Genomic DNA, 57,204 nt, shown 5'->3' with positions numbered 1-57,204 from the left:
ATGGGGTTTTAGATGCATTCCCTACTCCGCCTGATCTCGAAATGAGCAGTCAGCCCTCCGAGCCCCTTTGGCTGACGAATAGCCTATACGCAAAGCACATGCCACCCCGAACAGAATGAATTTAAGATTTTATCAGAATCTACTATAGTCATGAACTGTTTCAAAATTTGAAATAAAGCACGGTTCTGCCATATTCTCAGCAATTGCCTATATTTCACAAGGCATCATCTGTCATATTATAGACACGACTTGTATGTCACCCTTTCAATAACGTTCAGAACCTGCCGTACCGGCACAGGCGTCGACAGCGCCATCTGATGGCCAGCCCCACTCGGAGACCTGCATGAAGGTTGCGATCCAGCCTGCCGACGCGTTGATTCGAAGCCTGCAGCGCGGTTTTACCGGCGGGCTGGCCTATGCCGGCTTCCTCAGCTTCTGCGTCAATATCCTGCTGCTGACCGTGCCGCTATTCATGCTGCAGGTGCAGGACCGCGTTATCGTCAGCCGCAGCTACGACACGCTCACCATGCTGCTCGTGATCGCGGTCGGGGGGCTCGCGCTCTACGGTGCGGTCGAGTTCATCCGGTCGCTGACCTTCCAGACGATGGCGAGCATCTTTGCCCGCCGGCTCAACCTGCCGGCCATGCAGGCTGCCGTCTCGACCTCGCTGGAGAAAGGCTCCGGACAGGCGACGCAGGCGATCCGCGACCTCAACGAGATTCGCTATTTCATCGCGAGTTCGGCGATCGCGACGCCGCTGGAGGCAATGTGGTCGCCGATCTTCCTCGCCGTGCTCTTCGCCTTCCACTGGGTCTACGGGCTGGTCGGCCTGGCCTCGCTCCTGATCCTGCTGTTGCTCGGCGTCCTTTCCGACATGCTGACCCGGCGCGCGCTGAAAGATGCGAACGAGGAGGGCGTCGCCTCGATCAACGAGATCAGCGCGAGCCTGCGCCATGCCGAGACGATCGAGGCGATGGGCATGCTGCCGGCGCTATCCAGCCGTTGGCGCGCCAAGCAGATCGCGATGCTGGAGCATCTGGATCTCGGCACCCGCCGCGGCAAGTTCATCGCCTCCCTGACCCGCTCCAGCCGCATGACGATGCAGCTCGCCATCTATGCGACCGGCGCAGTGCTGATCATCAAGCACGAGGTCTCGATCGGCACGTTGATGGCGGCCAGCATCCTGCTCGGCCGGCTGCTCGCCCCGTTCGATTCGATGATCTCCGACTGGCGGCAATGGGTGCTCGCCGCCGCGGCCTGGAAGCGCGTGCGCGAACTCCTGCAGTCCCAGAGCTCGCAACGCCAAAGCGTGCCGACGCCCGCAACCGAGGGCGATCTCGTTATCGACCGGCTGGTCTACGCGCCCAAGGGCGCCGAGCAGACCGTGATCAAAGGCGTCTCCTTCACGCTCCAGCCGGGAGAGGTGCTCGGTCTGGTCGGACCCTCCGGAGCCGGCAAATCGACGCTGGCGCGGCTGCTCGTCGGCGTGCTCAGGCCGAATGTCGGCGGCGTCTATATCGACGGGCACAACACCTATCTGTGGGAGCGTGGCTCGTTTGGCGACATGGTCGGCTATCTCCCGCAATCGGTCTCGCTGCTGGACGGCACCATTGCCGAAAACATCGCCCGGATGCGCAAGCCTGATCCGCACGCCATCCTCGAGGCGGCACGCATAGCCGGCGTGCACGAGCTGATCGGCCGGCTGCCACTCGGCTACGACACCAATGTCGCCGACGGCGATTTCAAGCTGTCAGGTGGCCAGCGTCAGCGCATCGGGCTGGCGCGAGCGCTCTACGGCATGCCGCGCCTCATCGTGCTCGACGAGCCCAATGCCAATCTCGACGCCGAGGGCGAGCAGAGCCTGATCCGAGCCATCAACGCCGCCCGCGAGAGCGGCGCCATCGTCGTGCTGATCGCGCATCGTCCCTCGGTGATGCAGGTCGTCGACAAGATCCTGGTGCTGCGCGAGGGCCGGGTCGCCCAGTTCGGCCCACGCACGGCCGTCGCCGGCATGATCACGCCCGGCGGCATCGTCGAGCTCGACCCGGCCAAGCAAACACCTACACCCCGCGAGGTGAGCGCATGAGCGAGCTTCCGATGCTGCGTCGGCCGGACCGTGCGCTCGTGCCAGTGAAGAGCGAGGCGGAGCCCGAGGAGCGGATGCCCTCGCTGCGCAATCTCGTCCTTGCCGGCGTCGCGGCGGTGGCGATCGGCTTCGGTGGTTTCGGTGCCTGGGCGGTGACCGCCCGGCTCGACAACGCCGCGGTCGCGCAGGGAACCGTCATCGTCGACAGCCGGCGCAAGACGGTGAGCCATCTCGAAGGCGGCATCCTCAAGACCCTGCTCAAGGCCGAAGGCGAACGCGTCGCCAAGGACGAGCCTCTGCTCAGATTGGAGGATGCCCGCGCCCGCGCCGAGCTGCAGCAGCTCCAGGCCAAGCGCGTCGGCCTCGAGGCCAAGCTCGCTCGGCTGCGGGCAGAACAGAACGAGACGACCGCGATCGATTTCCCTGACGATATCGAGAAGGCGCTGACGCCGATCGCAAGGGGAGGTGATCACGGCCGAGCGCGTGCTCTTCCGCGCCCGTAGCCAGGTCTATGATGGTAAAACCCGCATCCAGCAGCGCGTGATCGAACAGCACCAGGCGGAGGCCGAGGCGCTGCAGGCGCAGATCGACGCCGTGCGCAACCAGCGCACGCTGATCGACGAGGAAGTGAAGACGATCGCGGATCTCTACGAGAAGCGCTACGCCAAGCGCTCCCAGCTCGTCGAGCTGCAGACAAGGCAAAGCGAGCTTACCGGGCGCGCCGGCGAGATGAAGGCCCGCATGGCCAAGGCTGGACAGGCCGTCGCCGGGGCGGAGCTCGAGATCAAGTCGATCAGCCTGGAACGCCAGAGCGAGATCGCCAAGGATCTGCAGGACAGCCAGCTCCAGCTTTCGGAGGTGGTCGAACGCATCGTCCAGGCGCAGGACGTGCTGCGCCGGCTCGTCCTGATCTCGCCGCAGGAAGGCATCGTCGCCAATATCCGGATGCGCACCGCCGGCAGCGCCGTCGCCGCGGGCGAAGCGATCCTCGACATCGTGCCCGAGCAGGAGCCGCTGATCGTCGAGGCCAAGGTCGACCCGCGCGACATCGACTCGGTCCGCGTCGGCGCCGACACCCAAATCAGGCTGACCGCCTTCAATGCGCGGCTCCTGCCCCCGCTCCAGGCGAAGGTCAGCTATGTCGCAGCCGACCAGCTGGTTGATGAAAAGACCGGCATTGCCTTCTTCGTCGTCCGCGCCGAGATCACGCCGGAGAGCCTGCGCGAGAACAAGGTGACGCTGCACGCCGGCATGGCCGCCGAAGTGCTGATCGTCAACGGCCGGCGCTTTGCGGCGGATTACCTGCTCTCGCCGCTCAGGGACAGCTTCAACCGCGCCTTCAGGGAGGACTGAGCCCGTCGTCCCGGTGTGCCAGGTAATGGCGCAGCGAAAACTGCGAACATTACCTTAAAATTAATACTTCGAATTTCGTAGCAACTTCGGATCATAATCCTTGATTCAATAATATACAAAATGACAATAACTTTGCTGCATCGCAAAAACGTCACAATAGATTGCTTGATAGACTGAATATCTTGGCTACTCTGTCGAGCGTCGACGATGGCGTCCTTTGGGCTCGCCGTCAGAACCGCACCATGATCCAGAGACAGCGGAAAACGAGTTCTGCAAATCTGGAGGTGCTCTCTGATCACCCAGGAGGTGACAATGGCCACGATCGAAGGCAGTGCATTCGATGATTTCTTGATAGGGACACGTTTCAGCGACGTGATCCTCGCGGGCGCCGGCGACGACATCGTCAAAGGCGGCGACCAGGTCGACTCGCTCTTCGGCGAGGAAGGTGACGACCTGATCTACGGCGACGGCGGCAACGATTTCCTCTCTGGCGGCGAAGGCGACGATTCGCTCTTCGGCGGCCAGGGTGACGACATCGTCGCCGGCGGCGACGGCAACGATAACCTCTTCGGCGGCGAGGGCGACGACGTCCTCGAAGGCGGAGCGGGTAACGACATCCTGCGCGGCAATGCCGGTGACGACGTTCTGCGCGGCGGCGACGGCGACGACCTGCTCCAGGGTGGGCCGGGTGACGACATCCTGCTCGGCGGCGAAGGCAACGACATCCTGCAGGGCGGCGCCGGCAACGACGTGCTTGAAGGCGGCGCCGGCAACGACGTCATCCAGGGTGGCGCGGGCGACGATCTGCTCTTCGCCGGCGCGGGCGACGACATCCTCTCCGGCGGCGCCGGCGACGACGTCTTCATCTTCAACGGCGGCGGCGGCAATGACGTCGTACTCGACTTCGACGCCGGCCACGATCTGCTGCAGGTCGCCTCGGGCATCAACGGCACCGATATCGGCTCTGCCGAGGACGTGGCGGCGCGCGCTACCACGGTCGGCGGCAACGCCGTCATCGATCTCGGCAACGGCGACTCCGTGACGATCGTCAGGAGTCACCGCCGAAGACATCCAGGCCGATCCGAACTCCTACTTCTCGGTCGCCTGACGCAGCGCGGTGCCGGCTGGATTTTTCTTCCAGCCGGCACCGCATCCCTGCCCTTTTCGGAACATGGCACCCATGCTTTCTCTCGCGCCTGCACCGGTTGCGGACGGCCTGAGCCCGCAGCTGCATCTGTCCCGGCTGAGCGGTTCGGTCTTCCTGTTGAGCTGGACCATCGAAGCGCCCGTGCTCTCGCGGCCACGCATCGCGCTGACGGCGCGCGAGAAGCGCCTCGCCTCGGGCTCGATCGCGCTCGCCCTCGGCGATGGCCGCATGCGCGTGGTGGTCGTCTTCCGTCATGCCGGTGCCGGCGACGCTATAGCGACCCTGTCGGATGACAGCCCCGGCGGCGACATCACGGCTCGGTTCGACCCGGACCTCGTCCATGTCATGGCCGATGCGGACGAGCTTGTCCGCGACGCCACGCCGAATGCGCGACGCACGCTCGCCAACGCCCTGATCGGCCATTGGCCCAGCCTGTTCGGCCTCAGCGAGAGCGCGAGCTATCTCGGCTTCCTGCGCCAATTCCTGCTGATCCTCGCCCGCAAGCCGGCCACGGCGACACCTGTCGCCAAGCTTGTCGAAGGCAAGATCCTGCTGGAATCTGCGGTTCCGGGCCGGCTCTCGAGCGTTCGCGCCGCCTACAGGCTCGATTCGAGCGGATTGTCGCGCCTCTCCGCCCGGCCGCGGCTCGGGCGTCCGGATCGTGCCGGCAACCGCCCCTTGAACCTGATCATCGATGAATTTCCGCCGCAGGCTGGTGGCCTGCTGGTCCTGCAGGCCGAGTCCGGCCTGATCGTGCGCGCGGTCACGCCGCGGCAGGATATTCCCTCGCTGGGGCGTTGGTGGGCGGGCAAGGCCAGCCAGCGCGACGGCCTGCGCAGCTGGCTCGTCGAACAGCTCACCGGCCTTTCCGAGCAGGGCCGTCTGCTGGCGATCGAGATGCAGCGTCGGCTGCCGCTCGCCGTCCAGACCGTGCGGCGCAACGACGACGTCCCCTCGGGCGATCTCGACCTTGCTGTCAGCACCCCGGGCGGCCTGCTGCTGGGCGGCTGGTATCGCGATGCCGAGGGCCTGCTCGAACAGGTGCTGCTGCATCGCTCCGAAGGCGAGCCGACGCCGGTGCTCGACCGGCTGGAACGCTTCCCGGCGCTGCTGCCCGCCGGCTCCAATGGCGACGTGAAGCGCGCCACCGGCTTCGCGGCCCTGGTCCCGGGTTACGCATCGGGCGCGCCTGTGCTGCAGCCGCGGGTAGAGCTCAGGCTGAAATCCGGCACGGTCCTGTCGCTGCGCCCGGCCGTGCAGCCGGCCGACGCCGTCGCCATCCGCGCCCGCGCCCTGGCCGCGATCCCGCCGCAGCATCTCAGCGCGCAGATGCTGGAGCGGACGATCGCGCCGGTGCTGGCGGAATGCCAGAAAGCGCTGCGTGAAAGCTTGCCTGAGCCGCAGGTGAGAAGCTTCGGCAAGGCGCCGGCACATCCGACGGTCTCGGTCGTGATCCCGCTTTATCGCGTCTATGATTTCCTGCGCGTGCAAGTCTCCGCCTTCGCGGCCGATCGCTGGTTCGGCGAGAAGGCCGAGCTGATCTACGTGCTCGACTCGCCCGAGCACGAGGCCGAGGTCGCCCATCTGCTCGGCGGGCTGTTCCTCGCCTATGGACTACCGATGCAGCTCGTCGTGATGGGCCGTAATGGCGGCTTCTCGGCCGCCTGCAATGCCGGCGCGGCCGCCTCGCGCGGGCAGACGCTCGCCCTCGTCAATTCCGACGTGATCCCGGACAGCGAAGGCTGGCTGCCAGCACTGGTCCAGCGCCTCGACCGGCACAAGCGCATCGGCGCGGTCGGCCCCAAGCTGCTCTATGATGACGGCTCGCTGCAGCATGCCGGGCTCTATTTCAAGCGCGACAGCAAAGGCACCTGGCTCAACCATCATTACTTCAAAGGCATGCCGAGCCATTACGCGCCGGCCAATGTCGAACGGCCGGTCCCCGGCGTCACCGGCGCCTGTATCGTGCTGTCGCGGGCGCTGTTCATGGAAGTCGGCGGCTTCGACGACAGCTATGTGATCGGCGACTACGAGGACAGCGACCTCTGCCTCAAGATCGCCCGGGCCGGGCTCGGCGTCGTCTACGTGCCCAGCGTCTCGCTCTACCATCTGGAGCGCCAGTCGATCTCGAAGAGCCTCGACTACACCCGAGGCGTCGCCTCGCAGCACAATTCCTGGCTCCAGACCCAGCGCTGGGACGGTGAGATCGAGGCGCTGATGGCGGCGGTCGACAAGCCCGCGTCGCAGCAGCCCACGCCGGCGCCGGATCTGCGCCCCCGACCCGGAATTTCTCCTCTCCCGCGCCAATCTCAGGAGGGCGACAGCAGCATGACGGCGACCCTGGCCTTGCGACAGACCACGCCGACACCGGCGCCTGCGATCGAGCCGGCGACCCCGGAGCTCGCCTGGCTGATGGCCCATGTCCAGACGAACCGTTTCCTGCCGCACCCGCCGCCGGATTCTATCTTCGTCGGCGACGGCGATTATCGCGCCATCGGCGCCGAATTCCCTCGGCCATTTCATCCGGATCGGTCGGCTGAAGCCGCATGAGCGCGTCTTCGACATCGGCTGCGGCATCGGCCGCATGGCAGTGCCGCTGACGCAATATCTCGACCCCGAGCGCGGCAGCTATGACGGCGTCGATCCTGTCATGGACGGCATTCTCTGGTGCGCCCAGACGATCTCACCAGCCTATCCGCGCTTCCGTTTCCAGCGCCTCGACATCGCCCACCCGCTCTACAATCCGCAGGGTTCGCTGCCGGGCAACGAGGTGCGCTTCGGCTTCGCCAACCAGAGCTTCGACTTCATCACCATGACCTCGGTGGCGACGCATCTGCCGCCGGACGAACTCGTGGTCTACCTGAACGAGGCGGCGCGCCTACTCGCGCCAGGCGGGCGGCTGTTCCTGACCGCCTTCGCGCTCGACGGGCAGGTCACCGGCCAGGAAAGATTGAAGTTCCGGCGCTGGGGTGAGGGGCCGGGTTGGTATGCGATCGAGGAGGCGCCGCTGGCGGCCGCCGGGATCGACGCCGGCTTCCTCCTCGAACACGCGACGCAGGCCGGCCTCGCCGTCGAGCGGCTCGACCCCGGCCATTGGCGCGGGCAGAGCGCGGCTCATTACCAGGACCTGCTGGTCGCGGTGAAGCCGGGAGTCCAGCGATGAGCCGGCGCATCCTCGTCGTCGCCCATAACCACCCGGACCTGCATCCCGGTGGCACCGAGATCTTCGCGCATGACCTGGCGAAGGCCTATCGCGCCGAGGGCTGCGAGGTGCTCTTTCTTGGCGCTACCAATGCGATCCACCGCCAGCCGCATCCGGGCACCGCCTTCCAGGCGACCGGAGCTGATGGCGACCTGCTGTTGTGGAGCGGCCATTTCGACCGCTTCCATCTCAGCCAGATCGACCATTACGGCACCTTGCAGGACCTCGGCTCGCTGCTGACCGAGTTCCGGCCCGACGTGATCCACATCCACCATCTCGTGCTGATCGGCGCCGAGTTCCTGGCACTGGCGCGGCGGTTGCTGCCGCAGGCGTCGATCGTGATGACGCTGCACGACTACTATTCGATCTGCCATCATGACGGGCTGATGGTGCGGGCGAGCGACAAGCAGCGCTGCACCGGCGCGACGCCCGGCAAATGCCATGGCTGCTTCCCGGAGATCGGCCCAGACCGCTTCCTGCTGCGCGAGCGTTTCCTCAAGACGCATCTTGCCGCGGTCGACCGCTTCGTCGCGCCGAGCCGTTTCCTGCGCCAGCGCTACATCGACTGGGGCCTGCCAAGCGAGAAGATCGAGGTCGTCGCCAATGCCAGGCCGGCGCAGATGCCGGTGCCGCATCGGCACACCCATGGCGCGCGCAACCGCTTCGGTTATTTCGGCAACCTCAACCCATGGAAGGGCGTGCTGCCCCTCCTTCAGGCGGCCAAGCTTCTGCGTGAGCAGGGAGCGGACGGGTTCGAGCTGCGCATCCATGGCGGAGCACCGTTCCAGAGCGAGGCCTTCACCACCGCGCTCGACAAGGCGCTGGCAGAGGCTGGCGCCGAAGTCATCCATTGCGGCCCCTATCGCCGCGACGAGATGCCGGCGCTGATGGCCGAGGTCGACTGGGTGGTGATGCCGTCGATCTGGTACGAGAACGCGCCCCTCGTCATCCAGGAAGCCTTCCAGCACCGGCGGCCGGTGATCGCCAGCAATATCGGCGGCATGGCCGAGATGGTGCGCGATGGCATCGACGGACTGCATACCCGTCCCGGCGATCCCCGCCATCTCGCGCAAATGATGGCGCGCGCCGCGAGCGAAGACGGGCTCTGGCGCCGCCTGAGCGAGGGCATCGCGCGCCAACCCGGCATGGACGACTGCGCGCAGGCGCACCTTGCCCTGTTCGATCAACTCAAACTGGCGGAGGCGGCATGACCAGCATGACGACGATGCACAGTCCGGATGGGACCGTGAGCGAAGCGAACGTCACCCCGGCCCGGCTGAATGGGCGCGTCGATGCGCTCGACGGCAACCGGCTGCATGGCTGGATCTGGGACGAGACGCGTCCCGAGGAGCGGCTGACCGTGCGCCTGATGCGCCACGGCCTCAAGATGCAGGAGGCGGTGGCCGATCAGAGCCGCATCGACCTGCGCCGCAACGGCATCGGCGACGGCAAGCATGCCTTCGCCATGGAGCTCGACGACAGGACCGCGGCGGCACGCGAGGCGCTGACCATCGTCGGCATCTCGCCCAGCACCGGGGCAGAACTCGAGCTACGCCTGCCGCCGCCGGCAGAGCTCGCGGCGGAGGCGGCGATCGCCGTGCCGCTGGCCCGCTTTTTCGATCGCGTCGAGGCGCTGATCGCCTTGCAGCGGCGCTCGCAGCTGACCCAGAAGGAACTGCTCGACAAGGTCGGCGAGCTCGGCGTGCAGCTGGCGGAGCACCGTCAACGCGAGGCTGAAACCAGGCAATCGGAGGAGATCGAGGGCAACGGCGCGATCGCGGCACGGCTCGCCGAGCTCGACGTTTTCCAGATGCGCTTCGACCAGACGCTGCGCGCCTTCGATGACCGGCTCGTCGCGATCCGCAAGGAAGCGAAAGCGCCGCTGCGGCAGGTCACCGTCGTGCTCGGCTTCCTCGCGGGTCTCGCGGCGCTGCTCTCCTTCGTCACGCTTACCGTGACGTTGATGGGCAGGTGAGCATGAACGAGGTCATCATTCCCGAGCGGACCAGGATCGCCCCGGCGCCGACCGTCGCCTGGACGCCGCTCGGTGAGAACGCGATCCCTGGTCATGAGCGCCTGCGACGCGATCCCCGGCAAGGTCCCGGTCGCGGTCGACGGCAATCCGCGCAACAAGGTCGAGACGATGGCGCTGACCTGGCGCCGGCCGCAGGCCGATGCCACGCTGGCCGTCGGCTTCCTCTGCCTCGCGCCTGCCCCGTCACCGGATCGCGGTTCCGGCGCGATCCTGCTCGGCCGGCCCGGCCGACCCTTGCGCCTGATCCTGGCGCCAAAGCCGATGCCGCTGCAGGCTTTCCTCGCCGCGCTCGCGGATGAGGCCGGCCAAGCTTTCCCGACCGTGGTCGACGGGCTGCTGGAAGTGCTGCTCGCCGGCAAGTCGAACCCGCGGCGCCTGCGTGCCGTCGGCATGCTTCTGCAATCGGTCGCCAAGCCGGGCGGCTTCGTCGAGGTCATGGGGCCTCTCGACGACGGCATCTTCGTGCAGGGCTGGACTGCGAATTTCACCGCCGGGCGGACCAAGCTGCTGGTCGCGCATGGCGGGCTCTCGCCGGCCGTGCTGGAAGCTGGAACCTTCGAGCGCGACGATCTCGGCGAGGGCGCGCGCGGCTTTTTCGGCCTGCTGGAAGACTGCGCCATCCGCCATCCCAGTGAAATCGAGCGGCTGTTCTTCCGCGCCACCGACGGCTGGCGCGCGCTCGAGGTCTATGAGCGCCATGTTGTGCTCGAACAGATCACCGTGCCCGGCCATCTGCGCGACGGGCTGCAGCGCGGCACCGCGCCGGCTGCCACGACCGAGAAGCTGAAGCAGGCCTCGCAGCGCTTCGACGGGCGCGACACCATCTCCTTCCTCGACCAGCCGGTGCGGGCCGGTATCGACGACGCGACCATCGTCGAAGGCACCGGCGTCCTGATCATCGGCTGGCTGTTCGATCCCGACCGCCTCACCGGCGACGTCGTGCTGCGCAGCGGCACGCAGTCCTGCGCCATCGACAAGATCTGGACACGCGCCATCAGGCCGGACGTCACCGCCGCCTTCGCCGAGGATCCGCGCTTCGGACCGGCCATGGCGAGCCGGCGCAACAGCCATGGCTTCATCGTCTTCGCACCCAAGCTGCTGCCCGAACCGGGGCAGCCGCTCTATCTCGAATTCGAGATAGAGGGCCACGGGCCGGCCTTCCTGCCGCTCTCACCCGGCCGAAACCCGGCGCGGCGCGCGCTGGAGCGGGTCTTCGGCCTGCTCGATCCACGCTCCTCGACGGCCACGGCCGTCGTCGAAAAGCAGATCGCTCCTGCCCTGCAAGCCGCCGAAATCCCGCCGCCCAAGGCGATCGAGACACATGATATCGGCAGCTTCAACGCCGACGCCGCCATGGGGCTGGTGATCGGCCTCGATCATCGCCAGCGCGAGCTCTCCAGCCTGTTCGCACTGCTCGCGATCGATCCGGAGATCAGGCCGCTGCCGATCGTCGTTGCCGCCCCCGGCGAAAGCTTCGACCGGCTCGGCGCCGAGGCGCGCCGGCTGGCGCGGTTCTACGGGCTCCAGGTCCGGCTCGTCCTGGTCGAAGGCGTCGAGGATACCTGCGATGCGCTCGAGGCGGGCGTCCGCGCCAGCCGCTTCCAGACGGTGGCGCTGCTCTCCGGCGCGGCCCAGATCCGGATGCCGGGCTGGCTCGGGCGGCTGGAGCGCGCCTATCGCGGCCGCGGCGGGCACTGCGTCGCCAGCCCGACCCTGCTGTTCGAGGACAATTCGATCCGCTGGGCCGGCGCCTGGCTCGAAGGCGAAGGCGCCGGGCGACGTGTCTACAACCGCTTCGTCGGTTATCCGCTCGATGCGATCGGCAGCCTCGGGCCGATGGAGGTCGCCGCCGGCGCGACCGAATGCTGTGTGATGTCGCGCAACGCCTTCATCGAGGTCGACGGCTTCTCACGCAGCTACTTCACCACTGGCGAGAAGGGCCTCGATCTCTGCCTGAAGCTCAGGATGAACGGCGTGCCGTCGCTCTGGGTGCCGGAAGTCGAGATCTATGTCGTCGAGGACGGCGAGACCCGTCCCCATGTCGGCGCGCTGATCAACCTCGCCGACCGTACCAGTTTCGACCGGCGCTGGGCGCTGGCCATCTCCAACATGAGAGGATGAGCATGCGTATCCTCGTCGTCTCGCACGGCCACCCTTCCTTCTCGCTCGGTGGCGCCGAGATCGCCTCCTACAACCTGCACAAGGGCTTCCAGGCCAAGGCCGAGGTGGACACCCACTACCTCGCCCGTGTCGGGGCGCCGACGCCGCGCCACGCCGGCACGGCATTGATGAGCCTGCGCCAGCGCGGCGGCGAACTGCTCTACTACGCCGAGGAGTACGACCACTTCCTGCTGTCGAACCGGGCAACGGAGGAGATCGAGCGCGACTTCGTCCGCGTGCTGCGCGACCTGAAGCCCGACGTGGTGCATTTCCACCATTTCATCGGGCTGGGTCTCGAATGCCTGTTCGCGGTGCGCGACACCCTGCCGGACGCATTGATCGTGGTGACGTTCCACGAGTACCTCTCGATCTGCCACCACCACGGTCAGATGGTGAAGACCGGCGCTTTCAAGCTCTGCTACCGGGCCTCGCCGAGCGACTGCAACGCCTGCTTCCCCGACATTTCGCCGGCGCGCTTCCTCGCCCGCGAGACCTTCATCAAGGGCATCCTCAACCTCGCAGACCATTTCGTCTCGCCGAGCCGCTTCCTGGCCGAGCGCTACCAGCAATGGGGGCTCGCCGCGGAGCGCTTCTCGGTGATCGAGAACGGCATCGACGTCGCCGAGGTCGCGCCACCGCGGCCGGTGCCCGAAGCCAACGGCCGGCGCTCGCGCTTTGCCTATTTCGGCCAGCTCACGCCCTACAAGGGCGCCGACATGCTGCTCGATGCCGTCACCCGCATTCCGGATTCGGTCTGGGGCGAGGACAGCGTGCTCATGGTCTATGGCGGCAATCTCGACAGGCAGCCGGAGGCCTACAAGAAGAAGTTCGCCGATCTGGTCGAGGCGGCCGGGCGGCGCGTTCGCTTCTGCGGCGCCTTCCAGAACCATGAGATGCCGAACCTGATGCGTTCGGTCGATTGGGTGGTGATGCCTTCGGTCTGGTGGGAGAACTCGCCGATCGTGATCCAGGAGGCCTTCTTCCACGGCCGCCCGATCCTCTCCAGCAATCTCGGCGGCATGGCCGAGAAGATCACCGACGAGGTCGACGGACTGCATTTCCGCTCCGGCAGCCCTGAGGATCTCGTCGACTGCATGACCCGGGCGCTGAGCGAGCCCGGGCTATGGGAGCGCCTGCGTGCAGGCATCAAGAAGCCGCTCAGCCATGTCGACTGCGCCAACCAGCATCTCGCGCTCTACCAGCGCCTGATCGCCGAGCGGGGCATGCCGGCTCCGGCCAATCGCGCCGCCGCGCCGATGATCGCGTGAGCCGCGCGGACAAAACAAGGGAGAACGCAACCATGGCCCGCATCCTCGTGATCAGCCCATCGGGAGAGGTCTACGACCACAACAATGTCCGCTGGTACAAGCACGCCGAGCTTCAGAGCCACATCAACCACTACCATAATATCGGCGACGCCTTCGTCTTCGATTCCTCGCTGAAGCTGCTCAACTTCGAGACGCTGGAGGAATTGCCGATTACCAGCATCGACGAGGCGCAGATCGACCGGTTCAACGCCGAGTTCGACTATGTCTTCCTGCGTGGCTCGAACTATGTGCACGCCGGGATGAACTGGAGCCGCACCGCCGAGGTGCTGCGCCGGCTGAAGCTGCCGGTGCTCGCCTTCGGCATCGGCGCGCAGGCCCCAGTCAGCGGTAAGCTAGAGCTCAGCGAGGACACCAAGACCGTCCTCAAGCTGATCTCGGACTCGACCGCCTCGGTCGGTGTGCGCGGCACCTATTCGGCCGAGGTCATGAACGAGCTCGGCATCAAGAACGCCCGGATCATCGGCTGCCCGACCGCCTTCCGCAACAACCGGCCCGACCTTTCCATCCGCCTGCCGGCGCTCGACACCGTGAAGCAGGTCGGCGTCACGCTGCGCCGCGAGGTCTCCAAGCATTACGCCAAGGACATCAAGCGCTACCTCACCTTCCACCGCGATCTGGTGAAGGCGATGGCGGAGCGCTTCGAGGTCACGCTGATGTCGCAGGGCGAGGTCGAGGAGAAGAAGCTCGCGCTGGGCACGCCCGAGCAGAAGCAGGAGGGCATGGCGGCCCTGCGCGAGAACGGCTGGGCGACCCAATGGTATCTCGATGAGCGCATGGAAGGGCTCTACCGCGACCGGATGTTCTATTCGGACGTCGTCGCCGAATACGAGCAACTCGTCCGCAAGCTAGATCTCGTCCTCGGCTACCGGCTGCACGGCAATCTGATGGCGCTCGCCAACGGCACGCCGTCGATCTACTTCACCTATGACAGCCGCACCGTCGAATTCGCCGAGACCTTCCAGATCCCGAGCGTCGACGTCTTCGACGGCAAGGACTTCCGGCTTGAGGACTACTGGGAGCAGGCGCGGTTCGACCGCTTCAATGCGGCCTATGCCCGTGTCTACGGCGCAATGAGCGCGTTCCTGAGCGAGAACAAGATCGACCACAAGATGGTGAAGCCGGCTGCGGCCGCACCGGCTCCCGAGCCGGAAAGGAAGGTGGCATGAGGAGCGCGCGCACCGCCCTCGCCTGGCTGCCGGCGGCGCTGCTGGCAATCGCCGCGCCTGTCGCCGGCTTCGCGCAGGCGCCGGGCGCACCGTCCGCCGCAGGCTACCGGCTGGAGATCGCTCCCGACGCGAAGGAAGAGACGGTCGTCTCCTGGGCCCGCGAGCGCTGTGAGGAATGGGATTTGCCGGACGCGCCGCTCCGCGCCTTCCGCGACAACAAGGGCGAAGTCGTCGCCTTCGCCAGCCATTACCGCAGCCGCCCGCTGATCGGCGGCAATCTCGGCGCGATCCGCAAGAGCTGCGCTGTGTCGTTCGAGGCGAAGAGCAGCGCCGATCCCAGCCAGTTCAGCGACAAGAGCTGGATCGCCGCGACCTGGACCGGCGATGGCCGCAATGTCGAGGCGCTGGTGCACGCCGAATACCATGCCGACAAGCATCCCGGTGCCTGCCGCTTCAAGGATGCGATGAGCTGCTGGTACAATGTCGTCACCGCCGCCCATTCTGATGATGGCGGGCTGAGCTTCAAGACCGACGAGCCGCGCCCGCTGGTGGCCGCTCCCGGCTTCCCCCAGGAGGTCGGCCAGGGCCGGCATCGCGGCTTCTTCAACCCGTCCAACATCGTCCAGAAGGACGGCGCCTGGTATGCGCTGATCATGACCACCGGGGGCGAGGGCCAGAAGAACGGCGTCTGCCTGTTTCGGTCGACCAACATCAAGGACCCGACCTCCTGGCGCGCCTTCGACGGGCAGGACTTCACCATCCGCGCCGTCGATCCCTATCGCGACGACCTCAGCCAGGCGCGGCCCTGCCAGACGCTCAAGCCGCTGCCGACCACCGTGGGCTCGCTGACCCGGCACGAGGCAAGCGGGAAATGGCTCGCGCTCCTCCACCTCGGCCCCGATCCGAGCCAGAACATCGCCGGCGGCCGCGTCGCCTATAGCTGGTCCGACGACCTGATCCGCTGGTCGCCGCTGCAGACTCTGATGGTGCAGCCGACGATGTGGAGCAAGAACTGCAGCGACCGGCTGCGCTACGGCTATGGCGCCCTCGCCGACCCCGCCTCGCGCTCGCGCAATTTCGAGACGACCGGGGACGAGGCCTATCTCTTCATGACCAGGATGAAGGTCGCCGACTGCAAGCTCGGCCCTGATCGCGACCTGGTCCGCCTCAAAGTTCAGTTCGTCAAGGAGGGGCCATGAACGCGCCCGTGCTCAATCTCGGCTCCGTCGTCTCTGCCGAGAACGCCATCAAAATCCTGCGCGCCACCACCGGCGAGGTCGTCGTCGCCATCGGGCGCAGGCCCGACCGGAGCTGGCCGGTACTCAAGCTCATGCTCGACGGGCAGGAATACGCCACCATCCAGCCCGGCGCGATCGTCACGGCTGAGGCGGATGTCGCCGAGCTGACCATCCCGCTGCCAAGCCTGCCCAATGGGCGTCCCCACTCGGTCGCGATCGCCGACGCAGCCACGGGCACGCTCGCCCCGGGTTCGAATCTGCGTCCGATCGCGACCGAGACCAAATTGCGCGCGCTGGTGATCTACCCGGCCGGCGAGGTCTACGAGCACGACAAGGTGCGCTGGTACCGCGCGCCGATGGAAAAGCTGCTCAGCGACTATTTCAACATCGGCGACATGATCGTCTACGACTCGACGTTGAAGCTCCTGCGCTATGCGCATCTGGAGCCGATGAAGATCATGTCGCCGACCGATGCCGACATCGCCCGCTACGCTAACGAATTCGACTTCGTCTTCGTGCGCGGCTCGAACTTCATCCACGAGAACATGGAATGGTTCCGCGCCGTCGAGGTGCTGGAGAAGGTCAAGCTGCCGGTCTACGCGATCGGCGTCGGAGCCCAGGCCAGCCAGAACCGCAAGATCGAGCTGCCTGAGGCGTCGAAGCGCTTCTGGTCGATCGTCGCCGAGCGCTCGGCAGCGATCGGCGTGCGCGGCGCCTTCAGCGCCGAGACCCTGCGCCAGAACGGCATAAAGAATGTCGAGGTCGTCGGTTGCCCGTCGATCTTCCGGACCCGCAACCGCGACCTCAAGATCCGCATTCCCGACCAGCGCGAGGTTCGGAAGGTCGCCTTCAGCCTGCGCCGCGAGGCCGACAAGAGCTATACCGCCGACCCGGAAGCCTATCTGCGCAATCAGAAGGCCGCGCTGCTCAAGGTCGACAGCCAGAGCGAGATGGTGATGTCCTCGCATGGCGAGCAGGAGGAGAAGGCGTTCTTCCTGCGCGATGGCGCCGCGAAGGAGAAGGCCGTCGCCGAGTTCGTTCGGACCAAGTGGTGGGACGGTCCGGACGATGCGCCGATGCGGCGGATCTACGAGAAGCAACTATTCTCCTTCTTCGACGTCGAGCGTTACGACGAATTCGCCCGCTCGATCGACCTTGCCGTCGGCTACCGCGTCCACGGCGTGCTCCCGGCAGTGGCGCAGGGCGTGCCGGGCGTGCTGGTCGCCTATGACACGCGCAGCCAGGAACTGGCCGAGACGCTGAAGATCCCAGTGGTGCCGGAAGCGGCACTGGCCGAGGGCGGCTGGCGCGCCGTCTATCAGGAGGCGGCGCTGAACAACCTGGCGAAGAGCTACGCCGCCTCCTACGACCGGATGCGCGGCTTCCTCGACCACAACGGCATTCCCCACCGCATGTGAGGCCGCAGCCTCACATAGCGGAAGGGCACGGTCGGCGCAGAAGCGTCCGATATCCACCGGGCTAGCCGAGACGGTCCGACAGCGGGCCGAACCTACAGCCTATGGGTTTTTACGAACGCAGGAGACGATCATGCGGATCGAGTACAATGCAGGTACAGCCCTTTCCATCATGCGCGGCAATCCCGTGCGTGGTTGGATCTCTGGCAAGCCGGAGAAGATGGCCAAGGAACGGCTGACCACCGGCAACTACCTGTCCGTCGAGCACAAATCGAAATTCAAGATCGATCCGTCATGGCCGATCTTCACCATGGGCTCGTGCTTTGCCCGCGAGGTCGAGAACATCCTGATGATGCGCGGGCTGCCGCTACTGCTGCGCGGTCACGGCGTGCCGGCCGAACATTTCGAGAGCTGGGATGAGGAGGTCGGCCGCGGCGGCGGCGCCAATCGCGGCGAGCTTTCCCGCGGCGCGCTCAACAAATACTCGGTCCGTTCGATGACGCACGAGCTCAGGCGCGTCCTGGCAGGCGAGAGCTATCCCAATGACGGGCTGGTCGAGCTCGCGCCCGGGCAATGGTTCGATCCGCATGCCAGCGGCCTGAAATTGCTCGACCGCGAGACCGCCTTCGCCAACCGCAAACGCCTCACCGAGGCGACCGCGCAGATCAAGAATGCGCGCATCTGCTTCTTCACGCTCGGCCTGACCGAGACCTGGCTCGATTCCGAGACCGGGATTGCGATGAATGCGCATCCCGGTCCGACCTGGCTGGCGCGCATGCCCGATCGCTTCCGCTTCATCGACTATGGCTACGATACCACTCTGGCCGACATGCTCGACACGATCGGGCTGATCCGCGAGCACTGCCATCCGGAGATGCGCTTCATCGTCACCGTCTCGCCGGTGCCGTTCGGCGCGACCTTCAAGGATGCCGACGTGATCGTCGCCAACAGCGCCTCGAAATCGGTGCTGCGCGCCGTGGCCGAGGAATTGTTCCGCCGCTTCGACTACGTCGACTACTTCCCGAGCTACGAGATCGTGCTCAACTCGCCGCGCACCATCGCCTTCGAGGACGATCAGCTCCACATCGCCCGCGAGATGGTCGCGCATGTGATGACGACCTTCCAGGGCGCCTATCTCGGCGATGCCGCACAGCCGCAGGCGGCCTGAGCCTGTTCCGACTGGCTTGCAATGCAAGCCAGTCGGCAAAACGGTCTCAAACTCAAAGTTAAGAGACGGATTCACCGATCAGGTTGGAGCAACCTGATCGGTGAATCCGTCCTGAGCCAACAAGCCGGTCGCCGTGGCCGGCTTACCATGTCAAGATGCGCCGGGCGCCGGAGAGCGGCCCCGGCGCAGGCATGTCCGGCGGCCGTCCGACCGCCCGATCGGCTACCGTCGGGAGGACGAGATGAACGTCGCCAATCTACAGCTCGAAGGGATGCTGCTGGCCTTCACGGCCGTGCTGCGCTCGCTGGTGACTTCGGGCGCACTGACTGATTCACAGCTCAAGGCCGCGCTGACGGAGGCCGAGCAAACCGGGCTGGGCGATCGGCAGCGCTGCGACCAGCTCAGCCCGAGTCAGCGCGACTCGCTCGCCTTCGCTGCCCGCTTCCTGTCGATCGCGACCCGGCCGGAAGGCGGCATGCGATCGTTCTCTGAGGTGGCACGCGAGGTCGGCCGCACCACCTGAGCTTTCAAGGCAGGTTCTCGCGGAGCACGATCTCGATGCCCGGGCGGGCCGTGCCTTCGGTCGCCGCTCGCCCGGCGCGCAGGTTCGCGAAGATGGCGATGCAGTCCATCAGGGTCGCCTGCGGGTTCTGTGTGAGGACCGCATCCATGACGCCGTCCATCAGCAGGCTGCGCGTTTCACGGGTGAGCCCATGTCCGACGAAGACGGTATCGTGCTGGCGCCCGACCTCGCGCAGCGCCCGGCCGATCCCCTCCGGACCGCCGCCGATATTGTAGATTCCCGCGAGGTCGGGATGCTGCGCCAGCAAGGTCTTCGTCTGGCGGTAGTTCCTGGCCTCCTCGTCGTGCCCCTCGCGCAGGCCGACCACCTCGATCGCCGGATAGAGCTCCTGGAAGAGATGCAGGAAGCCCATCTCGCGCTCCTCATGCGCCCGATAGCTGAGCGATCCGACGATCATCGCGACCTTGGCGGGCCTGTCGCCCATGAAGCGCGCGAGCAGATAGCCGGCGGTGCGTCCGGCCGCCCGATTGTCGAGTCCGACATAAGCCGCGCGCGCGCTATGGGCGATGTCGGAGATCAGCGCCACGGTAGGCACGCCGCGCTCCGCCAGCAGGTTGACCGCCTCGCGCACCAGAGGATGTTCGAGCGCCATGAAGGCGACGCCGTCGACCTCGCGGCCGATGCGCTTCAGCTCCTGCGCCAGCAGATCGGGGCGAAAGCCTTCGATGTACTCGACCCGCGCCCGCATGTTGAAACCGGCGAACTGCTCCTGCGCCCGCGCCACCAGTCGGCCCAGCATGCCGAGGAAGCTGTTCTCGCCGGAGGGCAGCAGGAAGGCGAGCCGCAAGGGTTTCATTCCGGCGGGCATGCGCTCGCTCACATCGGCAATGTAGTCCAGCTCCTTGGCCGCCTGGAGCACACGGCGCAGCGTCGTCGGCCTCACGCCGGGACGGCCGTTGAGCGCACGATCGGCCGTCGCCGTCGAGACGCCGGCCAGCGCCGCCACGTCAGCCAAGGTCGGCAGGGTTCGCCCATAGGCGGGGATAGAGGCCGTCATATCACATCAAATAACATCATAAAAACGCTTTGACCAGCCTCCGGACCGAACCTAGGTTCTGCTCAATTCGTGCCAAGACGCGAGTGAAAGAACCGGTTCGGGAGGTTATCGTGGGTTGGGGAACATCAAGCTCCAGCATAGCTTTGGCAGGTTTCTGCCCGACATCCGTGCGGCGCACGCTGCGCCATCGAGCGGACCCAACCTCATAACACATCATCCACGATGATGCCCGAGCAAGATCAAGCATAGGAACGGTGTCGATGTCTGCAGAAGGCCGCTTGAAGGACAAGGTTGCGATCGTCTTCGGCGCCGGCTCCATCGGTGATGGCTGGGGCAATGGCAAGGCCGCTGCCGCAGCTTATGCGAGGGCGGGCGCAAAGGTGATCGCCGTCGACCTGAATGCTGCCGCTGCCGACGCGACGCGCGACATCATCCTCGCGGAAGACCATGACGCGATCTCGGTCACCGCCGACACCACGCGCCTCGAGGACGTCCAGCGCAGCGTCGATGCGGCGCTCGGAGCTTACGGCCGGATCGACATCCTCCACAACAATGTCGGCATCACCTCGCAGGGCGGCCCGGTCGAGACCAGCGAAGACATCTGGGATCGCGTGATGACGGTCAATGTGAAGAGCATGTTCCTGGCCTGCAAGGCCGTGCTGCCGACCATGGAAGCGCAGCAGAGCGGCGCCATCATCAATATCGGCGCACTCGGCGGCGTGCGCTGGACCGGCTACGCCTATTGCGCCTACGCAGCCAGCAAGGGCGCGGTCAACAGCTTCACCCAGAGCATCGCGCTGCAATATGCCGGCAAGGGCATCCGGGCGAACTGCATCCTGCCCGGCGTGATGGATACGCCGCACATCTACAAGCAGATTTCGGGCTTCTACCAGGATACCGAGGCCATGGTCGCCGCCCGCAATAAGATGTCGCCGACCGGGCGCATGGGCGATGGCTGGGATGTCGCGCATGCCGCGGTGTTCCTGGCCAGCGACGAAGCCAAATACATCAACGGCGTCGAATTGTTCGTCGATGGCGGCATGCATGCGCGCTGCAATTGAACAACAGGGCCGGAGATGAGGCGGGCCAGCCTGTTCGGTCGGCCTGAGAAGACAGACACCAAATTCCAATGGTTGCCGGGCAAGGCAACAAAACGGAGGGAACGTCCATGACACTGACGACGCGTCGCCGATTCCTAACAAACCTGTCCCTGGCTCCGGCCGCGGCCGGGTTGATCGTGGGCCTGCCGCGCCCGGCACGGGCTGCTGAGATCTCTCTGAAGTTCGGCAACAACCTGCCGCTCAGCCACCCCTTGAACATCCGCGCTGCCGAGGCGGCCGAACGGATCGCACGGGAGAGCAATGGCCGCGTCGAGGTCAAGATCTTCCCGAACAACCAGCTGGGCGGCGACACCGACATGCTGTCGCAGGTGCGCAGCGGCGGCATCGACATCTTCAATGCCGGTACGCTGGTCATCGCGACGCTCGCGCCGGTCAGCGCCATCACCGGCGTCGGCTTCGCCTTCAACAGCTATGACCAGGTCTGGCAGGCCGTGGACGGGCCGCTCGGCAATCTGATCCGCGCCGGCTTCGCCAAGGTCGGCCTGCATACGTTCGAGAAGATGTGGGACAACGGCTTCCGCCAGATCACCACGAGCACGCGCCCGATCGCCTCCGCGGCCGATCTCTCCGGGCTCAAGATCCGCGTACCGGTCAGCCCGATGGGCATCGCGCTGTTCAAGGCGCTCGGCGCCACACCCGCGAGCCTGCAGTTCAGCGAAGTCTACTCGGCCTTGCAGACCAAGGTCGTCGATGCGCAGGAAAACCCGCTCGCCATCGTCCAGACCGCCAAGTTGTACGAGGTGCAGAAATTCTGCTCCAACACCAATCACAGCTGGGACGGCTATCACTTCGTCTTCAACGGCCGTTCCTGGCGCAACCTGCCTGAGGATGTGAAGGCGATCGTCTCGCGCGCCTTCAACGAGGCAGGCCTCCAGCAGCGCGAAGACGTGCGCAAGCTGAACGAGAGCCTCCAGGGCGAACTCACCTCGAAGGGCCTTGCCTTCAATAGCGCCAAGTCCGACAGCTTCCAGGCGAAGCTGCGCGAAAGCGGCTTCTACAAGGAATGGCAGGAGCGCTTCGGCGCCGATGCCTGGACCCTGCTGGAAGGCACTGCGGGCAAGCTCGCCTGAGCCTGCCGCGGCGCTGGAAGCAAGGGATCAGCCATGGACGGGCACATCGCCACTCTGCCGGCGCAGCCGATGCCGGCAACCGGCCTCGGTCGCCTCGCGGACAGGCTCGACCGCTCCGTCGGGGCGGTGATCGAGCTCGTCGTCGCCGTGCTCGTCCTCGCCGAGATCATCATCCTCGGAGCGGGTGTCGTCGCCCGCTACGTCTTTCACGCCCCGCTGGTCTGGTCGGACGAGCTCGCCTCGATCCTGTTCCTCTGGCTCTCCATGCTTGGTGCGGTCGTGGCCCTGCGCCGCGGCGAGCATATGCGCATGACCGGCCTCGTCACCCGCGTCGGCCCGCAGACCCGCGCCGTGCTCGAAGCGCTCGCCATCACCGCGGCGATCGCCTTCCTGGTGATGATCCTGCCCGAGGCGCTCGACTATGCCGAGGACGAGCGCTTCATCGTCACCCCCGCGCTGGAGATCGCCAATTCCTGGCGGGCCGCAGCGCTGCCGATCGGCATCGTCCTGATGCTGTTCGCCGCCTTTTGCCGGCTGCTGCGCTTCGGCTCCTGGAAGCCCGTCCTCCTCGCCGCTGGCGTCACGGCGGCTCTCGTCATCCTGTTCTGGCTGATCGGGCCCGTGCTGAAGCCGCTCGGCAAGCTCAACCTGGTGATCTTCTTCGTCGGCATCGTCGCGGCCAACGTCTTCGCCGGCGTGCCGATCGCCTTCTCCTTTGCGCTCGCCACCTTCGGCTATCTCTCGCTGACGACCTCGACGCCGATGGTCGTCATGGTCGGCCGGCTCGACGAGGGCATGAGCCATCTCATCCTGCTCGCCGTGCCGCTCTTCATCTTCCTGGGCGCGTTGATCGAGATGACCGGCATGGCGCGCGCCATGATCCAGTTCCTGGCCTCGCTGCTCGGCCATGTCCGTGGCGGCCTGTCCTATGTGCTGATCGGCGCGATGTACCTGGTCTCCGGCATCTCCGGCTCGAAGATCGCCGACATGGCCGCGATCGCTCCGGTGCTGTTCCCGGAGATGCAGAAGCGGGGCGCCAAACCCGGCGACCTCGTCGCGCTGCTTTCGGCGACCGGCGCGCAAACCGAGACGATCCCGCCCTCGATCGTGCTGATCACCATCGGCTCGGTCACCGGCGTCTCGATCGCGGCGCTATTCACCGGTGGCATGCTGCCGGCGGTCGCGCTCGGCATCGCGCTCTGCTTCGTCGTCTGGTGGCGGAACCGGGCCGAGGACCTCAGCCACGTCACCAAGTATTCGAAGCGCGAGATCGGCAAGCTCTGCCTGATCGCGCTGCCGGCCATCGCCCTGCCCTTCGTCATCCGCGCCGCGGTCGTCGAGGGCGTCGCTACCGCGACCGAGGTCTCGACCATCGGCATCGCCTATGCGGTGCTGGCCGGCCTGCTGATCTACCGGCAATTCGATTGGCGCCGGCTCAAGGGCATGCTGGTCGACACCGCCTCGCTCACCGGCGCGATCATCTTCATCATCGGCTGCGCCACCGCGATGGCCTGGGGTCTGACGCAATCGGGCTTCTCGCAGGATCTCGCCAAGATCATGGCGGCGGTGCCGGGCGGCACATGGGGCTTCCTCGCCATCTCGATCGTCGCCTTCGTCATCCTCGGCAGCGTGCTCGAGGGCATCCCGGCGATCGTGCTGTTCGGGCCGCTGCTCTTCCCGATCGCCAAGCAGATCGGCGTGCACGAGGTGCACTATGCCATGGTCGTGATCTTCGCGATGGGCATCGGCCTCTTCGCACCGCCCTTCGGCGTCGGCTATTACGGCGCCTGCGCGATCTCGAAGATCAATCCCGACGAGGGGCTGAAATACATCTGGGCCTATATCGCCGCCCTTTTGATCGGCCTCGTCATCGTCGCCGCCGTGCCGTGGATCTCCATCGGCTTCCTCTAGCGCTGAACCATCGACCTTCGCAGGAAAGCACCACCATGAGCCGCTACTTTGGCCAGATCCGTCAGGCCGGCTATGTCGTCCCCGATATCGAGGCGGCGATGGATTATTGGAGCCGGGTTCTCGGTGTCGGACCGTTCTTCTACAATCCCAAGGTCCCGATCAAAAACTACCGCTACAAGGGCGAAACCTACGAGCCGCATAACTCGGTAGCGCTGGCCAACTCCGGTCCGCTGCAGATCGAGCTGATCCAGTGCCGCAACGCAGTGCCGTCCATGTACAAGGACTTCACCGATGCCGGCCATAGCGGCCTGCAGCATGTCGCCTACTGGACCTCGGATTACGATGCCGACCTTGAGCGGCTGCTGGCCGAGGGCTTCAAGCCGGTGATGTCGGGCGAGGTCGGCGAACGCGGCCGCTTCATCTATTTCGACACCCACTACCATCCCGGCACGGTGATCGAGCTCTCCGAGGTCGCCGGCCCCAAGGGCGAGATGTTCCGGCTGATCCGCGAGGCGGGCGAGAGCTGGGACGGCAAGGATCCGGTCCGCCCTTTCCCTGACCTCAGCAAGCTCTGAACGACCATGGCGACCGAACGCTTTACAGCAACTTACCTGATCGAGACGCCGCTCGACCCTCGCAAGGTCGCCGATGTCATGGCCGGCGAGCAGTCGAGCGGCACCTTCACCCGCGTTGCCGGCGAGACCGATGAGTTACGCGACCGCACCCGCGCCGTCGTCACCGCGGTCGAGGAACTGGAAAGCGCCGCCGAGCCGAGCCTGCCCAATGCCTGGCTGACACGGAAGGGTGTTTCTGGGCCATGGCGCCGCGCCCGGATCACGCTCTCCTTCCCGGTCGACAATGTCGGGGCCAACCTGCCGACGCTCGCCTCGATCGTCGCCGGCAACCTGTTCGATCTCGGTGAGGTCACCGGCCTCCGGCTCGAGAGCATGGCTTTGCCGGCTTCGTATCGCCGCCTGTTCCCGCTGCCGACGCGCGGCATCGCCGGCACCCGCCGGCTCACCGGGGTAGCCGATGGCCCGATTATCGGCTCGATCATCAAGCCCAATGTCGGCCTGCGCCCCTATGAGACCGCCGAACTGGTCGGCAAGCTCTGCGCGGCCGGGCTCGACTTCATCAAGGACGACGAGATCTGCGCCGACCCGGTGCATGCGCCGCTGGCCCAGCGCGTGCCCGCCGTCATGGCGGCGGTGCGGCGCCACCAGGACCGCACCGGCAAGGCGGTTATGGTCGCCTTCAACATCACGGCCGAAACCGACCAGATGCGCCGCCATGCCGAACTGGTCGAGCGCGAGGGCGGCAACTGCGTCATGGTCAGCCTCAACTGGTGCGGGTTCTCGGCGGTCGAGACCCTGCGCCGCTCGACCAGCCTTGCTTTGCACGGCCATCGCAACGGTTTCGGTGCGCTCTCGCGCCATCCGTTGCTCGGCATCGGCTTCCAGGCCTACCAGACTCTGTGGCGGCTCACCGGCGTCGATCACATGCATGTGCATGGTTTGCAGGGCAAGTTCGCGCAGGAGGACGAGGAGGTCGTGACCTCCGCGAGGAATTGCGTGACGCCGCTAGCGGAGGGCATCGATGATCGCGTCCTGCCGGCCTTCTCCTCCGGGCAGTGGGCCGGCACGGCGCAGCCGACCTGGGATGCGCTCGGCCATGACGACCTGCTGTTCATGGCGGGTGGCGGCATCCTCGCCCATCCCGGCGGGCCGTCGGCCGGCGTCGCCAGCATCCGCCAGGCCTGGGAGGCCGTCGCGGCCGGCGTGCCGGTTGCCGACGCCGCGAAGAGCCATGACGAGCTCGCCCAAGCGCTCGCCTTCTTCGGCAAGGGCAGCGGCTGAGCATGGCGGAAGCGGGGCCCCGTTACGGCTGGTATGGCGACGATTTCACCGGCGCCACCGATACGCTCGCCACATTGGCGGAAGCCGGCCAGCGCGCCTTGCTCTTCCTGCGCATTCCGACAGCCGGACAACTCGCCAGCGCCGGGCCGCTCGATGCCGTCGGCATCGCCGGCGCGACGCGGGCGATGCCGCCGGAGGCGATGGCGCGGGAGCTGGACAAGGCCGGGCGCTTCTTCGCCAAGCTCGGCATCTCGCTGCTGCACTACAAGTGCTGCTCGACTTTCGACAGCGCGCCAGGGATCGGCAGCTTCGGCGCTGCGGCGCGCGCCTTGCGGCCTCATTTCCCCAATCCGCTGCTGCCGGTGATTGGCGGCCAGCCCAATCTCGGGCGCTACTGCCTTTTCGGCAATCTCTTCGCCGCAGCCGGGGCGGGCGGCAGCGTCCACCGCATCGACCGCCATCCGACCATGAGCGTCCATCCGGTGACGCCGATGGGAGAGGCCGATCTGCGCCGGCATCTGGCGGCACAGGGGCTGGAGCGTGTCGCCCTGGTCGACTATCGCAGTCACGAGAGCCACGGGGCCGGCTCGGCATTGGACACGGCGCTGGCGGCGCAGCCCGACGCCGTGCTCTTCGACGTCTCGCGCCCCTCGGATCTGGCGGCGATCGGCACTCTGCTGCGCGAGCACATGATGGCCGGGCCTATGCTGGCGATCGGCCCGAGTTCGGTCGCGCAGGCCTTCGCCGGCTTCCCGCGGGCTGAGCAGGCCGCGATGCCGAAACTCCCCCGGCCTGTCTCCGGGGGCAATCTGCTCGCTCTCGTCGGCAGCCTTTCGCCGGTCACCCGCGTTCAGGTCGAGAACGCATCGAGCTATCAGATGCTCGCGATCGATCCGGCGCGACTGATCGGCGAACCCGCTTATCTCGACGCACTCCGTCGCGAGGCGCTCGCCGGCCTGGCCGAGCGCAATGTCATGCTGATCACCGACAAGCCGGCTGGCGCACCGGCCGAGACCGGCAAGGTCGCAGCTTCGACCGGCGCGCTGCTGCGCGCGATCATGAAAGAGGCGCGGATCGTGCGGCTGGTCGTCGCCGGCGGCGACACCTCGACGCTGGCGATCCGCGCGCTCGATCTCTGGGGGCTGTCCTACCGCTCCCCTTGCACACCCGGCGCGCCGCTCTGCCGCGCCCATAGCGACGATCCCAGGCTCGACGGCCTCGATATCGTCCTGAAGGGCGGCCAGATGGGCACGCCCGACTTCTTCAATCGCGTTGCCGAAACCGGCTGAGCCGGCCCGAGCTTATGGGCAGACGTAACCGGCCTGGCCATCGGGCACGCAGCGTGAACCGTTCGGCAGATTGAGCGCGCCCGAGCGATCACGCCGGACATAGGCGCCGTTGGGCAGGGAGAAGCCGCCGGTCGCGTCGGTCTGGACACGAGTCCCGTCCGGCAGCTGCAGACCTCCGGCGCCATCGCTGGCGATTCGCTTGGCCGCCGCGCCGCCGCTGGGTGCAAGACCGGGAGGCGGGGCTCCGAAGCGCTGAGGCTGCGAGCAGCCCGCTACGATACCGGCAAGGCCAATAGCTGCGGCGACAATAAATGCGCGTCTCATGCTCAATCCGCCTCCTCAATATCTCTTCATGAAATCCGCAGTCTCCGACAGAGTCGGGATGCGGTCCAGCACGCCGCCGCGCGGGCACGCCTGCGACAGCATCGACCAGCGATTGTGCCGCTTTCATGACGAGCGGGCCAGACACCGATGCATGGCCAGAGGATTGCCTAATCGCCCCTACATCCGCGACAGTTCCATCCGGGACGGATCGCCGGAGAGCAGACGCGCATGGTCGACTGGATAAAAGGGCGCAGCGAGGCGCAGGCGATCGCCGAACCCTGGACGCGGCAAGGCGGGCCTGGCGGAGCCATTGTGCTGTTCGACCGCGACGGCGTGCGCGAGAGCGCCAGCGGCGGCTTTTCCGTGATCGAGCACCGCCTGCCCTTCACCCCCGACACGCAGAACCGGCTGGCCTCGATCAGCAAGCATATCTGCGCCGCCTTGCTGCTGCGCGACGGCGTGCCGCTGGAGGCGACGCTCGGCAGTTTCCTGCCGGAGCTGCCGGCGGCGCTGGGAGCCGTCCCGCTTGGCCGGGCGCTCGACATGACCGGCGCGCTGCCTGACATGATGGAGGCGCTCTGGCAGCTGGGCACGCCCTTCACCACGAGCCTGTCCAGCAGCGAGATTTTCGCCGCCGCCTGCCGCCTGCCCGGGCTCAATGCCGAGCCCGGTACCGAGATGGCTTATTCCAACACCGGCTGGCGGCTGGCGCAGGCGATTCTCGAGCGCCGGACCGGGAAGGGCGCGGCGCAACTGGTCGACGAATTGATGGCACCGGCTGCGCTACCGATCCGCTTCGTCTCCGACGAGACCGAGGTCGTCCCCGGCCTCGCCACCGGCTACTGGCATGACGGGCAAGGCTGGCGGCGCGGCTTCTACGGCTTCAACTTCTCGGCCTCGGGAGGCATGGCCGGCAGCGCGGCCGGTTTGGCGCGCTGGGCGGCGGGCCTGATGGCCGGGCGCGGCTCTCATGCGGGGCTGCTCGACCGGCTCGCCGCACCGCGCCAGTTCGCCGATGGCAGCGAGAGCGGCTACCGGCTCGGCCTGGTCGCAAGCCGGCTCGGCGGTATCAGGATCATCGGCCATGGCGGATCACTGACCGGCTACCGCAACCACATGCTGATGGCCCCCGACATGGGTGTCGGCGTCGTGGTGCTGACCAATCGCGAGGAGGATGCGCTCTGGCCGGCGCTGCGTGTGCTGGCGGCGCTGACCGGCGAGGCACTGCCCAGCGATCCCGACACTGTCCCGGCTGGGCTCTACGCAGCGGAAGAGGGACCGTCCTGGGCCGAGTTCGCCGGTGGTGCGATCAGCTTCATGGGCGGGTACGAGAAGCTCGTCTCGGACGGCAACGGTGGGCTTCGCAGCCTGCCAGCCTATCTCGAGATTGCTCTCAGGGCAGAAGCGGACGGCGCGCTCACTGGGGCGATCGGCGGCGTCGCCCGCCGCCTACTGCCGGTGCCGGCCGATATCAAGCTCGACGAGCGCCTAATCGGGCGTTGGCGCGACGACAGGCTCGGCGTCGAGATCGCCATCCGCCCTGATGGCACGGCATCCTGGCCCTGGGCCGGGACGATCGGCCTGGAGACCCGGCTGACGCCATTGCCCGGCGGGCGGGCGCTGGCCGACCTGAAGCACGGTCCCTGGCGGCACCGGCCTTGCTTGTGGCTGCAGCCGGATGGGAGTCTGCGCCTCGCAGGCCACCGCTCGCGCATCCTGCACTTCAACCGCCTCGACCAAGAAAGCCGACCATGATCCGATCCCGCCTCGCTGCCGCACTGATCGGCGCGGCCGCCTTGCTGCTCGCTACCGGGGCGCAGGCGCAGTCCGGCCCGAAAAACGTGCTGCGCGTCGCGCCCCACGCCGATCTGAAGACGCTCGATCCGGTCGCAGCTTCGGTGCTGATCACCCGCATGCACGGGCTGATGATCTACGAGACGCTGTTCGCCTGGGACGCCAACCTCCAGCCGAAGCCGCAGATGGTCGAGAGCTTCTCGACCTCGGAAGACAAGCTGAGCTGGAGCTTCACGCTGCGGCCTGGCCTCAAATTCCATGACGGCCAGCCGGTGACGACACGCGACGTGATCGCCTCGCTGAAGCGCTGGATGGCGCGTGACACGATCGGCGGCAAGCTCGGCGAATACACCGAGGGCATGACGACGGTCGATGACCGGACTTTCCAGCTCAAGCTGAACAAGCCGATGGCGCTGGTGCCGTTCGCGCTCGGCTCGGCCGTCGGCAACATCCCGGCGATCATGCGCGAGAGCGATGCGACGAGCGATCCGCTGAAGCCGATCACCGAGGCGGTCGGCTCCGGTCCTTTCCTGTTCAACCGCAGCGAATGGCGCAGCGGCGTCAAGGTCATCTACGACAGGAATCCCGACTATGTGCCGCGCTCGGAGCCTGCCGATGGCCTCGCCGGCGGCCGCGTCGTCAAGGTCGATCGCGTCGAATGGCTGATCATGCCCGATCCGGCGACAGCAGCCGCGGCCTTGCAGACCGGCGAGATCGATATCTGGGAGCAGCCGAGCCAGGATCTGGTGCCGGTGATCGCCGGGAACCGCGAGGTCAAGGTCGAGCGTTACGCCAGCCTGCCGGACCAGGCGCTGCTGCGGCCCAACCACCTCTACCCGCCGTTCGACAACCCCAAGGCCCGTCTCGCCCTCGCCTATGCCACCGATCAGGCCGAATTCCTGGCCGGCGGCTTCGGCGACGAGGAATGGTGGCAGCGCTGCAATTCCTATTTCATCTGCGGCGGCCCGAACGGCACGCAGGCGGGCGCCGAGGGCTTCGCCAAGCCGGACCTCGCCAAGGCGCGGCAACTCCTGGCGGAGAGCGGCTACAAGGGCGAGCCGTTGGCGCTGATGTCGAGCATGGACATCCCGCCGATCGGCCGCATGGCCGAGGTCGCGGCCGACAGCCTGAGAAAAGTCGGCTTCAACATCGACCTGCAGTTTTCGGACTGGGGCACGGTGGCGACGCGCCAGCAGAATCGCGGTGCACCCGGCCGCAGCGGCTGGAATCTCTTCGTCACCACCATCCCCGGCGCGACCATGCAGTCGCCGCTGACCAATGTCGGCACCAATATGGCTTGCGAGAAGGCCTGGGCCGGCTGGGCCTGCGATGCGCAGACGGAGAAGCTGCGCGGCGCCGTCGTCGATGCGCCGGATGATGCCGCCCGCAAGGCGGCGGTCGAGACCCTGCACAAGCATCTCGCCGAGGTTCAGCCCTATCGCGTGCTCGGCCAGTTCGTTCAGCCCTATGCGCGGCGCGCCAATGTCGCGGGCGTGCTGGCGGCGCCGGTGATGCTGTTCTGGAACATCGAGAAGAAATGAGCGCATCCTGCGCTTCGCCCGCCTGGAAGGAGATCAACATGATCCGATCCCGCTTCGCCGCCGCTCTCGTCGGCGCGACCGCGCTCATTCTGACGGCCGGCGCACACGCGCAGCCGGCGCCCAAGTCTGTGCTGCGGGTCGCGCCGCATGCCGACCTGAAGACGCTCGACCCGGTCGCCGCCTCGATCGTGATCACCCGCATGCACGGGCTGATGATCTACGAAACGCTGTTCGCCTGGGACGCCAACCTCCAGCCCAAGCCGCAGATGGTCGAGAGCTTTTCGACCGCGCCGGACGGGCTCAGCTGGAGCTTCACGCTGCGGCCGGGCCTGAAATTCCATGACGGCCAGCCGGTCACCACGCGCGACGTTATCGCCTCGCTGAAGCGCTGGATGGTGCGCGACACGATCGGCGGCAAGCTCGGCGAATACACCGAGGGCATGGAGGCGAAGGACGACAGGACCTTCACCCTCAAGCTGAAGAAGCCGATGGCGCTGGTGCCATTCGCGCTCGGCTCGGCCGTCGGCCAGATCCCGGTGATCATGCGCGAGGCCGATGCGGCGACCGATCCGACGAAGCCGGTGACCGAGACGATCGGCTCCGGCCCGTTCAAGTTCAACCGGGCCGAATGGCGCAGCGGCGCCAAGATCGTCTACGACAAGAACGCTGACTATGTGCCGCGCGCGGAGCCGGCCGACGGGCTCGCCGGCGGGCGCGTCGTCAAGGTCGACCGGGTCGAGTGGATGATCATGCCGGATGCGGCGACGGCTGCGGCCGCCTTGCAGACCGGCGAGATCGATATCTGGGAGCAGCCGAGCCAGGACCTGATCCCGGTGGTCGCTGCCGCAAAGGACGTCAAGGTCGAGCGTTATTCCAATCTCGCCAACCAGGTGATGCTGCGGCCAAACAGCCTGCATCCGCCGTTCAACAATCCCAAGGCGCGCCTCGCTTTGGCCTATGCCACCGACCAGGCCGAGTTCCTGGCCGGCGGTTTCGGCGACGAGGAATGGTGGAAGCGCTGCGCCGCCTACTTCATCTGCGGCGGCCCGAACGGCACCGAGGCCGGGACAGAAGGCTACGCCAAGCCGGACCTGGAGAAGGCAAAGCAGCTCCTGGCCGAAGCCGGCTACAAGGGCGAGAAGCTGGTGCTGACGACCAGCAACGACATCGCCGCAATCGGCCGGATGGCCGAGGTTGCCGCCGCCCAGCTGAAGAAGGCCGGGGTCAATGTCGAGGTGCAGTTCTCCGACTGGGGCACGGTCACCACCCGCCAGCAGAACAAGAGCCCGCCGGACCAGGGCGGCTGGAACCTGTTCGTGACCTATGCCTCCGGCGCGACCATGCAGTCGCCGATGACCAATATCGGCACCAACATGGGCTGCGAGAAAGCCTGGGCGGGCTGGCCCTGCGACGCCGAAGCCGAGAAACTGCGTGGCGCCGTGGTCGATGCGCCCGACGATGCCGCCCGCAAGGCGGCGGTCGAGGTATTGCATAAAAGGCTCGCCGAGATGCAGCCCTATCGCGTGCTCGGCCAGTTCGACCAGCCCTACGCGAGGCGCGCCAATGTCTCCGGGGTGCTGGCGGCGCCGGTAATGCTGTTCTGGAACATCGAAAGAAGTGACGCCGACGCGGCGTTAACCGGTTCCTGACCGATTGCGGACGAGACTCAGCAGAACGATTCGCCTTCTTAGTCTCGTGAGACATGTAATGGGTCAGGTTCTACAGTTCCGTCCGTTGAAGCAGCCGGTCGCCGAGAGCGATGCGCTCGACCTCATGTCGGCGATTGATTTCGCCTTGCGCGATCTCGCCGACATCACCCCGCACATCCTGCATGAGCCGAGCCGAGAGCAGGCGCGGCAATGCCGGGAGATGTTGCAGGACGCCTTCGACGCAGCGCTGCTGACAGGCTGAACTCAGTCGCGCCTGACCGCGACGACGTCGCCCTCGTCATTGACGACGACGCGGATGTCCTCATCGTCATCATCGGTACCCGAGACGATCCAGACGCCGCGATGGCGGCGGACGCTTTCGACATCGACCACACCGTTGCGGCGAGCGATCCGCACGGCCTCGCGCCGGCTGATGCCATAGTCATCCTCGCCGGCTTCAGGCGACCGGGGCGGGTATGGCGGCAACGTCGGCACGTCGGGTGGCGGAACATCGAGCGGCGGCGCACCAATCTCTCCGCTTAATACCTGTGCGAGAGCGGGCGCGGTCGGAACGAGACCCAGGCAGGCGATCAAGACGAAGCGACGGGTCGGCATAGCCGGTCTCCAAGGCGGGTTCGCCTTTGGATAGGTGGCGATTGGGTCGGAATCGGGTCGGGATTGCGGGCGGACTTTGCCTGTGACAGGCATCGTCTTGGACGATACGGAGATGCGGCATGCAGCCAGCCTGGTCCATCGGACTGATGACCGGAACGGTCCTCGACGGCAATATCGACATCGCCGCCATCCGCACTGATGGCGCTGCGGTCGCCGAATTCGGGCCGTGGCGGCTCTCGCCTTACCGCCAGGAAGTTCGCGATCTGCTGGCTGAGGCGGTGCAGGCCGCGCTCGGTTGGCGTTTCGAGGGGCCGGAGCCGGCGATCTTCGCGCAGGCCGAGCGCGCCTTGACGCTGGCTCAAGGCGAGGCCGTCTCTGAGTTTCTGGCAGCCGAGGGCATTGCTGCGAGCGAGGTCGCGGCCATCGGCTTCCATGGTCAGACCGTGCTGCATCGCGCCCCGACCAGGGAGCGCAAGGGCGACACCCGCCAGCTCGGCGACGGCGCGCTGATGGCGGGGCAACTCGGCATCGACGTTGTCTATGATTTCCGCACGGGCGATGTCCGCGCCGGCGGCCAGGGCGCGCCGCTGGTCGCGAGCTATCATGCCGCGCTGATGCACAGCATTGGCGCCGGGCAGGAGACTGCCGTGCTCAATCTTGGCGGCGTCGGTAATCTCAGCGCCTTCGCCGATGCCGACAGCGTGCTCGCCTTCGATACCGGCCCGGGCAATGCGCCGCTCAACGACTGGATCAAGCAGCATGGCAAGGGCGAGATGGACCGCGACGGCGCCTTCTCGCTCGCCGGCACCGTCGACGAAGCCAGGCTCGCGCGCCTGCTCGAACATCCCTACCTCTTCGCCCCCTATCCGAAGTCGCTCGACCGCCACGATTTCACCGCCGCCATGGCCGAGGGCCTCTCCTTCGAGGATGGGGCGGCGACGCTGACCGCCTTCACCGCCGGCGCGGTCGGGCGCGGGCTCGATCTGCTCCCAGTCAGGCCGGAAAGGCTGATCGTCTGCGGCGGCGGGCGGCGCAATCCGGCGATCATGGCGGCGCTCAATGCGCGCAGCGGCGCCGAGGCCGTTCCGGCCGAAGCCGTCGGCTGGCGCGGCGATGCGGTCGAGGCGGAGTGCTTCGCCTTCCTCGCCATGCGCCGCAAGGCCGGCCTGCCGATCTCCTTCCCGCTGACCACCGGCGTAACTGAGCCGATGACCGGCGGGCGGATCGCGCCCGGGCGTTGACGGCGCGCGCCGGCGAGGGTTCAAGGGCAGCATGAGCAAGTTCGCCTTCGAGCCCCTCGCCATTCCGGCCGTCCTGCTGATCAGGCCGAAAAAATTCGGCGATGCGCGCGGCTACTTCATGGAGACGTACAGCACCGAGGCCTTCGCCACGGCCGGCATCGGCACCGTCTTCGTCCAGGACAACCAGTCGCTCTCGGCGGCGCGCGGCGTGGTGCGCGGCCTGCACTTCCAGGCCCCGCCGGCGGCGCAGGCCAAGCTGGTCCGGGTCCTGAAGGGCGCGATCTTCGACGTCGCGGTCGATATCCGCGTGGGATCGCCGAGCTATGGCAAATGGTGTGCCGTTACGCTGACGGCCGAGGGCGCCGAGCAGCTCTTCGTGCCGCGCGGCTTCGCCCATGGCTTCTGCACGCTCGAGCCGGGTACCGAGGTCATCTACAAGGTCGACGGCCCCTACGCTCCGGAAACCGAAGGCGGCCTGGCCTGGAACGACCCAGACCTCGCGATAGACTGGCCCGTCATCGCAGCCGAGGCGCAGCTCTCGGGCAAGGATGCTGTTCTCCCCGGCTTTTCAGGCTTCACCAGCCCGTTCCGCTGGGAGGCCCGGCCGTGAAGCGCTATCTCGTCACCGGCGGCGCCGGCTTCATCGGCTCGGCCGTGGTGCGCCATCTGATCCGTCAGACGCCGCATCAGGTGCTGGTCGTCGACAAGCTGACCTATGCCGGCAATCGCGACAATCTTGAGCCGGTCTCAAACGATCCACGGCTCACCTTCCTGCAAGCCGATATCGGCGATGCCGCGGCGATGCGGCACGCCTTCGCCGAATTCGCGCCCGACATCGTCATGCACCTTGCCGCCGAGAGCCATGTCGACCGCTCGATCGACGGGCCGGCGGCTTTCATCGAGACCAATATCGTCGGCTCCTTCGTGCTGCTGCAGGAGGCGTTGCGGCACTGGCGCACCCTGCCGGCCGAAGACCAGGCCGGTTTCCGCTTCCACCAGATCTCGACCGACGAGGTCTTCGGCTCGCTCGGCGAGGACGGGCTGTTCAGCGAGACCTCGCCCTACCAGCCGAACTCGCCCTATTCGGCCTCGAAAGCGGCTTCCGACCATCTCGCCCGCGCCTGGCACCACACCTATGGCCTGCCGGTCGTGCTCTCGAACTGCTCGAACAATTATGGGCCCTATCACTTCCCCGAGAAGCTGATCCCGCTGATGATCCTCAATGCGCTCGAGGGCAAGGCGCTGCCCGTCTACGGCTCGGGCGCCCAGGTCCGCGACTGGCTGCATGTCGAGGATCATGCGCGCGCACTCGCTCTGATCGCCGAGAGCGGGCGGATCGGCGAGAGCTACAATGTCGGCGGCTCGGCCGAGCGCAGCAATCTTGAGGTGGTCAAGGCGATCTGTGCGCTGATGGACGAGCTTTCGCCCGATGCCGGCATCGGCCCGCGCGAAAACCTGATCCGCTTCGTCGCCGACCGGCCGGGGCATGACCAGCGCTATGCGATCGACGCCAGCAAGATCGAGCGCGAGCTCGGCTGGCGGCCCCAGGAGAGCTTCGAGAGCGGGCTGCGCAAGACGATCGCCTGGTATCTCGAGAACCGCGACTGGTGGGGCCGGATCCGCTCCGGCGTCTATCGCGGCGAGCGGCTCGGGGCGGGCTGAAGCCTGCGACCTCGCGCCGCTATCACCCGCTTGTCATTGGCTTTTCCCGATGGAAGCGGGCATCTGGTGGGCATGACCGCGACGAGCCTCCCGCGCCGGACTGTTATCCGGCTGTTGCAGCGCGCCACCATGGCGCTGGCCCTGCTGGTGCCCACGCCGCTGCTCGCGGCTGAATCCGCCGCCGTGACCTCGCCGCGCGTCACCGCCACGCTGCTGTCGAGCCGCGATGTGGTTGCACCGGGCGAGCGTTTCCAGGTCGCGCTCACCCAGAAGCTCGCGCCCGGATGGCACAGCTACTGGCAGAACCCCGGCGATTCCGGCGAAGCGACGCGGATCGAGTGGGTGCTGCCGGAGGGCATCAGCGCCGGCGCGATCCAATGGCCGCCGCCGAAGGCGATCCGGGTCGAGCCTCTCGTCAATTTCGGCTTCGAGGGCAATGTCCTGCTGCCCGTCGAGATCTCCGTCCCGGCCAATGCCAGGCCCGGCGAGACCCTGACGCTCTCGGCCAAGGCAACCTGGCTGGTCTGCGAGAAGATCTGCATTCCCGAAGAGGGCGCCTTTACGCTCGATTTGCCGATCGCGGCAGCAGCCCAAGTCGACACTGCCGCGCAGGTGCAGATCGATCAGGCCATCGCCGCGCTGCCAAAGCCGGCCGGCTTCACCGCCAGGCTGACGGCGAAGGGCGATGACAAGCTCGCGCTCACCTTGCCCGGCCTGCCGGCCGGTGCCCGCGATATCCGCTTCTTCCCGGTCCTGGACACGCTGATCGAGCATGCGGCCGAGCAGCCCGTCGCGAACGGCGCGGTCACCCTCACCCGTTCCACTGCCTTCAAGGTGGGCACGCCGACGACCGACGGCGTCCTCACCTTCGAGGAAGGCGGCAACAAGCGCGCTTTGATGCTCAGCGCCGAGGTCGAGCCGGTCCTGCTGCAGGCAGTAGCCGCTCCGGCGCAAGCACCGGCAAAGGTGACGCTGCCGCCGCCTCCGACCGAGGACCTGACGCTCCTGCTGGCGCTGGTTTTCGCTTTCGCCGGCGGGCTGATCCTCAATCTGATGCCCTGCGTGCTGCCGGTGCTGTTCATCAAGGCGCTCGGCTTCGCGCAGATCGCGCAGGCGAGCCGCAGCGAAGTGCGCCAACAGGGCCTGCTCTTCCTCGCCGGCGTGCTCGCGACCTTCTTCGTGCTGGGCGCAGCTGTGATCGCAGTCGGCGCCGGCTGGGGCTTCCAATTGCAGTCGCCGCCGCTCGTCATCCTGCTCGCCGTGCTGATGACGCTGATCGGCTTCAACCTGATCGGCGCCTTCGAGATCGGCGGCAAGCTGCAAGGCGTCGGCGACGGGCTCGCCAGCCGGAGCGGTCCGGTCGGCGCCTTCATGACCGGCGCGCTCGCCGTCGTCGTCGCGACGCCCTGCACCGCCCCGTTCATGGGCGCGGCAATGGGCTATGCGCTGACGCAGCCGCCAGCCGCGGCGCTGTCGATCTTCATGGCCCTGGCGCTCGGCTTCGCCGCGCCCGTCGTCGCGCTCTCCTTCGCCCCCGGACTGCTGCGGCTGCTGCCGAAGCCCGGCCGCTGGATGCTCGTGCTGAAGCAGGCCTTCGCCTTCCCGATGTTCGCGACCGCGATCTGGCTGATCTGGGTCGCGACCATGCAGGCCGGCGCCGACGGGGCGCTCGCCGCGCTGGTCGCGATTCTCATCACCGGCTTCGCGCTCTGGCTGGTCGGCGTGACGCGCGGCAGTGGCCGAGCCTTGCGCGCCGTCGCGGCTGTAGCCGCCATCCTGCTCGTCGGCGCGACCTCGGCCTTCGTGATCGAAAGCGCGACGCCCCCGGCGCAACCGACCGTGCAGGCCGGAATGGAAGCGCCGGGTGTCTGGTCGCCGACGCGGGTCGCGGAGTTGCAGGCGCAGGGCAAGCCGGTCTTCGTCAACTTCACCGCCGCCTGGTGCATCACCTGCCTCGCCAATGACCGCGTCGCGCTGTCGCGCCAGGAGGTGAAGGACGCCTTCGCCAAGCTCGGCGTCGCCTATCTCAAGGCCGACTGGACCAATCGCAATGCTGCGATCGCGGCGACGCTGGCGGAGTACGGCCGCGCCGGCGTGCCGCTCTATTTGTTCTACCCCGGCACGAAGGGCGCGCAGGCCGAGGTGCTGCCGCAATTGCTGACGCCCGAGACCGTGGTGAGCGCCGCTCAGCGCGCCGCCGGCAAAGAGGTGAAGACCGCATCCAGCCAGAAGTGAAGCCAAGCCCCGACATTTCAACTCAACAGGGAGACTGACGATGAAAGCCGTGAGCAGACAGACCTTCCTCGCCGGCCTTGCCGCCACCGCGCTGGCGCTCGCCTCCAGCGCCGCCTTCGCCCAGAGCGCGGCCAAGCCCGGTGCCAAGGCTCCCGATTTCTCGGTCGTCGACGTCGACGGAAAGCTGCAGAAGCTTTCGGACTATGCCGGCAAAACGGTGGTCCTCGAATGGACCAACCATGACTGCCCCTATGTCCGGAAGCACTACAACAGCGCCACCATGCAGACCCTGCAGAAGGACATGGCCAAGGACGGCATCGTCTGGCTCTCGGTGATCTCCTCGCCGGCCGGCGAGCAGGGCCATGTCGACGCGGCCAAGGCCAAGGAGCTGAGCAAGAGCCGTGACGCGGCCCCGGCCTCGATCCTGCTCGATCCAAAGAGCCAGCTGGCGCGGGCATACGGCGCGCAGACGACGCCGCACATGTACATCATCGATCCCAAGGGCACGCTCGCCTATGCCGGAGCGATCGACGACAAGCCGTCATCGAGCGCCTCCAGCCTGACCGGCGCCAAGAGCTATGTCCGCCAGGCCGTGGCCGAGCTCAAGGCCGGCAAGGCGGTCTCGGAGCCCGCGACCAAAGCCTATGGCTGCGTCGTGAAATACGCGCCGGTGAGCTGAGGCCGGGCGCGGCGGCTGCCAAGAAGAGTGCGGGAAACCCTCTCCTGTAAGGAGAGGGTAGGGTGAGGTGTAGGCTGCTGGACTAGTTCCGCGAGCGCTCACCGCGCGGTCAGGTTCAGGCCAACGTTTTCAGTCCGAACACCTCACCCCTGCCCCTCTCCTTCCAGGAGAGGGATTCTCTGCTGAGGTTCGATCGCCTTATGCCCGCCCCAGCCTGACGCCGCTTTCCGCATCGAAGACGTGGACCTTGTCGGGGTCGACGGAGATCCAGAGCCGCCCGGGCTGGGCCGCGACCTCTCCAGTCGCCGCCTGCATGACGAAGGGCTTGCCGGCGAGCTGGCCGTGGAAGAGCTGGGTCGCGCCGAGTTCCTCGATGAACTCGACGTCGAAGGGCAGCGATCCGGCGGCGCCTTCCGAGGCGATCTCGATGTCCTCGGGTCGCAGGCCGACCTCGACCGCGGTGCCAACAGCTAAGTCCTCGCGCAGATCGCGCGCCTGCAGGAGGGCGTCGCCGAGCGCGATGATGCCGGCGCCGTCGACCTTGGCCGCCAGCAGGTTCATCGGCGGCGAGCCGATGAAGGTCGCGACGAAGCGGCTCGCCGGCTTGCGGTAGACTTCCGACGGCACGCCGATCTGCTCGACCTGGCCACCATTCATCACCACCAGCTTGTCGGAGAGCGTCATCGCCTCGACCTGGTCGTGGGTGACGTAGATCGCGGTGACGCCGAGCGCCCGCTGCAATTTTTTTGATCTCGACGCGCATCTGCACGCGCAATTTGGCGTCGAGGTTGGAAAGCGGCTCGTCAAACAGGAAGACCTGCGGCTTGCGCACGATGGCGCGGCCCATGGCGACGCGCTGGCGCTGGCCGCCGGAGAGCTGGCGCGGGCGGCGCTGCAGGAAGGGCTCGATCGCGAGGATGCGCGCGGCCTCGGCGACGCGCTTCTCGATCTCGTCCTTGGGCGTGCCGCGGTTGCGCAGGCCATAGGCCATGTTGTCGTAGACGCTCATATGCGGGTAGAGCGCGTAGTTCTGGAAGACCATGGCGATATCGCGGTCGGCCGGCTCGACCTGGTTGACGACGCGGTCGCCGATCGCGACCTCGCCGGCCGAGATCGTCTCCAGCCCGGCGACCATGCGCAGCAAGGTCGACTTGCCGCAGCCGGACGGGCCGACGAGCACGCAGAAGCCGCCATCGGGAATGTCGAAGGAGACGCCCTTCACGGCCTCGACGCCGCCGGCATAGATCTTCTTGACGTTGTTGAGCGTGACCTGAGCCATAAGCGGGCTACTTCTCTGTCTCGACGAGGCCCTTCACGAAGAGCCTCTGCATGGCGATGACGACGAGGACCGGCGGCAGCATGGCGAGCATGGCGGTCGCCATGGCCATCTGCCATTCGGTCAGGGCGTCGGAGGTGGTGATCATCTTGCGGATGCCGATCACGATGGTCTGCATCGAGTCCTTGGTCGTGATCAGCAGCGGCCAGAGATACTGGTTCCAGCCATAGATGAACTGGATGACGAACAGCGCCGCGATCGTCGTCAGCGACAGCGGCAGCACCGTATCCTTGAAGAACTTGAACGGGCCGGCGCCGTCGATCTTCGAGGCTTCGAGCAGTTCGTCGGGAATGGTCATGAAGAACTGCCGGAACAGCAGCGTGCCGGTGGCCGAGGCGATCAGCGGCACGGCAAGGCCCTGATAGCTGTCGAGCATGCCGAGATCGGAGACGACCTTGAAGGTCGGGAAGATACGGACCTCGACCGGCAGCATCAGCGTGACGAAGATGATCCAGAACGCCGCCATCCGGAACGGGAAGCGGTAATAGACGATGGCGTAGGCTGAGAGCACCGAGATGAAGATCTTGCCCAGCGCGATCGTCATCGCCATCACGAAGGAGTTGAACATCATGCTCGCCACCGGCTCACGGGTCGAGCCGGAGGTGCCGACGAAGAGGATGCGGTAGTAGTTCTCGAAGAAATGCGGGCCGGGATAGAGCGGCAATTGCCCGTTGATGATGGTGGCGTTGTCCCAGGTCGAGGCGACGAAGGTCAGCCAGACCGGAAAGGCGCAGACGAACACGCCGATCGTCAGGATCACATAGGCGATCGCATCGCCGAGGCGGCGGTCTTCGACCATCAGCCCTGTCCTCCGCGGTCACTCAAAAGTTTTGCCAATGCATTCGCCGCCGCGTCGAGGAAGGCGTTGCCCTTCTCCGGCGTCGCCTTGCGGGCATCGCCGATCACGCCGGTCTGCGTCATCTCGCGGAAGGGCTGGTAGCGGCCGACGGTCGGGCGGGTCAGCGCGGTGAGATCGGCGCCCAGCATGCCGAACGCCTCGGCGAGCCGCTCGCTCCGCACCGTCTCCGGCGCCAGCGCCATCATCATCGAGGTCTCGACCTCGCAGGCATGCAGCACGCTGACCTGATCGTCCATGAAGGGCGCCATCGCCTCCTGCGCCAGCAGGAAATAGGTGGTGGCGCGGACCTGGAGCGAAGTCTCGCGGGCGAAATCCGGCAGGAACGCAGCAAGCGCAGCGATGTTGCCGCCATGGCCATTGACGATGACGACGCGGTGGAAGCCATGGCGCTCGAGGCTCTTCAGCAAAGCGAGGAGGACGGCCCGGTAGGTCGGGATATCGAAGGTGAAGGTACCGCCAAAGGCCATGTGATGCTCGGCCATGCCGCACCACAACGTCGGCGCGACGACGACGTCGACCTCCCCGGCGCGCTCGGCCGCGAGCTTGCAGACGCCGCCGCACAGGATGGTGTCGACGCCGACAGGCAGATGCGGGCCGTGCTGCTCCATCGAGGCGACCGGCAGCACGACGACGGCGTCCTTCGCCGCCTTCTCGCGCAGCTCCTCGGCGGTGAGCTCCTGCCAGAGTACGGAGCCCATCAGTAGTTCACCTTGCGCTCGATGAAGCGGAACTGGAAGGCGGTCATGCCGATCACCATGATAAGCAGGATCACCGACTGCGCCGCCGAGCCGCCGAGATTGGTGCCGCCCTTGCCGTCGGAATAGACCTTGTAGACCAGTGTCTCGGTCGCGCCCGAGGGACCGCCGCCGCTGATGGTGTCGATGATGCCGAAGGTGTCGAAGAACACGTAGACGAGGTTGACAACGAGCAGGAAGAAGGTCGTCGGCGAGAGCAGCGGGAAGACGATGGTCCAGAAGCGCCGCATCGGGCGGGCGCCGTCGATCACCGCCGCCTCGATCACGCTCTTCGGGATCGACTGCAGGCCGGCGAGGAAGAACAGGAAGTTGTAGGAGATCTGCTTCCAGGTCGCGGCGAGGATGACCAGCGTCATCGCGTCATTGCCGTTGAGGCGCGGATTCCAGGCGACACCGAGCGATTGCAGCCCGCGCGCCAGCATGCCGAGCGAGGGATCGAACATGAAGATCCAGAGCACGCCGGCGATGGCGGGAGCAACAGCATAGGGCCAGATCAGCAGCGTCTTGTAGATCTCGACGCCACGAATCTGCCGGTCGGCCATCACCGCGAAAAGCAGCGCCAGCGAGAGCGAGAGCAGCGCGACGAAGACCGAAAAGATGCCGGTGTTGATCAGCGCCTTGTAGTATTCGGGTTTCGAGAACAGGTCGCGATAGTTCTCGAACCAGACGAACTCGGTGGAGATGCCGAAGGCGTCCTGCAGCAGGAAGCTCTGCCAGACGGCCTGGCTCGCCGGCCAGTAGAAGAAGACGACCGTGATCGCGAGTTGCGGCAGAAGCAGCAGCAGCGGGATCGTCAGCCCCTTAAAGTGAGCATATTTCTGCATCGGCCAGCCCGGCGGGAAAGAAAGGCCGGGACGAAACGTCCCGGCCCTCGATCGTCTCTTTACTTGGCGGTGCGCTCGAACTGGCGCAGCGCCTGGTTGCCGCGCTCATTGGCCGCGTCGAGCGCCGCCTTTGGCGTCTTCTGGCCGTTCAGGGCCGCCTCGATCTCCTCCGACCAGATGTCGCGGATCTGGACCAGGCCGCCGAAGCGCACGCCACGCGAGTTTTCGGTCGGCTCCTTGTTGTTGAGCTCGAGCAGCGGCGTCTCAAGATAGGGATTCTGCTTGTAGAAGCCCGAGGCCTTGACCTTCTCATAGGCGGCCTTGGTGATCGGCAGATAACCTGACTCGGTGTGCAGCTTCACCTGCCGGTCGACATCCGAGAGGAAGGTGAAGAACTTGGCGACGCCCTTGTACTCGTCGGCCTTCTTGCCGCCCATGACCCAGAGCGAGGCGCCGCCGATGATCGAGTTCTGCGGCGCGCCGGCGACATCCGGATAATACGGCATCGGCGCATTCGACCAGTCGAACTTGGCGTTGGCCTTGACGTTGCCGAAGAAGGCTGAGGAGGTCAGGAAGAGCGGGCATTCGCCCGAGGTGAAGCGGCCCTCGCCGGTGTTGGTGCGGCCGGAATAGGAGAACACGCCTTCCTTCTGCAGGTTGGCGAGATTGGTCAGGTGCTTGACGAAGAGATCGCCATTGATGCGGAACTCGGTGTCGAAGCCGTCGAAGCCGTTGGCCTTGGTGCCGACCGGCACGTTGTGCCAGGCGCCGAGCTGCTCGATATTGGCCCAGGTCGTCCAGGCGGTGGAGATGCCGCACTTGTCCCAGCCGGCGGCCTTCAATTTCTTGGCGGCTTCGAACGCTTCCGGCCAGGTCTTCGGCGGCGCTTCCGGCAGGCCAGCCTTCTTCAGCGCGTCCTTGTTGTACCACATCACCATCGAGGACGAGTTGAACGGGAAGGAGAGCATCTCGCCCTTCGTCGTCGAATAGTAGCCGGTGATGGCCGGCAGATAGCTCTTCGGATCGAAGCTTTCGCCAGCGTCTTTCATCACGTCGGCGACCGGCTTGATCGCACCCTTAGCCGACATCATCGTCGCGGTGCCGACCTCGAAGACCTGCATGATGTGCGGCGCATTGCCGGCGCGGAAGGCGGCGATGCCGGCGTTCAGCGTGTCGGGATAGGAACCCTTGTAGGCGACGACGACCTTGTAGTCCTTCTGCGAGGCGTTGAACTCCTCGGCCAGCTTGACGACGACGTCGTTGTTGGCGCCGGTCATGGCGTGCCACCACTGGATTTCGGTCTGCGCCAGAGCCGGCGAAGCGGCGGCCAGCGCGAATGCGCCGACGGCGGTCAGGGTCTTCAATTTGAAGGTCATGATCAGCTCCCTCTAAGCCCCCGGTATGCGCGGGCATTCTTGTCGTTGGTGCGCAAGCTAGCATGAAGCCGGGGCGACAGTTCAATGACAAAACGATGACATTTCCGCCCCGCTGTGGACGCGCATCCGCGCACTTGCGATTTTCCGCGGAAGCGGCTGTTCTCCCTCAACCTTCCTGCACACTGCACACAGCCGGATCAGCCATGCCCTCGCTCTCGCTCACGCCCGCCAACACCCTGCCGGTCGATGCCGCCCGCGCCGCGCTGGCCGGCCGGGTCTGGCGGCCGGACCTCGCCGGGCCGTCGGTGGTCAAGCTCCAGGGTGACGAGGTCATCGACGTCACTACAACCTTCCCGACCATGCGCGATCTCTGCGAGACCGCCGATCCGGCGACGGCGCTGCGTGCTGCAAATGGCGAGAACCTCGGTTCGGTCGCCGATCTCCTCGCCAACAGCTCTGTCACCGCCCGCGATGACGGCAAACCCTGGCTGCTCGCCCCGGTCGACCTGCAAGCGGTCAAGGCCGCCGGCGTCACCTTCGCCATCTCGATGCTGGAGCGCGTCATCGAGGAGAAGGCGCGCGGCAATCCGGCGGCCGCCGCTACGATCCGCACCGAGATCGAAAAGCTCATCGGTGACGATCTCTCCAAGCTCAGGCCCGGCTCACCCGAGGCGATGAAGCTGAAGGAGGTGCTGATCGCCCAGAACAGCTGGAGCCAATATCTCGAGGTCGGGATCGGACCGGACGCCGAGATCTTCACCAAGGCACCGCCGATGTCGGCGGTCGGCACCGGCGCCGATGCCGGCCTTCATCCGGCCTCGAGCTGGAACAACCCCGAGCCCGAGATCGTGCTCGTCGTCGCCTCGGATGGCCGCATCGTCGGCGCCAGCTTGGGTAACGACGTCAACCTGCGCGATGTCGAGGGCCGTTCGGCCCTGCTGCTCGGCAAGGCCAAGGACAATAATGCTGCCGCCGCGATCGGCCCGTTCATCCGCTTCTTTGACGGCGATTTCTCGCTCGACCATGTCCGCAAGACGACGGTGAGCCTCACCGTCGAGGGCGAGGACGGCTTCACGCTCGAAGGCTCGTCCTCGATCGCGAAGATCAGCCGCGACCCGGCCGATCTTGCCGCGCAGATGATCGGCCCGCATCATCAGTATCCTGACGGGGCGGTGCTCTATCTCGGCACCATGTTCGCGCCGATCAAGGATCGCGATGCGCCGGGCGGCGGCTTCACCCACAAATACGGCGACGTCGTCACCATCTCCGCGCCCGAGCTCGGCGCCCTGATCAACCGGATGCGCCGCACCGACGAATGCGAGCCCTGGCGCTTTGGCGCCTCGCATCTGATGCGCAACCTCGCCAAGCGCGGGCTGCTGTGACGGGCAAGGGCGTTCTCGTCTATGGCGAGGCGCTCGTCGACATCGTGCCCGGCACCGCCGGGCGCAAGCGCGAGGCTGTGCTCGGCGGCTCGGGCTTCAACACGGCGTTGGCGCTGGCTCGCTGCTGCGCGCCGGTGGCCTATAATGTCAGCCTCTCGCCAGATACGTTAGGCCAGCTCCTCCTCCGGCGCCTGACGGAAGAGGGCATCGACCGGCGGTTCGTCGGAGTCTGCGACGCGCCGACGCCTTCCGCCACTGTCACCGCGATCGACGCCGACGGTGCCGCGACCTATCGCTTCTCTCTGGACGGCACGGCCTTCGATGTCGCGCCGCCCGCACCGGCGGATCTCGGCGATTTCGCGCATCTGCACGTCACCTCGTTCGGCACAACGGTTGGCGCATCCGGCAAGGCGGCACTGGCGCTGATGCGCCGAGCGCGAGAGGCTGGGCTCAGCGTAAGCTATGATCTCAACATCAGGCCGGCCGTGTTGCCCGCACTTCCGGAGGCGCGCCGCGCCATCGAGGAGCGGGCCGTCCTGTGCGATCTCCTGAAATGCAGCACGGATGATGCGCGAGCGGTTCACGGTACCGAGTTCGGCTACGCCTTTGCGCGCTGGTTTGCCCAAGGAGGCCGACTGCTGCTGGTCACCGATGGCGAGAAAGGCGGCTACCTCCTGCCCTTTCGCCGTGAGCCGATGCCGTTCCCGGCCCTCGCACAGGAGGTCGTCGATACGATCGGCGCCGGCGACAGTTTCATGGGCGCCTTTCTCGCTTCGCTCTGGCGGAATGGCGGTCTCGGTCCGGTGCTGCGCGACCTGCCGGACGAACTCCGCGCTGCCGCTCTTGGCTTTGCGGCCGTGGTGGCGGCAGAAACCTGCGCCAAGCAGGGTTGCAACCCGCCGCGGCTCGCCCCGCCTTCGGCGCACGACTGACGGACCAGGATCCATGCGCCTCGCTTACATCGACTACCACACCTGCGGCGAGCCTGTGCGCATCGTCACCTCAGGCTACCCGCAGCTCACCGGCGCTGGCATCCTCGGCAAGCGCCGGCAGGCTCGCGAGCAGCATGATCAGTTGCGCCGCGCGATGATGCTCGAGCCGCGCGGCCATGACGGCATGTACGGCGTCATCCCGGTCGCAGCGAGCCGTCCGGAAGCAGCCTTCGGCGTGCTGTTCACGCATAATGAGGGCTATTCGACCATGTGCGGCCACGCGACCATCGCGCTCGGCCGCTATGCGATCGAGCAGGGGCTGGTGAAGGCCGCCGAACCAGTGACACGCTTTGCCATCGAGGCGCCCTGCGGGCTGCTGCGCCTCTCCTGCGAGGTCGCGGACGGCAAGGTCGGCGCGGTAAGCTTCGAGAGCGTGCCGGCCTTCGTCGAGAGGCACGATCTTGTGGTCGCTGTGCCCGGCTATGGCGACGTCACCACCGACATCGCCTATGGCGGCGCCTATTACTGCATCCTGCCGGCCTCGCGCTTCGGGCTCGACCTGATGCAGACGCCGGTCGAGGAGATCGTCGCAGCGGCCGGCGCGCTGACCGACCATGTCCGGCAGACCATCGCGATCACGCACCCGACCGAGCCCGATCTCGGCTTCCTCTATGGCACGATCGTCACCGACGAGGCCGGGCCGGATCAAGACAGCTTCAATCTCTGCGTTTTCGCCGAGCGCCAGATCGACCGCTCGCCGACCGGCTCGGGCGTCACCGCCCGGATGGCACTCGATCATGCCAAGGGGCTGATCCCCACCGGCCAGAGCCGCCGGATCCGCAGCATCACCGGCGGCGGCTTCGCTGGAAGGGTTATCGGCCCGGTCGATTTCCCAGCCGCCGGCGCCGTCACGGTCGAAGTCGGGGGCGCAGCCACCTCGCCGGCGAGGGGAGCTTCGTCATCGAGGCCGACGATCCGCTCGGCCACGGCTTTGCCCTGCCCAAGCGCTTCGCGGAAATCGTGAATTCCTGAGCCGGCTCAATCGGCCGACAACCGAAGGCCCCATGCCAGCGGGGAACGAGCGCACCGTATGGTCTGCTCTGTCGAGGTAAACCCGCTTTTCATCTTGTCGAGAAGGGACGCGGTAAGATTCTGCCGCTACCTTGCCGTGCGGGGCGGTGGGACAAACATGAGCGCGAGCACGGACCGGCCAGTTGCCGCGAGAGCCGCGAAGGCGCTCGTCGCCGCGCGCCCTTGGGCCAGTCCCGTGATCTGGCTCGCGGCCTTCCTCGCCTTCGTCCTCGCCGGCCTGCTCCTGCCGCTGCGCCTGCCGCTCGGGTCGTATTACTGGGACACGGCGGTCTATTTCGACGCCGCCCAACGCATTCGCGAGGGCCAGGTCCCGAACATCGACTTCTTCGCCCCGGTCGGGCCGCTCGGCTATTATCTCGTCGCGGGTCTCGACCGGCTATTCCCGAACGCCCATCCGCTGCTGACTGCGAACTGGGGCCTGCTGCCGATCGCGCTGCCGCTGCTCGCGATCATCGTCTTCCATGTCGCGCGATCTTCTCGCAGGCTGGCCCTGGCGCTGCTGCTGCCCTTCCTGCTTTTCGCCTCGCTGCCGATCAACCTGCACGAGGTCTATCCGCTGCCGGGATTCGACGGCTACGGCCACTACAACCGGCATGTCGCATTGCTGCTCTACATCCTCGTCGCCGTGCTGACGTTCGCGCGCGATCGGCGACTGACGACCTGGCTGGTCGCGGCGCTGATGCTGACGCTGTTCCTGGTCAAGATCACCGGCGCCGTCGCCGGGGCGATGCTGGTCGGCTATGCCGCCCTGACCGGGCGGATGCGCCTGCGCGACGCCTGCCTTGCCGCCGCCGCGGTGATCGGCGCTCTCGCCGTCATCGATGTTGCGAGCGGTGGACTGACCCGGGCTTATGTCGACGACATTCTGACCCTGTTGAAGCTCAACACGGACGCGCTGCTGCCGCGCTTCCTCACCGTCGCCTCGTTCAAGTTCGAGGTGATCGGGCCGACGCTGGTCCTCATCGGCCTGCTTGCCTATGGCGCCTGGCGGACGCGGCCCACGGGCATGGCGGCCCGGCTGCGGGCGCTCGCGGTCTCTCCTGTGGGCTGGCTCGCCATCGCCTTGCTGGCGCTCACATTCTTCGAGACGCAGAACACGGGCAGCCTCGAATTCATCGGGCTCTGGCCGATCCTGCTCGTGCTCCTGCTCGACTGGCGTCGGCGCGACGATAACCTGCGCACATTTGTGCTGCTTCTGCTCTGCGTCATCGCCGCTCCCTCGGCCCTGGTCTTCATCGAACGCGCCGCCCGCGCCACGCTGGGGGCACCGACCTATCTGCCGCTCGCAGTCGACGATGTCGGCAAGCTCGGACGGGTCAGCGTCAAGCAGGAGATCGCCGAGCGTGCTCCGGTCATGCTGCAGCATTACGCCAACCATCAATCGGCCTATGCCGACCTCGCCGCGACAGGACAGCAGCCGTCGCTGACCCTGTATTCGGAGATCGACCACCACGCGATCTGGCTGCTCGAGATCGAGCAAGGCATCCTGGCGATCAAGGCCTGGGAACAGGCCGGCAAGCGCGAGCTCAACGGCGTCTTCACGCTCGATTTCGTCGATGTGCTCAATTACCTGCTCGATCGTCGCCCGCCGCGTCATGTTCCGATCGGCATCGACCCGACGCGAAGCAATCCGAAGCTCGAGGCGCAGATGATCGAGAGCCTGCGCCAGACCGACGCGATCCTGGCGCCGAAATGCCCGCTGACCTCGATCCGCGCAGCGATCTTCAAACACTTCGCCGGGGCGCTCGAAGGCCGCAGCAAGGTCGCGTTGGCGCCCTGCTGGGACCTGTACCTGAAGCCCTGATCAGGCGCTCGGCGCAACCCGCTCCGACAGAGCGGTCTCGACCGCGAGCCTGAGATCGCGCGCCGCAGCCGCGATGTCGTCACCGCCGAAGAGCGCGCCGATCACGGCGACGCCATCGGCGCCTGCCGCAATGACGGTGCCGGCATTGGCGGCCGTGATGCCGGCAATGGCGCCGACCGGCAGGGCACCGAGCACACGCGCCGCCGCCTGGCGCAAGCTTGAGAGCCCGTCCAGGCCGAGCGAGGTGCCGGCATTGTCCTTGTGGGTCGTCGGGAAGACGCCGCCGATGCAGGCATAATCGATCTTCGCCGAAGCCAGCTCCGGTAACTCACTCTCGTGCTTCAGCGTCACGCCGATGATGGCGCGCGGCCCAAGCAGGCGGCGGGCATCGGCGAGCTTCATGTCGTCGGCGCCAAGATGGACGCCGTCAGCGCCGGAGGCCAGCGCGACGTCGACGCGGTCGTTGATCAAGAGCGGCACATTGGTGCCGTGCAGGGCCGAGCGGATGGCGCGGGCCTCGCGCACCATCTCGCGCGTCGTCTCGGTCTTGGCGCGGAGCTGGATCAGCGTCGCGCCGCCCTCGACTGCCGCGCGTGCCATGTCGGCCATGGAGCGGCCATTGGCGATCTGCGGATCGACGATGCCGTAAAGGGTGATGTCGACGCTCATCGTCCGGTTCCCATCCGTGCGACCAGCGTCGCCGCATCCATCGCCGCGACCGCATCGATCAGCTCGACCTCGAAGCTGCCGGGGCCGCGGCATCGCTCGGCCGCGATTTCGCCGGCAATGCCATAGGCGGTCAAGGCCGCGGCCGCGGCGACCGCCTTGTCAGCCTCGACGGCGCAGCAAGCCGCGATCAGCGCGCCGGCGGCGCAGCCGATGCCGGTGACCCTGGTCATCAGCGGATGACCGTGCGCGACGGAGAAGCTCGCCGTGCCGCTCTCGATCCGGTCGACCTTGCCGGTGGTGACGCGGGTCACGCCCTGCGCAGCAGCGAGATCAAAGGCGAGCGCCGCCATCTCGGTGGCGTTGCCGCGCACCAGGATATCTGGCAGGCGCAGCACCTGCCCGGCGATATGTCGGCGCAATGGCGAGAGCTCGACGAAGACCGGGTCGAAGACAACAGGCTTGGCCCGATCGCGCGCCACTTCGAGCAGCTTGGGGATGGCGAGCTCGCTCTCGGCGTTGATCGTGCCGATATTGATCAGGATCGCGCCGGCGCCCTCCGCCATCGCCGCGACCTCGTCGACATGGATCGCCATGGACGGGATCGCGCCGAAGGCGAGCAGCATGTTGGCGGTGATGTTCTGCGCCACCGTGTTGGTCAAGCATTGCACGCGCGGGCGGCTCTGCGCCACGCGGGCGAGGACGGAGGCGACCTCCTCAGGTCCCAGGGCCTGCGTCGACGCCTTCAAGGTGGTGCTCGTCATCTTGTTTCCGTCGGTTTCGCCAAGGGATATGGGAACGGGTCTAGCCCAGCGCCATCAGCGCAAGGTCGGTTGCCCCGCGTGCGCTGAGCCGGCCAGCGGCGCGCGCCGCCCTGATACCACTGCGGCAGCAGAGCACCACGCGCCGGCCGTCGGTTTCATCCAACGACAACCGATCGATCTCGTCGACTGTCAGCCTGATGGCGTCCGGGGCGGCCGCGACCGGCGCCTCCTCAAGCCCGCGCAGCTCGACCACGATATCGCTCGCGGCAAGTTGCGAGGGCGCGATGAAGGGAAAAGAACCGGTGAGCGGTTCTGAAGCTCCGGCGAAGGAGAAACCACCGAAGCCGAGCCGGCGCGCGTCGAAGCTGATCACCCGGCCGAGCGGCGACGGCGACAGGCCCAGCGCAAGCAGCAGTACGATCTGCGCCTGCAGCAGGCCGAGTGTGGCGACCGCCGGACCGAGCACGCCAGCCGTGGCGCAGTCGGCGGCGCGGGCCGGCATTTCGGGAAAGACCGCGCGATAGCTCGGCCCGCCGCCACAGAAGGCGCCGACATAGCCGGCAAGGCCGACGATCGAAGCGCTGACCAGCGGTTTGCCGACGCCATGGCAGGCGTCGCTCAGGACATAGGTCGCGGCGAAACTGTCGGCGGCGTCGACGACGATATCGGCCCGCGCCACCAGCTCCGCCACATTGTCGGGCGCGAGCCTGAGCGCCAACGCCTCGACCTCCACGCCGGGGTTATAGGCGGCGAGCGCCGCGCGCGCCGCGTCGACCTTCAATCGCCCGACATCACTCATCCGGTAGAGTGGCTGACGATGCAGATTGCTTTCCTCGACCCAGTCGGGATCGACCAGCAGCAGGCGGCCGATGCCGGCGCCGACGAGATAGGACGATACGGGACAGCCGAGCCCGCCGGCGCCGACGACGAGGATGTTCGTACGGGCCAGTCGCGCCTGCCCCTCGGGGCCGATTTCCGGCAGCACGATCTGGCGGGCATAGCGATCGGTCATGGCTCCCTCCACCGTCAGCTTAGCAAGGCCCGGCCGAGCACCGGGGTTGAAGGCGCGGCCATGTCGCGCGGCTCCATCGGCCCAGCCTGGAAGGCGAGGCGCCCGGCTTCGACCGCGCGGGCGAAGGCGGCCGCCATCGCTGCCGGATCGCCGGCTTTCGCCACGGCGGTGTTCAGCAGGACGGCGTCGTAGCCGAGCTCCATCGCCGCGGCCGCATGCGAGGGCAGGCCGATGCCGGCATCGACGACGAGCGGGATATCGGGGAAATGCGCTCGCAGCGCCCGCAGGCCATAAGGGTTGTTCAGGCCCTTGCCGGTGCCGATCGGCGCGCCCCAGGGCATCAGCACCCGGCAGCCGGCCTCGACCAGCCGCTCGGCCACGACAAGGTCCTCGGTCATATAGGGGAAAACCTCAAAACCCTCGGCGCAGAGGATGCGCGCCGCCTCGACCAGGCCGAACAGATCGGGCTGAAGCGTGTCGGCCTCGCCGATCACCTCCAGCTTGATCCAGGGCGTGCCGAAGACCTCGCGCGCCATCTGTGCCGTCGTCACCGCTTCCTTGACCGAATGGCAGCCGGCCGTGTTCGGCAGCACCCTGACCCCAAGGCCGCGGATCAGCGCCCAGAAATCCTGGCCGCCGCCGAGCCGGCCGGCCTCGCGGCGCAGCGAGACCGTGACGACGTCGACGCCGGCCGCTTCGACCGCTCGCTGCAACACGGCCGGCGAGGGATATTGCGCCGTGCCCAAAAAGAGGCGCGAGCGTGGGATGAAGCCGTAGAAATCCATCGCTCAGCCTCCCTGCATCGGTGCGAGGATCTCGAGCCGATCGCCCTCGGCGAGGATCGTCTGCGCCCGCGCCGCGGCGGAGACGAAAGCCTCGTTCACGGCCGTGGCGACGACCGCGCCGGCATAGCCCAATTCGGCCAGCGCCTCGGCCAGAACGAGAGCGGCGACCTCACGCGTGTCGCCGTTGACGATGATCTGCATCGGACAGCTCCTTGGATGCGAGGAGACGATCGGCCACCTGCCGGGCCAGGGCCGGCGAGAGCAGGAAACCGTGGCGGAAAAGACCGTTGAAACGCAGGACCCCGCCGTCCTCGACGATGCGGGGCAGGTTGTCGGGAAAGGCCGGGCGGACATCGGCGCGCAGCTCGACGATCTCTGCCTCGCCGAAGGCCGGGTGCAGCGCATAGGCGGCGCTCAAGAGCTCGATCGCCGAGCGGGCACTGACGCGGCTGCGATCATCGCTCTCGATCATCGTCGCGCCGATCATGAAATGCCCGTCGGAGCGCGGCACGACATAGAGCGGAATACGCGGGTGCAGAAGCCGCACCGGACGGTTCAGGCTGATCTCGTCCGTGCGCAGCACCAGCATCTCGCCACGCACCCCGCGCAAGGCGCTTAGGCGATCACGGGCAGAAAGACCGCGGCAATCGACGATGCGATCGGCATCGAGCGCCGTCTCGTCAGCCTCGACGCCATAGTGGATCGGTACACCGGCCGCCTGCAGCGCCTGCGCCAGCGCTGCCATGGCCAGGCGCGGGTCGAGATGAGCCTCCTGCGCGAAGAACAGGCCCTGGCGGAAACGGCCGGCGAGATCGAGCTCCAGCGCGGCAACCCCATCGCCATCGAGCCGCTCGAAGCCGCTCGTCCGCGCCGCGAAACGCGTCAGCTCGCCGGCGTCGCGGGCCGGGGCGAGCACCAGCGTGCCACGCGCGAGCGTGCCGGGATAATGGCGCGGCCACCAGTCGAGCGCCTGCCGGCCGAGGGTGACGACTGCCTCCTCTGCACTCTCGCGCTCGCACCAGGGCGCGAGCATACCGCCGGCGGCCCAGGAGCAGGCCTGCTGGCCGAGCGTGGCGGCGCGTTCGAACAGCTCAACCGCGACGCCCCGCTCGGCCAGTTCGAGCGCCGTCACGAGGCCGGCGACGCCGGCCCCGATCACAGCGACGCGCATGGCCGCTACTCCGCCGCCGGCAGATAGAGATTGCCGCCCTTCTTGAGGAACTCCTCCGACTTCTCTGCCATCCCTTGCGAAGCCATCGCTTCGAGCGCCGCGCGCTCATTGTCGCCCATCGCCAGCACCTCGGCGCGCAAATCCTGGGTGATCTTCATCGAGCAGAACTTGGGCCCGCACATCGAGCAGAAATGCGCGACCTTGTGGGCGTCCTTCGGCAAGGTCTCGTCGTGGTAAGCGCGCGCCGTGTCCGGATCGAGCGCCAGGTTGAACTGATCCTCCCAGCGGAAGTCGAACCTCGCCCGCGATACCGCATCATCGCGGATCTTCGCGGCAGGATGCCCCTTGGCGAGATCGGCGGCATGGGCGGCGATCCGATAGGTGATGACGCCGGTCTTGACGTCGTCGCGGTCGGGCAAACCGAGATGCTCCTTCGGCGTGACGTAGCAGAGCATAGCGCAGCCGAACCAGCCGATCATCGCCGCACCGATGCCCGACGTGATGTGGTCATAGCCCGGCGCGATGTCGGTGGTCAGCGGTCCGAGCGTGTAGAACGGGGCCTCGCCGCATTCGCGCAGCTGCTTGTCCATGTTCTCCTTGATCTTGTGCATCGGCACATGGCCGGGGCCCTCGATCATCACCTGGCAGCCTTTTTCCCAAGCGATCTTGGTGAGCTCCCCCAAGGTCTCCAGCTCGGCGAACTGGGCGCGGTCGTTGGCGTCGGCGATCGAGCCGGGCCGCAGGCCGTCGCCGAGCGAGAACGAGACGTCGTATTTGCGCATGATCTCGCAGATTTCGTCGAAGCGCTCGTAGAGGAAGCTCTCCTTGTGATGCGCCAGGCACCAGCGCGCCATGATCGAGCCGCCGCGCGAGACGATGCCGGTCACCCTGGAAGCCGTCAGCGGGACGTAAGGCAGCCGCACGCCGGCATGGATGGTGAAATAGTCGACGCCCTGCTCGGCCTGCTCGACCAGCGTGTCCTTGAACACCTCCCAGTCGAGCTTGATCGGATCGCCGCCGACCTTCTCCAGCGCCTGGTAGATCGGCACCGTGCCGATCGGCACCGGCGAGTTGCGCAGGATCCAGGAGCGGATGTTGTGGATGTTGCGCCCCGTGGAGAGGTCCATCACCGTGTCGGCGCCCCAGCGGATCGCCCAGACCAGCTTCTCGACCTCCTCGGCGGCGCCGGAGGTGACGGCCGAATTGCCGATATTGGCGTTGATCTTGACCAGGAAGTTGCGGCCGATCGCCATCGGCTCGAGCTCGGGATGGTTGATGTTGGCCGGGATGATGGCGCGCCCGCGGGCGATCTCGTCGCGGACGAATTCCGGTGTGACGAATTCCGGCACCGAGGCGCCAAAACTCTCGCCATCGGCATGGCGCTCTCTTGCGCCCTCCAGCATGGCGGCGCGGCCGAGGTTTTCGCGATGCGCGACGTAGATCATCTCGGTGGTGATGATGCCGGCTCGGGCGAACTCGTATTGCGTCGCCATCTGGCCGGATTTCGCCTCGAGGATCGGGCGCTGCGCCGGGCAGGCCGGCACGAGTTGAGCTTCGCTGATATGGCCGTTATCGGCGGCGGTGACAGCGCGGCCGGGCACGGTCTGGAAACCGCGGGCGTCGAGCCAGGCGCGGCGCGGCTGCGGCAGGCCGGCATTGAGATCGATCGAGACGTCGGTCTCGGTGAAAGGGCCGGAGGGGTCGTAGATCCGCACCGGCGGCTCGGAATCCGTGGTGAGCTGCACTTCGCGGAAGGGCACGCGCATATCGGGGTGCTCGGGCGCGGCGACATAGATCTTGCGCGAGCCGACGATCGGGCCGGTCGTCACCGTCTGCGGCGCGGCCTTGACGCTGTTCTTCTGGGGTTTGGTGTGGGCGTTCATCTTAGGATCTCCTCCCTCTCAGGTTCAGGAGATCCGGGCGTCTGACGGTCCAGTCGCTGTCTGCGGATGCATTTGTGGCGCAGCCGCGTTCCAGTCCCTCCGCCGGTATGACCCGGATCAGGTTCGATGGGTTCGGCCGTCAGGCCATCTCAGCTCTTATCGAGCACCCCTCGGAACGAGGTGGAGGTTAGAACCGTCGTGATCTGCGCGCAACTGGCAAAGAACCGTCGGCCGACGCTGCGCCGGCATGCGCCAGAGGCATTGCACCGGTAAGGACAGGGGTTCAGGCCGTGATGTCGAGATTGCCGCCCTGGCCCGCCGGCAGCGTCGCCTGCTGCTGTTGATCGGCAGCCTGCTGGAGCATGGCGACGAGGGCCTGGTCGGAATCGGCGTTCTGCTTGACCATTTCGAGCTGCAGGGCCTGCTGCGTCGCAGCCGACTTCATGCTGATCAGGCTTTGCGCGATCGCGACCGACATTTCACTCATGGCAGGGCTCCTCGCCGCGAACATAGGCGGCGAGCCTTACCCGAATCTGAATCCGGAACGGCGACCTTTAAGGCCGGCTCCGATCAAGGCGCGATGATCGACGGCACCGGCTTCGGCATCGGAATCTCGCGGTTCGGCTCCGGCGGTCCCGAACGGTCTCGCGCCAGCCGCTCACGCTCGCGCCTTGCCTCGACGCGATCGGAGCGCGGCTCGAGCTTCTGCACCTCGCTCGCATTCGGCGCGATTGGCACACCGGGGGCGCGCTGACGCTGGGGTTGCGGCGGGGAGGACTGCGCGGCGGCGGCGTCCGCCACGATCAGTCCGGCGGCGATCAGTCCGAGGAGGACCCATGGGTGCTTGCGCATGGCATTGCTCCAGTCGGGCAGGCGCAAGACCAGCCTGCCCCAAAAAGGAACGCCAAGCAGGCCGGGATTGTTCCATGGCCTGACGAGAAAGGCAGGGCGGCTCGCAAGCCACCCCGCTTCACCTCATTGCTGATTTTGGCCGGTGAGCAGCGGCGTGATCCGGCGCAATGTCACGCGCCGGTTCTCGCGCGAGTCGCCTTGCGTCTGGACCTTGGGATACTGCTCGCCATAGCCCTGCGTCGTCAGGTTCTCGGCCGGCACGCCGAAATCGCGGGTCAGGATTTCGGCGACCGACTGTGCCCGCCTGTCCGACAGCGAGATATTGTCGACATCGGAGCCGACCGCGTCGGTATGCCCCTCGACCAGGAAGACCTCGTTCGGCGCCCGCTCGACCGCCTGACGGACCGCCTGCGCGATCACCTGCAAGCGCCCGCCCTGATTGGGTGTAACCGTCCAGGAGCCGGAATCGAAGTTGATCGTGTCGATGTCGACGCTGCGCATATGGGCGCGCAGATCTTGCGAGTAGCGGACCTCGTCGAGCGTGTAGCGGCGCGGCACCGGCGCAACCGGCGGCGCGGTGATCGTCTCGTAGATCAGCCGCTCATCGGCGCGCTCGGCATCGACGATGTAGCGCTCGCGCGCGATGCGCAGCTCCGGCGGCGGGAGCACCACCACTTCCTCGGCGAATCGGGCCTGCGGCCCGTCACGGCGGACATTGTCGATCATCACGAACTCGGCGCCGTCGCGTTCGCGCCGCGAGCGGCGGAGCAGCCGGCCGTCGTTGTCGGTCACCGTGACGATCTGCGTGCCATCCGGGCGGTCATAGATCGTCACATTCTCCTCGCC

Annotated in this window: 48 protein-coding genes, 4 pseudogenes and 1 riboswitch (1 of these 53 running past the window's edge); of the genes and pseudogenes, 34 read left to right on the top strand and 18 right to left on the bottom strand. The window is 66.8% G+C overall.

The genetic code is table 11. The features are described from left to right. The first annotated feature begins 343 nt into the window (after nt 1-343). From QO058_RS18035 to QO058_RS17965, 15 genes and pseudogenes are all read left to right on the top strand, one after another. Nucleotides 344-2,086, top strand: coding sequence for a type I secretion system permease/ATPase (locus tag QO058_RS18035; protein ID WP_284167649.1), 1,743 nt, complete (start codon nt 344-346; stop codon nt 2,084-2,086). Then, on the top strand, nt 2,083-2,589 hold the full coding sequence (locus QO058_RS18030) for a putative HlyD family type I secretion protein (RefSeq protein ID WP_284167648.1): 507 nt from the start codon (nt 2,083-2,085) through the stop codon (nt 2,587-2,589). Before QO058_RS18035 ends, QO058_RS18030 begins: the two co-directional genes overlap by 4 nt. Next, nucleotides 2,552-3,439, top strand: coding sequence for an HlyD family type I secretion periplasmic adaptor subunit (locus QO058_RS18025; RefSeq protein WP_284167647.1), 888 nt, complete (start codon nt 2,552-2,554; stop codon nt 3,437-3,439). Before QO058_RS18030 ends, QO058_RS18025 begins: the two co-directional genes overlap by 38 nt. A 312-nt stretch (nt 3,440-3,751) precedes the next feature. Further along, nucleotides 3,752-4,547 (top strand): annotated as a pseudogene (locus QO058_RS18020) (calcium-binding protein). A gap of 63 nt (nt 4,548-4,610) precedes the next feature. Then, nucleotides 4,611-6,710 (top strand): annotated as a pseudogene (locus QO058_RS31155) (glycosyltransferase); the annotation flags it as partial. A 204-nt stretch (nt 6,711-6,914) separates the two neighbouring features. Next, nucleotides 6,915-7,749, top strand: a pseudogene (locus QO058_RS18010) (class I SAM-dependent methyltransferase). After that, nucleotides 7,746-8,999 carry a glycosyltransferase family 4 protein gene (locus QO058_RS18005; protein WP_284167646.1) on the top strand — a complete coding sequence of 418 codons (1,254 nt, stop codon included), beginning with the start codon at nt 7,746-7,748 and terminating at the stop codon, nt 8,997-8,999. The pseudogene QO058_RS18010 and the gene QO058_RS18005 overlap by 4 nt, the downstream one beginning before the upstream one ends. Before the next feature lie 35 nt (nt 9,000-9,034). Continuing rightward, on the top strand, nt 9,035-9,763 hold the full coding sequence (locus QO058_RS18000) for a hypothetical protein (RefSeq protein ID WP_284167645.1): 729 nt from the start codon (nt 9,035-9,037) through the stop codon (nt 9,761-9,763). Nucleotides 9,764-9,856: 93 nt separating this feature from the next. Continuing rightward, nucleotides 9,857-11,944: a glycosyltransferase family 2 protein gene (locus QO058_RS17995; protein WP_284167644.1), complete on the top strand. Its 2,088-nt coding sequence runs from the start codon at nt 9,857-9,859 to the stop codon at nt 11,942-11,944. A 2-nt stretch (nt 11,945-11,946) separates the two neighbouring features. Further along, nucleotides 11,947-13,251 (top strand): glycosyltransferase family 4 protein, encoded by a 1,305-nt coding sequence (locus QO058_RS17990; protein WP_432211951.1) that lies wholly within the window; start codon nt 11,947-11,949, stop codon nt 13,249-13,251. Nucleotides 13,252-13,283: 32 nt separating this feature from the next. After that, nucleotides 13,284-14,477, top strand: coding sequence for a polysaccharide pyruvyl transferase family protein (locus tag QO058_RS17985; protein WP_284167642.1), 1,194 nt, complete (start codon nt 13,284-13,286; stop codon nt 14,475-14,477). After that, entirely contained in the window at nt 14,474-15,676 is a 1,203-nt protein-coding gene (locus tag QO058_RS17980) for a hypothetical protein (RefSeq protein ID WP_284167641.1), read from the top strand. Before QO058_RS17985 ends, QO058_RS17980 begins: the two co-directional genes overlap by 4 nt. Continuing rightward, nucleotides 15,673-17,133 carry a polysaccharide pyruvyl transferase family protein gene (locus QO058_RS17975; RefSeq protein ID WP_284167640.1) on the top strand — a complete coding sequence of 487 codons (1,461 nt, stop codon included), beginning with the start codon at nt 15,673-15,675 and terminating at the stop codon, nt 17,131-17,133. Before QO058_RS17980 ends, QO058_RS17975 begins: the two co-directional genes overlap by 4 nt. 130 nt (nt 17,134-17,263) lie before the next feature. Beyond that, on the top strand, nt 17,264-18,298 hold the full coding sequence (locus QO058_RS17970; protein ID WP_284167639.1) for a GSCFA domain-containing protein: 1,035 nt from the start codon (nt 17,264-17,266) through the stop codon (nt 18,296-18,298). 241 nt (nt 18,299-18,539) lie between these two features. After that, nucleotides 18,540-18,821 carry a hypothetical protein gene (locus QO058_RS17965; protein ID WP_126114284.1) on the top strand — a complete coding sequence of 94 codons (282 nt, stop codon included), beginning with the start codon at nt 18,540-18,542 and terminating at the stop codon, nt 18,819-18,821. A 4-nt stretch (nt 18,822-18,825) separates the two neighbouring features. Here the strand turns inward: QO058_RS17965 and QO058_RS17960 are convergent, their stop codons facing one another. Further along, nucleotides 18,826-19,878 carry a LacI family DNA-binding transcriptional regulator gene (locus QO058_RS17960; protein ID WP_284167638.1) on the bottom strand — a complete coding sequence of 351 codons (1,053 nt, stop codon included), beginning with the start codon at nt 19,876-19,878 and terminating at the stop codon, nt 18,826-18,828. A gap of 260 nt (nt 19,879-20,138) precedes the next feature. On the opposite strand from QO058_RS17960, the gene QO058_RS17955 reads away from it, so the two are divergent. The 6 genes from QO058_RS17955 (at nt 20,139) to QO058_RS17930 (ending at nt 27,125) form a co-directional block, all read left to right on the top strand. Next, nucleotides 20,139-20,939, top strand: coding sequence for an SDR family NAD(P)-dependent oxidoreductase (locus QO058_RS17955; protein WP_284167637.1), 801 nt, complete (start codon nt 20,139-20,141; stop codon nt 20,937-20,939). A gap of 107 nt (nt 20,940-21,046) precedes the next feature. Then, complete coding sequence (locus tag QO058_RS17950) at nt 21,047-22,069, top strand: TRAP transporter substrate-binding protein (RefSeq protein WP_284167636.1); 1,023 nt, start codon at nt 21,047-21,049, stop codon at nt 22,067-22,069. Between the two features lie 33 nt (nt 22,070-22,102). Further along, nucleotides 22,103-23,980, top strand: coding sequence for a TRAP transporter large permease (locus QO058_RS17945; protein WP_432211950.1), 1,878 nt, complete (start codon nt 22,103-22,105; stop codon nt 23,978-23,980). Between the two features lie 35 nt (nt 23,981-24,015). Further along, nucleotides 24,016-24,555 (top strand): VOC family protein, encoded by a 540-nt coding sequence (locus tag QO058_RS17940; RefSeq protein WP_284167635.1) that lies wholly within the window; start codon nt 24,016-24,018, stop codon nt 24,553-24,555. A gap of 6 nt (nt 24,556-24,561) precedes the next feature. Beyond that, a complete protein-coding gene (locus tag QO058_RS17935) occupies nt 24,562-25,836 on the top strand; it encodes a ribulose-bisphosphate carboxylase large subunit family protein (RefSeq protein WP_284167634.1) in 1,275 nt (424 codons plus the stop codon). Between the two features lie 2 nt (nt 25,837-25,838). After that, nucleotides 25,839-27,125, top strand: a complete 1,287-nt coding sequence (locus QO058_RS17930) for a four-carbon acid sugar kinase family protein (RefSeq protein WP_284167633.1) — start codon at nt 25,839-25,841, stop codon at nt 27,123-27,125. Nucleotides 27,126-27,137: 12 nt separating this feature from the next. Here QO058_RS17930 and QO058_RS17925 read toward each other — a convergent pair whose 3' ends face one another. Beyond that, complete coding sequence (locus QO058_RS17925) at nt 27,138-27,449, bottom strand: hypothetical protein (protein ID WP_284167632.1); 312 nt, start codon at nt 27,447-27,449, stop codon at nt 27,138-27,140. A 228-nt stretch (nt 27,450-27,677) separates the two neighbouring features. On the opposite strand from QO058_RS17925, the gene QO058_RS17920 reads away from it, so the two are divergent. From QO058_RS17920 to QO058_RS17905, 4 genes are read left to right on the top strand one after another with little or no spacing between them, the layout of a single operon-like run. Continuing rightward, nucleotides 27,678-29,204 (top strand): serine hydrolase domain-containing protein, encoded by a 1,527-nt coding sequence (locus QO058_RS17920; protein ID WP_284167631.1) that lies wholly within the window; start codon nt 27,678-27,680, stop codon nt 29,202-29,204. Next, on the top strand, nt 29,201-30,784 hold the full coding sequence (locus QO058_RS17915) for an ABC transporter substrate-binding protein (protein WP_284167629.1): 1,584 nt from the start codon (nt 29,201-29,203) through the stop codon (nt 30,782-30,784). Before QO058_RS17920 ends, QO058_RS17915 begins: the two co-directional genes overlap by 4 nt. A 38-nt stretch (nt 30,785-30,822) precedes the next feature. Next, nucleotides 30,823-32,433, top strand: coding sequence for an ABC transporter substrate-binding protein (locus QO058_RS17910; RefSeq protein WP_284167628.1), 1,611 nt, complete (start codon nt 30,823-30,825; stop codon nt 32,431-32,433). Nucleotides 32,434-32,491: 58 nt separating this feature from the next. Then, a complete protein-coding gene (locus QO058_RS17905; RefSeq protein WP_284167627.1) occupies nt 32,492-32,695 on the top strand; it encodes a hypothetical protein in 204 nt (67 codons plus the stop codon). Nucleotides 32,696-32,697: 2 nt separating this feature from the next. Here the strand turns inward: QO058_RS17905 and QO058_RS17900 are convergent, their stop codons facing one another. After that, the gene (locus QO058_RS17900) at nt 32,698-33,048 is read right to left on the bottom strand and encodes a PepSY domain-containing protein (RefSeq protein WP_284167626.1); all 351 of its coding nucleotides are present in this window, start codon (nt 33,046-33,048) and stop codon (nt 32,698-32,700) included. A gap of 119 nt (nt 33,049-33,167) precedes the next feature. Between QO058_RS17900 and QO058_RS17895 the strand changes: the two genes are divergently transcribed. The 5 genes from QO058_RS17895 (at nt 33,168) to QO058_RS17875 (ending at nt 38,865) form a co-directional block, all read left to right on the top strand. Then, nucleotides 33,168-34,289, top strand: coding sequence for an anhydro-N-acetylmuramic acid kinase (locus QO058_RS17895; protein WP_284167625.1), 1,122 nt, complete (start codon nt 33,168-33,170; stop codon nt 34,287-34,289). Nucleotides 34,290-34,320: 31 nt separating this feature from the next. Continuing rightward, a complete protein-coding gene (gene rfbC, locus QO058_RS17890) occupies nt 34,321-34,899 on the top strand; it encodes a dTDP-4-dehydrorhamnose 3,5-epimerase (RefSeq protein WP_284167624.1) in 579 nt (192 codons plus the stop codon). Then, on the top strand, nt 34,896-35,951 hold the full coding sequence (gene rfbB / locus QO058_RS17885) for a dTDP-glucose 4,6-dehydratase (RefSeq protein WP_284167623.1): 1,056 nt from the start codon (nt 34,896-34,898) through the stop codon (nt 35,949-35,951). The genes rfbC and rfbB overlap by 4 nt, the downstream gene beginning before the upstream one ends. Nucleotides 35,952-36,023: 72 nt before the next feature. Next, the gene (locus tag QO058_RS17880) at nt 36,024-38,186 is read left to right on the top strand and encodes a protein-disulfide reductase DsbD family protein (protein ID WP_284167622.1); all 2,163 of its coding nucleotides are present in this window, start codon (nt 36,024-36,026) and stop codon (nt 38,184-38,186) included. Nucleotides 38,187-38,226: 40 nt separating this feature from the next. Next, nucleotides 38,227-38,865: a thioredoxin family protein gene (locus tag QO058_RS17875; RefSeq protein ID WP_432211949.1), complete on the top strand. Its 639-nt coding sequence runs from the start codon at nt 38,227-38,229 to the stop codon at nt 38,863-38,865. A 198-nt stretch (nt 38,866-39,063) separates the two neighbouring features. Here the strand turns inward: QO058_RS17875 and QO058_RS17870 are convergent. The 5 genes and pseudogenes from QO058_RS17870 to ugpB form a co-directional block, all read right to left on the bottom strand. Further along, nucleotides 39,064-40,144, bottom strand: a pseudogene (locus QO058_RS17870) (sn-glycerol-3-phosphate import ATP-binding protein UgpC). 7 nt (nt 40,145-40,151) lie between these two features. Beyond that, nucleotides 40,152-41,000 (bottom strand): sn-glycerol-3-phosphate ABC transporter permease UgpE, encoded by an 849-nt coding sequence (ugpE, locus tag QO058_RS17865; RefSeq protein ID WP_284167620.1) that lies wholly within the window; start codon nt 40,998-41,000, stop codon nt 40,152-40,154. Then, nucleotides 41,000-41,758 (bottom strand): creatininase family protein, encoded by a 759-nt coding sequence (locus QO058_RS17860; protein ID WP_284167619.1) that lies wholly within the window; start codon nt 41,756-41,758, stop codon nt 41,000-41,002. Before QO058_RS17860 ends, ugpE begins: the two co-directional genes overlap by 1 nt. Continuing rightward, complete coding sequence (gene ugpA / locus QO058_RS17855) at nt 41,758-42,639, bottom strand: sn-glycerol-3-phosphate ABC transporter permease UgpA (protein WP_284167618.1); 882 nt, start codon at nt 42,637-42,639, stop codon at nt 41,758-41,760. The genes QO058_RS17860 and ugpA overlap by 1 nt, the downstream gene beginning before the upstream one ends. Nucleotides 42,640-42,698: 59 nt before the next feature. Further along, a complete protein-coding gene (gene ugpB, locus QO058_RS17850; RefSeq protein ID WP_284167617.1) occupies nt 42,699-44,015 on the bottom strand; it encodes a sn-glycerol-3-phosphate ABC transporter substrate-binding protein UgpB in 1,317 nt (438 codons plus the stop codon). Between the two features lie 203 nt (nt 44,016-44,218). Here ugpB and QO058_RS17845 point away from each other — a divergent pair, with 203 nt between their 5' ends. The 4 genes from QO058_RS17845 to QO058_RS17830 all read left to right on the top strand — a co-directional run bounded on the left by QO058_RS17845 (nt 44,219) and on the right by QO058_RS17830 (nt 49,225). After that, entirely contained in the window at nt 44,219-45,397 is a 1,179-nt protein-coding gene (locus QO058_RS17845; protein WP_284167616.1) for a fumarylacetoacetate hydrolase family protein, read from the top strand. Further along, a complete protein-coding gene (locus QO058_RS17840; protein ID WP_284167615.1) occupies nt 45,394-46,329 on the top strand; it encodes a PfkB family carbohydrate kinase in 936 nt (311 codons plus the stop codon). Before QO058_RS17845 ends, QO058_RS17840 begins: the two co-directional genes overlap by 4 nt. Before the next feature lie 13 nt (nt 46,330-46,342). Continuing rightward, on the top strand, nt 46,343-47,353 hold the full coding sequence (locus QO058_RS17835) for a proline racemase family protein (RefSeq protein ID WP_347975405.1): 1,011 nt from the start codon (nt 46,343-46,345) through the stop codon (nt 47,351-47,353). Nucleotides 47,354-47,518: 165 nt separating this feature from the next. After that, nucleotides 47,519-49,225, top strand: a complete 1,707-nt coding sequence (locus QO058_RS17830; protein WP_284167614.1) for a hypothetical protein — start codon at nt 47,519-47,521, stop codon at nt 49,223-49,225. Here the strand turns inward: QO058_RS17830 and thiE are convergent, their stop codons facing one another. The 10 genes from thiE to QO058_RS17780 form a co-directional block, all read right to left on the bottom strand. Then, nucleotides 49,226-49,894, bottom strand: coding sequence for a thiamine phosphate synthase (gene thiE / locus QO058_RS17825; protein WP_284167613.1), 669 nt, complete (start codon nt 49,892-49,894; stop codon nt 49,226-49,228). After that, complete coding sequence (locus QO058_RS17820) at nt 49,891-50,655, bottom strand: hydroxyethylthiazole kinase (RefSeq protein ID WP_284167612.1); 765 nt, start codon at nt 50,653-50,655, stop codon at nt 49,891-49,893. Before QO058_RS17820 ends, thiE begins: the two co-directional genes overlap by 4 nt. 40 nt (nt 50,656-50,695) lie before the next feature. Continuing rightward, entirely contained in the window at nt 50,696-51,667 is a 972-nt protein-coding gene (locus tag QO058_RS17815) for a HesA/MoeB/ThiF family protein (protein ID WP_284167611.1), read from the bottom strand. 14 nt (nt 51,668-51,681) lie between these two features. After that, nucleotides 51,682-52,452 (bottom strand): thiazole synthase, encoded by a 771-nt coding sequence (locus tag QO058_RS17810; protein ID WP_284167610.1) that lies wholly within the window; start codon nt 52,450-52,452, stop codon nt 51,682-51,684. A gap of 3 nt (nt 52,453-52,455) precedes the next feature. Further along, nucleotides 52,456-52,653 (bottom strand): sulfur carrier protein ThiS, encoded by a 198-nt coding sequence (gene thiS / locus QO058_RS17805; RefSeq protein WP_284167609.1) that lies wholly within the window; start codon nt 52,651-52,653, stop codon nt 52,456-52,458. Beyond that, the gene (gene thiO / locus QO058_RS17800) at nt 52,622-53,623 is read right to left on the bottom strand and encodes a glycine oxidase ThiO (RefSeq protein WP_284167608.1); all 1,002 of its coding nucleotides are present in this window, start codon (nt 53,621-53,623) and stop codon (nt 52,622-52,624) included. Before thiO ends, thiS begins: the two co-directional genes overlap by 32 nt. A gap of 5 nt (nt 53,624-53,628) precedes the next feature. Then, on the bottom strand, nt 53,629-55,506 hold the full coding sequence (thiC, locus tag QO058_RS17795) for a phosphomethylpyrimidine synthase ThiC (RefSeq protein ID WP_284167607.1): 1,878 nt from the start codon (nt 55,504-55,506) through the stop codon (nt 53,629-53,631). A gap of 76 nt (nt 55,507-55,582) precedes the next feature. Further along, nucleotides 55,583-55,687: riboswitch (TPP riboswitch) on the bottom strand. Nucleotides 55,688-55,789: 102 nt separating this feature from the next. Further along, entirely contained in the window at nt 55,790-55,993 is a 204-nt protein-coding gene (locus QO058_RS17790) for a putative motility protein (RefSeq protein WP_284167606.1), read from the bottom strand. Between the two features lie 83 nt (nt 55,994-56,076). Continuing rightward, nucleotides 56,077-56,358, bottom strand: a complete 282-nt coding sequence (locus tag QO058_RS17785; protein ID WP_284167605.1) for a hypothetical protein — start codon at nt 56,356-56,358, stop codon at nt 56,077-56,079. A gap of 123 nt (nt 56,359-56,481) precedes the next feature. Further along, nucleotides 56,482-57,204, bottom strand: the 3' portion of a protein-coding gene (locus QO058_RS17780; RefSeq protein ID WP_284167604.1) for an OmpA family protein. Its footprint extends 477 nt past the window's final position; the window shows 723 of its 1,200 coding nt (coding positions 478-1,200); its start codon lies off the right edge, out of view — the gene reads right to left on this strand; the stop codon is at nt 56,482-56,484.

The sequence above is a fragment of the Bosea vestrisii genome, assembly GCF_030144325.1.
In the GTDB taxonomy this organism is placed as follows: domain Bacteria; phylum Pseudomonadota; class Alphaproteobacteria; order Rhizobiales; family Beijerinckiaceae; genus Allobosea; species Allobosea vestrisii_A.
Note: the sequence above shows the minus strand (reverse complement) of the source record. Positions and strands in the feature narration are given on the sequence as shown.

Excerpts from the sequence above, each read along its gene's own strand:
- QO058_RS18035 (WP_284167649.1), top strand. The coding sequence starts at position 344 with ATGAAGGTTGCGATCCAGCCTGCCGACGCGTTGATTCGAAGCCTGCAG.
- QO058_RS18030 (WP_284167648.1), top strand. The coding sequence starts at position 2,083 with ATGAGCGAGCTTCCGATGCTGCGTCGGCCGGACCGTGCGCTCGTGCCA.
- QO058_RS18005 (WP_284167646.1), top strand. The coding sequence starts at position 7,746 with ATGAGCCGGCGCATCCTCGTCGTCGCCCATAACCACCCGGACCTGCAT.
- QO058_RS17995 (WP_284167644.1), top strand. The coding sequence starts at position 9,857 with ATGAGCGCCTGCGACGCGATCCCCGGCAAGGTCCCGGTCGCGGTCGAC.
- QO058_RS17990 (WP_432211951.1), top strand. The coding sequence starts at position 11,947 with ATGCGTATCCTCGTCGTCTCGCACGGCCACCCTTCCTTCTCGCTCGGT.
- QO058_RS17985 (WP_284167642.1), top strand. The coding sequence starts at position 13,284 with ATGGCCCGCATCCTCGTGATCAGCCCATCGGGAGAGGTCTACGACCAC.
- QO058_RS17980 (WP_284167641.1), top strand. The coding sequence starts at position 14,474 with ATGAGGAGCGCGCGCACCGCCCTCGCCTGGCTGCCGGCGGCGCTGCTG.
- QO058_RS17975 (WP_284167640.1), top strand. The coding sequence starts at position 15,673 with ATGAACGCGCCCGTGCTCAATCTCGGCTCCGTCGTCTCTGCCGAGAAC.
- QO058_RS17970 (WP_284167639.1), top strand. The coding sequence starts at position 17,264 with ATGCGGATCGAGTACAATGCAGGTACAGCCCTTTCCATCATGCGCGGC.
- QO058_RS17965 (WP_126114284.1), top strand. The coding sequence starts at position 18,540 with ATGAACGTCGCCAATCTACAGCTCGAAGGGATGCTGCTGGCCTTCACG.
- QO058_RS17960 (WP_284167638.1), bottom strand. The coding sequence starts at position 19,878 with ATGACGGCCTCTATCCCCGCCTATGGGCGAACCCTGCCGACCTTGGCT.
- QO058_RS17955 (WP_284167637.1), top strand. The coding sequence starts at position 20,139 with ATGTCTGCAGAAGGCCGCTTGAAGGACAAGGTTGCGATCGTCTTCGGC.
- QO058_RS17950 (WP_284167636.1), top strand. The coding sequence starts at position 21,047 with ATGACACTGACGACGCGTCGCCGATTCCTAACAAACCTGTCCCTGGCT.
- QO058_RS17945 (WP_432211950.1), top strand. The coding sequence starts at position 22,103 with ATGGACGGGCACATCGCCACTCTGCCGGCGCAGCCGATGCCGGCAACC.
- QO058_RS17940 (WP_284167635.1), top strand. The coding sequence starts at position 24,016 with ATGAGCCGCTACTTTGGCCAGATCCGTCAGGCCGGCTATGTCGTCCCC.
- QO058_RS17935 (WP_284167634.1), top strand. The coding sequence starts at position 24,562 with ATGGCGACCGAACGCTTTACAGCAACTTACCTGATCGAGACGCCGCTC.
- QO058_RS17930 (WP_284167633.1), top strand. The coding sequence starts at position 25,839 with ATGGCGGAAGCGGGGCCCCGTTACGGCTGGTATGGCGACGATTTCACC.
- QO058_RS17925 (WP_284167632.1), bottom strand. The coding sequence starts at position 27,449 with ATGAGACGCGCATTTATTGTCGCCGCAGCTATTGGCCTTGCCGGTATC.
- QO058_RS17920 (WP_284167631.1), top strand. The coding sequence starts at position 27,678 with ATGGTCGACTGGATAAAAGGGCGCAGCGAGGCGCAGGCGATCGCCGAA.
- QO058_RS17915 (WP_284167629.1), top strand. The coding sequence starts at position 29,201 with ATGATCCGATCCCGCCTCGCTGCCGCACTGATCGGCGCGGCCGCCTTG.
- QO058_RS17910 (WP_284167628.1), top strand. The coding sequence starts at position 30,823 with ATGATCCGATCCCGCTTCGCCGCCGCTCTCGTCGGCGCGACCGCGCTC.
- QO058_RS17905 (WP_284167627.1), top strand. The coding sequence starts at position 32,492 with ATGGGTCAGGTTCTACAGTTCCGTCCGTTGAAGCAGCCGGTCGCCGAG.
- QO058_RS17900 (WP_284167626.1), bottom strand. The coding sequence starts at position 33,048 with ATGCCGACCCGTCGCTTCGTCTTGATCGCCTGCCTGGGTCTCGTTCCG.
- QO058_RS17895 (WP_284167625.1), top strand. The coding sequence starts at position 33,168 with ATGCAGCCAGCCTGGTCCATCGGACTGATGACCGGAACGGTCCTCGAC.
- rfbC (WP_284167624.1), top strand. The coding sequence starts at position 34,321 with ATGAGCAAGTTCGCCTTCGAGCCCCTCGCCATTCCGGCCGTCCTGCTG.
- QO058_RS17880 (WP_284167622.1), top strand. The coding sequence starts at position 36,024 with ATGACCGCGACGAGCCTCCCGCGCCGGACTGTTATCCGGCTGTTGCAG.
- QO058_RS17875 (WP_432211949.1), top strand. The coding sequence starts at position 38,227 with ATGAAAGCCGTGAGCAGACAGACCTTCCTCGCCGGCCTTGCCGCCACC.
- ugpE (WP_284167620.1), bottom strand. The coding sequence starts at position 41,000 with ATGGTCGAAGACCGCCGCCTCGGCGATGCGATCGCCTATGTGATCCTG.
- QO058_RS17860 (WP_284167619.1), bottom strand. The coding sequence starts at position 41,758 with ATGGGCTCCGTACTCTGGCAGGAGCTCACCGCCGAGGAGCTGCGCGAG.
- ugpA (WP_284167618.1), bottom strand. The coding sequence starts at position 42,639 with ATGCAGAAATATGCTCACTTTAAGGGGCTGACGATCCCGCTGCTGCTG.
- ugpB (WP_284167617.1), bottom strand. The coding sequence starts at position 44,015 with ATGACCTTCAAATTGAAGACCCTGACCGCCGTCGGCGCATTCGCGCTG.
- QO058_RS17845 (WP_284167616.1), top strand. The coding sequence starts at position 44,219 with ATGCCCTCGCTCTCGCTCACGCCCGCCAACACCCTGCCGGTCGATGCC.
- QO058_RS17835 (WP_347975405.1), top strand. The coding sequence starts at position 46,343 with ATGCGCCTCGCTTACATCGACTACCACACCTGCGGCGAGCCTGTGCGC.
- QO058_RS17830 (WP_284167614.1), top strand. The coding sequence starts at position 47,519 with ATGAGCGCGAGCACGGACCGGCCAGTTGCCGCGAGAGCCGCGAAGGCG.
- thiE (WP_284167613.1), bottom strand. The coding sequence starts at position 49,894 with ATGAGCGTCGACATCACCCTTTACGGCATCGTCGATCCGCAGATCGCC.
- QO058_RS17820 (WP_284167612.1), bottom strand. The coding sequence starts at position 50,655 with ATGACGAGCACCACCTTGAAGGCGTCGACGCAGGCCCTGGGACCTGAG.
- QO058_RS17815 (WP_284167611.1), bottom strand. The coding sequence starts at position 51,667 with ATGACCGATCGCTATGCCCGCCAGATCGTGCTGCCGGAAATCGGCCCC.
- QO058_RS17810 (WP_284167610.1), bottom strand. The coding sequence starts at position 52,452 with ATGGATTTCTACGGCTTCATCCCACGCTCGCGCCTCTTTTTGGGCACG.
- thiS (WP_284167609.1), bottom strand. The coding sequence starts at position 52,653 with ATGCAGATCATCGTCAACGGCGACACGCGTGAGGTCGCCGCTCTCGTT.
- thiO (WP_284167608.1), bottom strand. The coding sequence starts at position 53,623 with ATGCGCGTCGCTGTGATCGGGGCCGGCGTCGCCGGCCTCGTGACGGCG.
- thiC (WP_284167607.1), bottom strand. The coding sequence starts at position 55,506 with ATGAACGCCCACACCAAACCCCAGAAGAACAGCGTCAAGGCCGCGCCG.
- QO058_RS17790 (WP_284167606.1), bottom strand. The coding sequence starts at position 55,993 with ATGAGTGAAATGTCGGTCGCGATCGCGCAAAGCCTGATCAGCATGAAG.
- QO058_RS17785 (WP_284167605.1), bottom strand. The coding sequence starts at position 56,358 with ATGCGCAAGCACCCATGGGTCCTCCTCGGACTGATCGCCGCCGGACTG.